This window comes from Peptacetobacter hominis, from assembly GCF_006861675.1.
Classification (GTDB): domain Bacteria; phylum Bacillota; class Clostridia; order Peptostreptococcales; family Peptostreptococcaceae; genus Peptacetobacter; species Peptacetobacter hominis.
Map to the genome: position 1 here is coordinate 1 of NZ_SGJB01000015.1, position 57,671 is coordinate 57,671.

A 57,671-nucleotide genomic window follows, 5' to 3' on the forward strand; every position below is an offset into this window, starting at 1 on the left:
TAGAAGGTGATTTTTTATTATATTTTTTCAAAAAAATAAGGGCTATCGCACTAATAAAATATTAATGCGACAGCCCCTTTTTTATTTGAATAATTATATAATATGTATCCCCAAAATTTCTGCAACTGAGATAAAAGTCCAGATAAATAGAAGAAGGACAAGAATTTTTTCTATTATATTGCTGAATTTACCTCCAACCTTTATATAACCAAGAGATATTTTCTTTGATGAAAACGGATAAAAAAGTGCTACACCCTGTCTTGTAAACATGTCACATAATATATGAAAACCATAAGAAAATGCAGATATAACAGATATTTTATCAAGAGAACTTATCATCTCAATGGGTTTCATCATGATATATACAAGAAATATCATAATTATACTGTGTGAAAAATTCCTGTGTTTGAGCCAGGGAAATACCGCAAATACTACAAATGGAAACATAAAAAATATGTTGTTTGTAATTATAATAAGCAGCAAGGCAATAAGCAAAAGAGAAAATGAAACCAGATATTTTCTGACATGATAGTGTGATACCTTTTTTTCAACAATTATTATAATAAAAAAAGATATGATACCACTTACCAGAAAATCGGCATTCATCTTTATTAACATAAAAAATATTGCGGCATTAAGTGTATATATAAGAAGTTTATATATATGTTCTGAAGTTTTTTTTCTGAATATAAATCCCGATATTATGGAATTTGATTTATCAAGATCGGGAAGTATCGAAAATGCAGCTGATGCAATTATATTTATAATGCTTACCGGCATTGAAAAAATTATTGAAAGCTGAATTCCAGCCAGAATACCGGCAGCACAGTGTGTCTTTCCTCGCATAAAAACCTCCACCATTAAAAATATAGAATATTATAGCATAAACATGAGTAAAACAAAAATAAGTAAATAAGCCATATTATAATAATATTACAGATTTGAAACCATATGTAAAATAAATAGTTCTTTATTATATATATAGAAGTATGATACAATAGTACTAGTTGGTAAAAGTGTGCGTGTAAAATATTATATAGAGTTATATATTAGGGGAGCTGTAGTGAGCCGGAAATATACAGCCAGAGGACGGATATGTAACGAAATATAAACTTATAGAGTAAAACGAACGGAACGTTTTATTTTTGTATAAAAAAACAGGAAAATTTAAAATTATAGATAGGAGATGATAATTTTGTTCAAAAAGAACGTGGGAAAAGTGAAAGTAATTCCACTTGGCGGAATGAATGAAATAGGAAAGAACATGACCGTAATTGAGTACGGGGATGAGATAGTAATAATAGATGCAGGACTTAGTTTCCCGGAAGATGAGATGCTGGGAATAGATATAGTTATTCCGGATATATCATATCTTGTAAAAAACAGAGATAAAATAAAGGGTGTATTTATAACACATGGGCACGAAGACCATATAGGAGGACTTCCGTACTTCCTGAAAAAAATAAATGTTCCTGTATACGGTTCGAGACTGAGTATAGGACTTATAGAGGTTAAACTTAAAGAGCACAAACTTGAAAATGTGGAACTACATGCAGTAAAACCTCTTGAAAAAATAAAATTCAAAAATCTTGAAGTTGAATTTCTAAAGGCAACACACAGTATACCAGATGCATATTCTGTAGCAGTTCATACAGATCAGGGAATAATATTCCACACAGGAGACTTCAAGATAGACCTTACTCCTATAGACGGAGATGTAATGGATTTTCATAGAATATGTGAATTAAGCTCTGAAGGCGTACTGCTTATGCTTTCAGATAGTACAAATGCGGAAAGACCAGGTAGTACAATGTCTGAAAAAAATGTAGGAAAAGGTCTTGATGAGTTATTTACAAAAGCGGGAGAAAGCAGAATAATAGTTGCAACATTTGCTTCAAATATACATAGATTACAGCAGATTGTGGATGTTGCAAAAAAATACGGAAGAAAAGTCAGTGTATCAGGAAGATCAATGCTTAATGTTGTAAGTGTTGCAAAAGATTTAGGATATCTTGATATAGATGACGATATGATAATAGATTTAAATGAAATAGACAGTTATGAAGACAAGGAGCTTGTAATAATAACTACAGGTTCTCAGGGAGAACCAATGTCTGCACTTGCCAGAATGGCAAATTCAGAACACAAGAAAATAGAAATAAAAAAAGGAGACCTTGTAATAATATCAGCGCATCCTATTCCTGGAAATGAAAAACTTATATCAAAAGTTATAAACTTCCTTCTTGAAAAAGGAGCGGATGTTGTATCATGTGATATAGCGGATATACATGTATCAGGTCATGCATGTCAGGAAGAACTGAAAATGATGCTTAGACTTGTAAAACCCAAATATTTTGTTCCGGCACATGGTGAATACAGAATGCTGAAAAGACATGCGGAACTTGCGGAAGAAATAGGTATGTCTGAAGAAAATATATTTGTCATATCTACAGGGGATGTAGTGGAAGCAGGTATTGATGGAGCAGCAGTCAAAGGAAGAGTTCCTACAGGAAATATACTTGTCGATGGACTTGGTGTAGGAGATGTAGGAAACATAGTATTAAGGGACAGAAAACATCTATCAGAAGACGGCCTTATGACAATAGTTGTTACAATATCAAAGGACGAAGGAAAAGTTCTTGCAGGTCCGGATATAATTTCAAGAGGATTTGTATATGTAAGGGAATCAGAGGATCTTATGGATGGAGCAAAACAGATAGTAAGAGATGTTCTTGGAGAATGCGAAGAAAAGAGCATAAAGGAATGGGCTTATCTGAAAAACAATATAAAAGATCAGTTAAAAGAGTACCTTTACCAGAAAACAAAGAGAAATCCTATGATACTTCCTATAATAATGGAAGTATAGGAATTAATAATATGTATGGCCGGGATTATATGTTCCGGCTATATCTATATAATGAAAAAATATGAAAGAGAGAATTGATATGAAAAAAAAGATAACTGAAAAAACAAGATTACTTGCCGCAGCTGGATTTGTATTTATGAGTGCATCATGTATATATGTGTATTTTTCAGGAATAGATAAATCTATACTTACACTTGCGACATCAGCTTTATGTCTGGCTGTAGCTTTATATGAAGTAAAAAGAGTAAGTGAATCAAAATCCAAAAAAACAGAAAACAAAAAAAGATAACGATTGCCTTTGCCGGGAAAAGGTATACATTTGTTGTCACTATTTACATATAAAAATACAGGTGTTAAAATAAAAACTAGCAGGAATGAATGAAAAATCTGTAAATAGATGATGGAGGAATGAAAATGATAAAATTTGATTGTACTCATGCATGCTCTATGGATGAAATAGTAGCATATCAGGACAGAGTAAATGAAGTTCACAAATGGATAACAGAAAAAACAGGAAAAGGAAACGACTTTTTAGGATGGGTAGACTGGTGTAAAAACTACGACAAGGAAGAATTCGAGCAGATCAAAAAAAGTGCTGAATTTGCAAGAAATAACTGTGATGTATTCCTAGTATGTGGTATAGGTGGTTCTTATCTTGGAGCAAGAGCTGCTATAGAAATGATAAATGGTCTTTACGCAGATAAAAAGCCTGAAATAATATTCATAGGAAACACATTCTCTTCAACTTATATATCTCAGGTTATGAAATACATAGAAAACAAGGAAGTATGTGTAAACGTAATATCTAAATCTGGAACAACTACAGAAACAGCTATAGCTTTCCGTTTATTAAAACAGTTCATGGAAAGAAAATACGGAAAAGACGGAGCAAGAGAAAGAATATTTGCTACAACTGACAAGGCAAAAGGAACTCTTCATGACCTTGCAAAAGCTGAAGGATATCAGATGTTCGTTATACCGGATGATATAGGAGGACGTTACTCAGTTATAACAGCTGTTGGTCTACTTCCTATAGCAGTTGCCGGAATAAATATAGATGACGTAATGAACGGTGTTAAAAAAGCATTCGATGATTTCAATACAGAAGCTGACCTTACTAAAAACCCTGCATACGCATATGCAGTAGCAAGAAGAGTAATGGAAGAAAAAGGTAAAGTGGCTGAAATGTTCGTAAGCTATGACCTTAATACTACAATGCTTGCTGAGTGGTGGAAACAGTTATTCGGTGAGTCAGAAGGAAAAGAGGAAAAAGGAATACTTCCATGCAGTGCAACTTTCTCTACTGACCTTCACTCATTAGGACAGTTTGTACAGGATGGTAGAAAATGCTTATACGAAACACTAGTACTTTTCGAAAAACCTATAGAAGATATGATATTCCCAGAAGATGCAGAAAATGCTGATTCAATGAACTATCTTGCAGGTAAAAACCTTGACTGGATAAACAAAATGGCAATGCAGGGAACTCTTGAAGCTCACGAAAAAACTGGTGGAGTTCCAAACCTTATAATAAAAGCTGAAGATATGAGTGCAGAAAGCTTCGGATATATGTGCTACTTCTTCTTTATAGCATGTGCTATGTCTTGTTATCTTCTTGATATAAACCCATTCAACCAGCCAGGTGTAGAGGTTTACAAGAAAAACATGTTCAAACTTTTAGGTAAAAACTAATTGTATAGAATAAAATAAATTAAAAGGGCTGTCTGTTCTGGTATTTTATCAGGACTAACAGCCCTGTTTTGGTTTGATTTATTTGCCTAAAATCAATAAATTGGTTATAATAAAGTAAATCACATTTTTGAAAGGAAAAATATATGGCAGGATTTGATATAGCGACAATTCTATCTACAGTTGTCGGAATAGCTGTTGCGATATCTGTCCATGAATTTGGACATGCATACTCAGCTCATCTTCTTGGAGATGATACAGCAAAAATGAGTGGAAGAATGACTCTTAATCCGGCAAAACATGTGGATCCTATTGGGCTCTTTGCCCTTATAGTATTTCATATAGGATGGGCAAAGCCTGTTCCGGTAAATCCAAACAACTACAGAAACTATAGAACAGGAAACTTCATAGTTTCAATAGCAGGAGTGGCATTCAACATAATAACGGCGATAATATGCGCACTTATATACAGATTTTCAAGTATGTATGCAATAGAAACGATAGCATACACATGCATAATATATAATATTGCATTTGCTTCGTTCAACCTTTTACCGGTTCCACCTCTTGATGGGTGGGGAATACTTCAAAGTTTTATCCCATATGAGTGGAATGAGTATGCGTATAGATTTGAGAGAATAAGTGGATTTGTATTTCTTGCACTTCTTATAACAGGAGCGTATAGAATATTTACAGGGCCGATATACTCTGTATTTGCATCTATAGTTTCTCTTTTTATGTAAGTGAGGGAGATTTATGAAATACAATGTACAAATAAAAGCATATGAAGGACCGATGGATCTTCTTTATGACCTTGTGACAAAGCATAAAATTGATATAAAAGATATATCTATATCAGAAATAACAGCTCAGTATATAGATTATCTTTCTCAGATGGAAAAAATGGATATGGAGATAACAAGTGATTTTATTGCGATGGCATCAAAGCTTCTTGAGATAAAATCAAGATATCTTTTATATATCCAGAGAGAAAATGAGGAAGACGAAGATCCAAGACTTGAACTTGTTGAAAAGCTTGAAGAATACAGAAAATACAAGCAGGCGTCTGTGGAACTTAAAGATAAATGTTCAAAAATATACGAAAGATTCTACAGAAAGAGAGAAGAAGTCATAACAGAAGAAAAACTTAATACTGATGATATTTCTGTGGAACTTATGATGGAATATCTACCAAAACTTCTAAAAAGAATTGAAGATAAAAAAGAAGAACAGGCTGTAACAGATGATGTCAAAAGACTTGTCAGCAAAAAAGTATTTTCTGTAGAGGAAAAAATTGTATACATAAGAAGTATTTTGAATGAAAAGAAAGAAGTAAGTTTTATGGATACAATAAAAGATGGAACAAAAGATGAGGTTATAGCTACTTTTTTATCTATTCTTGAGTTGATAAAAGAAAGAGAGATAAAAGTGGAACAGGATACATTCTTTGATGATATAATTATAATCAGAAATATGGAGTGCTGATAATGAAAAGAGAAGAAATAAAATATATAATAGAAGCTGTTCTATTTGCATATGGAGATCCAATGAGCATAAAAGATCTCAAAAATGTTGTAAATGAGGATTTGTCTATAAAAGAAATAGAGTTTATGGTATCTTCTCTGATGGAAGAGTATAAATCTCAGAACAGAGGAATACAGATAATAAAACTTGAAGACAAATATCAGATGTGTACAAACAGCGATTATGCTGATTTTATAAAAAAAGCGGTTGAACCTTCCAGAAAAAAATCTCTGAGTCAGGCTACAATAGAAACACTTACAATAATAGCCTATAGACAACCTGTAACCAAGGCAGAAATAGAGGATATAAGAGGAGTTAAATGCGACAAAGTAATAAAAACACTTCTTGATGGAAATCTAATAAGAGAAGCGGGAAGACTCAACAGAATAGGTAAACCGATTATATACAGAACAACAGATGAATTTCTAAAGGTGATGAATATAGAATCCCTGAAAGATCTGCCGGATATAGAATCGATTGAAAAAGCTGAAAACACAGAAAAAGGAGAATAAAAAGTATGGACGACAAAGAAAGGGAGCTGCTTCTACTTAGAAGTATGAATTCATTTCACAATATGATAAAAATAGTGGTAAGTGAAAGACATAATACAAGAATACTTACCGAAAGACAGTTTTTTGCAGTAAAGAAAATTGCGGAATTTGACAAAATAGAACTTAAAAATCTGAGCAGAGAACTTTATGTTTCTACATCTAGTCTTTGTATACTTCTTAATAAACTTGTTGAACAGGGATATGTGTATAGAGAAGAAGATCCAAAAGATAGAAGAAATACATTCTATGGACTTACTGAAGAAGGAAAAGTAGTTCTGAAAAAAGAGAGAGAGGATATTCTAAGAGTTCTTTCAGAAAAGCTTTCAAAAGTGGATGGCGAAAAGAAAGATGAATTCTTTGAGCATCTGGAGAAGGTATATGCTTTTATGCCTCTTATAATGAAATAGTGAATGGATAGGTATTGAATCGGATGATTTGATACCTTTTTTAAATATATATTAAAAAAGGATAGTATAAATATATTATTGTATTGAAAAAGGAAATCCTTGAGTTGGAAAAACGAGATGTCTTAAGTGTTATCTCAGGTAAACCGGAAAATATTATAAGAAGAGCATAAGAAAAACTTGTTTGAGTAACTTGAATATGTATATAAAGTACTTTTGAAATTATTAAAAGGATGATTAAAAGGCAGATACTATATCAGTATCTGCCTTTTAAATAATCAGATTATTTTTGTCCCAAGAATAATATTACTCTCTGGAGATTTGGTATTTACAATTTTTTCTGCAATTTCTCTGCATCCAGGAATATAATTTACTATAAACTCTGAACCTGAAGTATCTGAACAAGAATTGAACATTCCAGCAATTTCTTCAGAATCTAAATTTGGGTTGGATATTATAATAGAAGATTTCATGTTGTGACAATATTTAAACATATTATGTAAATCATTTGTATTACGAATATCCCATTTCAAATTACCAATATCTTCTAATATATTACAGTCATAAAACAAACTGCTCATATTAGTAACATTACTTGTATTCCAATTGGATAAATCGCCTATATTACTTAATGATTCACACCAGAAGAACATACCTTCCATATTCTTTATATTAGAAGTATTCCATTCTGAAATGTCAATTGCAGTGAGATTATCACAGGCTCCAAACATATAAGATACATCCTCAAGATTATCAGTCTTCCAATTCTCCAATCCATATATATCAGAAACTGAATAACAGAAATTGAACATATGACTGGCACTTCTTAAATTGCGGGTATTCCAACTGGATAAATTGAATGTTTCAATTTTTGAAATAGCAAACATATAGCTCATATCTATAACGTTGGAAGTATCGAAATTCTCGAAATTCTTTGGATTAGTTGCATAAAACATGAATTTCATATCTTTAATATTTGATGTATCAAAATTAGACATATCTAAACTAACTTTTTCATAGTGGAGAGAACCAAAAGCTGTAAACATAAAACTTGCATCTTCTATTTTAGATGAATCAAAGTTTTCGAAATTTATACTATTTATATTTATTAGAGGGAAGTACTCTCCGTTTTCGTCCCCACCTGCAAACATATATGAGCTATTTGGATTTGCAACAACCTTTCCGTTTGCGGCAATAATCATCTTGTTATTCTCAATAAAAGCTATTACACTTTTATCATTATCCAATGATACATCGACTTTTCTATCTATAGTATCAATATTTTCAGGGATGCTGTCTGAAAACTCAATGCTATCAATATTTTCATCTATATTTAAGGTCTTAATTAACTCCTGGAATTTATTTCCAGTTACCATCATATTTAATGTTTCTGATGGTTTTTCTGTAACAAAAAAGTTAATATCAAACCATTCGGAAGCTAAGCCCTTGTCATCAACAGCTCTTAACTGAACTGTATGCTCACCTACCGTATAATAATTATCAGGAGATTTCCCTTTCCATTCATATGTAATACTATCTCCATCTGGATCAGTAGATTCCTTTGTTATATTGATATTTACTAAAGCATTACCATCATCATTGTAGTTATCAGTTATATCGGCAATAGCTTCTGGAGTTGTAGGTGGATTATTTGGTGTAGATGGTATGTTGCCATAAGAAGTATAAACAAAATCAACATCAAAAGGCAAACCACCTAACTGAATAGTATTTATATAATCAAGTAGATTATGATTTTTATTTCTGTTTATTAAAGCAATACCAAAATCTTTTGAGTAATTAGCACCAGACAGAGCATCGATTAAAGTTTCTCCATTACAGAATGAAATATAATCTTTATTGCTGTAGAATTTATCTAAAATGAGTTTATTAGTTTCGTATCTATCAGCACCTGCAATTCTATCAGCATTCATTTTTTTCTGATTTTCATATGATATTCTTTTGTTTCCACCAATAATAATATAGTGAATGTCATTAAAAATTCTATCAGGATATTTATCTTTTCTTGTCAGAATAATAGGATTGATATCTCTTGCAGCAACAGGAGATATACTTACAGCATCGGCTATACCCTCAAATCCATTAACGAGGTAAGCAGTATCATATTTGCCAAGATAAGAGGCTACTTTTTCTGATGTTTCAAAACGATCTTTGCCACCTATTCTCACAATACGGTTAACCTTTAGACTTGATTCAAAATCTTTAGGAATAGCATTATACATACCGATAATATAAACTTCGTCAGCGTTATTTATGAAGTTTATGGTTTTGGAACTTATTTTATCAGGATTTATGGGGATTATACTGGCATCTAATTTTCCGGATAAAGGAGCAGCAGATAAAGCGTCGTATATATGATTACTTCCATTTACTATTATCAATCTATCTGTCTTTCCAGATTCCTGAGCTATTTTCAAAGCTGTTTCGTATCTGTCGACACCGATAAACTCAGTATGATTATAGTATTGTTTGGATGGGATTTCTATTGTATATTTTGAATTGTTGTTTTGTAAATTTGTTTCTAACTTATTGTTTGTATCTGCTAAAATAGGAAATGTCAAAGAACTGACCATTGTAAAAGATAGTATTAAGGATATGATTTTTTTATTCATCCAATTCAGCCTTCTTTCTGATTATATATTTTATAGTTAATAAGTTTAAATTAATCAATTAAAAAAGTATTTATATAAAAAACTGATTTAGATGATATTTATTTTTGAAATATTAACCTTGTATTATAATATACCCGATAAGCAAGGGATTTAACAAATATTTTACTAGACTACAGAAAAAGGTAAAAAAAGTATTTATAAGCTATACTGTAAGGGAAGGGATGGATTTATAAATCGTAAAAACTTAAGTATATTTAAAAATTTATATATAAAATATATTGCAGGATAAATAATTGAGAATATGTACTTTAGGAAAAATAGGAGCATAAAAGTTATCTTATAAATATTTTCTAAAATTAAACTCTAATTATATATATTTTTTATAAAATATAAAAAGGAGCAGAAAATCTGCCCCTTTTTTCTATTCCATCACTATATACCCTTTTGCTGCGAGAGCTTCTCTATCGGAATCATTCATAGGCATAAATCCCTTTTCAAGAAGATCCTTTATATATATCTTATTGTAGATAAATGCAAATACTATACTGCTTATTCCGAAAGTTACTGGAGCTGCGATAAGCATTATAAGCATCCATTTCCAATCTCCTCTGAATATCGGAACAAAAAATCCGAAAAAGAAAGTGGTCCAGCTAAACCCTATTTTACATTCCTTAAGTACACCGGCATCGTTTTTTAAGTATATCTGCATAAAAATCCCTCCTAAATATATTCTTGATAAAACAATTTTACCACAAATGAATTCTAAATAAAAGGTTTGTTATAAAATTTATACTGTCTTGATGTCGATATAAATATAGGTGCATATGTCGTCTTAAACTTGAAAAGGAGCAGAAATACTGCTCCTTTTTCTATTTATCAAGAACGGCTTTCCCAAGAACTTCTCCAATCGGAGCATTTATTTTAAGAGTAGCCATTCTATCAGCACTTGTTTCACTTTTATTTATAAGTACGAGATCTTTTCCTCTATAATAATTTATAAAACTTGCAGCAGGATAAACTACCAGAGAAGTGCCTCCGATTATAAGAAGGTCAGCTTCAGCAATCGCTCTTATACTGTTATTTACCGTCTCATCATCAAGTCCTTCTTCATAAAGAACAACATCAGGCTTTACTATGGCACCGCAGTTATCGCATTTTGGAACTGTTCCCTCTAATGACATCATTTCATCAAGGTCGAAGAATTTTCCACATTTAGTACAGAAGTTTCTCTGAACAGAACCATGAAGTTCATAGACAGTTTTGTTTCCGGCCATCTGATGAAGCCCATCTATATTCTGTGTTACAACTGCTTTTAGTTTTCCCTGTTTTTCAAGTTCGGCAAGAGCTATATGAGCTTTGTTTGGTTTTGCATCTCTATATACAAGTTTATCTTTGTAGAATTTAAAAAAGTCTTCTGGATATCTTACAAAGAAAGTGTGAGATACGAGCTGCTCCGGAGTGAAATGTCTATTAAGTTTTTCGTTGAAAAGTCCGTTTGAGCTTCTGAAATCCGGTATATTTGATTCTGTTGAAACACCGGCACCACCAAAGAACACTATATTATTGTGTGTATCGATAAGTTTTTTCAGCTCATCAACAGCAACATCTATATTTTTTTTATCATTATTCATAAAATCACCACCTGAAATAGATTATATATTAATTTTACTACAGTTACACTGTGTTAGGGGAGAATATTTGATACAAAGATAATTTATATGGGTAGATATTTATAGAGTTTTATATTCCTTTTGACTAACGAAAATTGATGGAATATAATTAAATTAAGTTAAAGGCGTACAAAAGAAAGGTGATATAGATATGGATAAAAAAACTATCGCTACGGCATTGGCAATGATACCTATACTGGGAGTAAATGCAGGAGCTGACAGTATAGAAACTGTTTCAAATCCTGCACCTATACAGAGAGCATCGGTAAAGAAAACTGTAACAGCAGATGTTTTGAATGTAAGAAGTGGACCGGGAACGACATATTCATCAATAGGTAAGCTGTATATGGGAAATGTAGTAGAAGTAATTTCAGAATCCGGTGGATGGGCAAAGATAAATTATTCTGGAAAAACAGGTTATGTTTCTACAGATTATCTTAAATCAAATGAAAGTTCCTCTGGGGGAGAAACTTCAAAGCCATCCGGAAATCAGAAATCTATACAGCAGGTTACTTCATCTATTCTCCGGGTAAGAAGTGGAGCAGGTATAACATATTCGAAGGTAGATACACTTCACAAAGGTGATAATGTAACTGTTGAGTCTACAGAAAATGGATGGGCAAAGATTTCATATAGTGGAAAAAGCGGATACGTTTCTGCCGTTTACCTTAAATTCGTTGAATATGTGGATGAAGATTCTTCCGGCGGTTCAGAATCATCTGTAATAAGGGGTGCAACTGTACAGAGAAGCAGCAAATCCTATTCTCTTGATGAAATGGTTGAAGTGCAGTATATAAAAGCTCAGAATGGCGGAAATCTTATATCAAGAAATAATGCAAGAACAGGAGAAGAGGTTTTTACAACCTATATTATAAGAAATGCTGAACCAAGAGCATATGGAAAACCTACAAAGGATGAACTTAGATATTATCTTGATCCTGCAAATTTTGAGGGGTATTCATCTGGTCTTATGCAGTTTGTAAGGCTTGACAGGTATACAAATACAATAACAGCAGATTCACTTAATAAATACTTTGCGTCTAAAGGAACTGATTGCGTATTTAATGGAAAAGGTCAGGCATTTATAGATGCAGCAAAAAAATATAATATAGATGTACTTTATTTTGTTTCTCATGCAATGTGGGAAACAGGAAACGGAAAATCAGCTCTTGCAAAAGGTCAGGTTGTAACATCAGTTGATGGTGTTACCCTTGATAAACCTGTAACTGTTTATAATTTCTTTGGAATAGGTGCAGTTGATGGGAATGCATTGGAAGCGGGAAAACTTACCGCCTACAAAAATGGATGGACAACAATAGAAAAAGGTATAGATGGAGCGGCAAAATGGATTTCTGATGGATATATTCATAATTCAAAATACAACCAGAACACAGTATATGCTATGAGATGGAATTATGAGTACAGCTGGCATCAGTATGCTACAGATGTAAACTGGGCGAACGGAATAGCGACAATGATGTCTTCTCTTATGGAAAAATACGGAACAGGAGAGGGGCTTCTTATAGATATACCGGATTATAAATAAAAATATATGGAATCGTATGTTATCTGGCATATGATTCCATTTTTTGCCGGAAAGGAGGAATCTGATGGAGACAGTAAAAGAATGTCTTGAAAAAATGGAAATAGATAATGCATATATAGAAAAGCATATGTCTTCTGCAATTATAAAAAAAGTCGTCTATTTCAAAGAAGATAGAGTAGCATACTTTTATATTCAGTCAAAGTCTGTAATTTCTTATGAGCGGATTGATAAATTCAGAGATGAAATAAGACTAAAAAACAAATATTTCAAAGATATAAAAGTAAGAATGGAATACACAGGCATGGACAGAAAGTCTGAAAAGGGAATAATGTCAAAATACTGGCCGAATATAGTCCATATAATGAAAAAAATGTGTCCATCAATAGCAGGATGGCAAAAGGATATAGAATATCTATGTATGGATAATATGCTTAAGATAAAAATACCAAAAGGTATATTCTATGAAAAACTTATAAAAAATGGAATAGAAAATATTATAAAAACTGTTCTGAATGAAGAACTTGGAATAGACCCGGAAATAATCATAGAAAAAGCAGTAGATGAAAAAATAGACAGAAAAAAACTTGTAGAAAAGATAGATAGAGAATTTAATGAAAAAATACTTAGTCTTGATCTTGAAAATGGAAACAGGCTTGAATGTGATGAGGAATCGTGTTATGTAATAAGAGACGAAAAAGATGAAAATATGATATATGGTGAAAATGTACATATCATGACCGAAAAAATAAAAAATCTTGATGCGAATACAGGTACAACAGGTATAGAAGGCATGATATTTAATATAGATACCAAAGAGCTTAGAAACGGCAAGATACTTCTTATGATAATGGTAACAGACTATACAAGTTCAATTACATGTAAACTTTTCCTTACAGATACAAATAAAGACTGGGTAATGGGAAAAATTGCAAAAGGAATGTATATAAAAATAAAAGGTGATGTACTTTATGACAGCTTCCAGAGAGAAATAAGTATGACTGTTACAGGAATGAGAAAAGAAGAGCATGAGGAAAGAGAAGACAAGGCGGAAGTTAAAAGAGTTGAACTTCATGCACATACACAGATGTCTTCTATGGACGCACTTTGTCCTGTTAAAAAGCTTGTGGAAAGAGCAGCAAAATGGGGACACAAGGCTATTGCTATAACAGATCACGGAGTTGTTCAGGGGTTCCCGGATGCAATGAATGCCGCAAAAAAAGCAGGTATAAAGGTTTTATACGGAGTAGAGGGTTATCTTGTTGAGGACAATCGGGATGCAATAGAGGACGCAAATGATCTTCCACTTTCACAGGAGTTTGTAGTATTCGATATAGAAACTACTGGATTTTCAAATGTAAATGACAAGATAACAGAAATCGGAGCAGTTAAAATAAAGGATTTCGAGGTTGTTGAGAGATTCAGTAGACTTGTAAATCCGGAAAAGGATATATCTTATAGAATTCAGGAACTTACAGGAATTACAAATGAAATGGTACAGAATGAGCCTACGATAGAGACTGTTCTTCCGGAGTTTATGGAATTTGTAAAGGACAGTGTACTTGTAGCCCATAATGCCGATTTCGATACAGGATTTATAAAACAGAAATGCAGTGAGCAGAATATTGTTTATGACAGAAAAAAAGTCGATACTCTTATGCTTGCAAGGATACTTCTTCCTCAGCTTAAAAGACACAGACTTGACAGAGTTGCGAAAGAAGTAGGGGTACAGCTTAAAAATCATCATAGAGCGGTAGATGACGCGGAGGCAACAGCACATATATTTATAAAATTTCTTGAAATGCTGAAAAAAAGAGGGGCAGAAACATTAAGTGATGTAAACTCTGTTCTTGGAAAGATAGATTATACAAAAGTTAAGACACACCATATAACTCTTCTGGCGAAAAATCAGACAGGTATAAAAAATCTGTACAAGATTGTTTCAGATGCACATGTAGAACATTTTTACAGGGCTCCGAGAATTTTAAAAAGTGTACTTGAAAAGTATAGAGAAGGTATAGTCATAGGTTCAGCCTGTGAAGCCGGGGTTGTATATGATGCAGTAAAAAGAAGAGTATCAGATGATGAAATGAAAAAGATTATAGATTTATATGATTATATAGAAGTAATGCCGATAGATAACAACAGGTTCATGATAGACAACGGAGAAGTTGAAGATGAAGACGAATTAAAGGAAATAAACAGAAGGCTTATAGAAACAGCTAAAAAATTCGGAAAAATACCGGTGGCTACAGGAGATGTTCATTTTCTTGACCGGCACGAGGCTATTCTTAGAAGAGTTCTGAAATATTCACAGGGATTCAAACTTGATGACAAAGAGACCATGCTGCATTTCAGAACAACTGATGAGATGCTTGAGGAATTCTCATATCTGGGAAAAGAACTGGCATACGAAGTTGTAGTTGAAAATACAAATAAGATAGCTGATATGATTGAAGAGGTAAAACCTATACCCGATGAAACATATCCTCCTGTAATAGAAGGTTCAGATAAAGAACTGAGAGAGATGTGTTACAGAAAGGCAATAAGTATATACGGAGATCCACTTCCGGAGATAGTAAAACGGAGACTTGACAGAGAACTTAATTCTATAATAGGAAACGGATACGCGGTGATGTATATAATAGCTCAGAAACTGGTTACAAAATCTCTGTCAGACGGATATCTTGTCGGTTCCAGAGGATCTGTCGGTTCTTCGTTTGCAGCTACAATGAGTGATATAACAGAGGTTAATCCACTTCCAGCTCATTATGTATGTCCAAATGAAGATTGCAAGTATTCATTTTTCTATGAGATAGGTGAATATGGTTCAGGAATTGACCTTGAGGACAAGAACTGTCCAAAATGCGGTACAAAACTGATAAAAAATGGACACGATATACCTTTTGAGGTTTTCCTTGGTTTTGAAGGTGATAAAGAGCCGGATATAGACCTTAACTTCTCAGGAGTGTATCAGCCTACAATACATAAATATACAGAGGAACTTTTTGGAAAGGGACATGTATATAGAGCAGGTACAATAGGTACAGTTGCAGAAAAAACAGCTTTTGGTTATGCCAGAAAGTACGTCGAGGAAAATGATATAAATGTTCCCGGTGCGGAGGTACTTAGACTTGCAGAAGGATGTACAGGTGTCAAAAGAACATCGGGTCAGCATCCGGGTGGAGTTATGGTTATTCCTGACTATAAGGATGTATACGATTTTACACCGATACAGTATCCCGCAAATGATGTAAACTGCGGAGTTATAACGACGCACTTCGATTACCATTCTATAAGTGGTAGGATATTGAAACTTGATATACTTGGACACGACGGTCCGACCATAATAAGAATGCTTGAAGATATAACAGGAATAAAAATAACCGATATTCCGCTTGATGATCCGGAGACGATGTCACTTTTCACTTCTACAAAGGCATTAGGAGTTGAGCCTGAGGATATAGACTGTGAAATAGGATGTCTTGCAATTCCTGAGTTTGGGACAAAGTTTGTCCGTCAGATGCTTCTCGATACTAAGCCGAGTACATTTGCAGAGCTTGTCAGAATATCAGGTCTATCTCACGGTACGGACGTATGGGTAAATAATGCCCAGGATCTGGTTAGAGAAAATATTGTTGGTCTAAAAGATGTTATATCTACAAGGGACGACATAATGAACTACCTTATATTCAAGGGACTTCCTCCGAAGATGAGTTTCACAATAATGGAGAGTGTCAGAAAAGGTAGAGGATTAAAACCAGAACATGAAGAGGCGATGAGAGAAAACGACGTTCCAGAGTGGTATATAGGTTCATGTAAAAAGATAAAATACATGTTCCCGAAAGCTCATGCAGTTGCATATGTCATGACATCATTCAGAATAGCATACTGTAAGGTTCATTATCCTGAAGCTTTTTATGCGACATATTTTACGACAAAGGTCGAGGATTTTGATGCGGATCTTATAATCAAAGGACTTGACGCTATAAAAGCAAGAAAACGAGAAATCGAGGAACTTGGAAATGATGCCACACAGAAAGAGAAAATGATGTATATAATTCTTGAGGTTGCTCAGGAGATGTATGCCAGAGGTATAAAAATAGCGCCGGTTGATATATATAAATCCGATGCATCAGAATTCCAGGTAATAGGAGAAAAACTTATAAGACCTCCTATGACTGCGCTTCAGGGAGTCGGAGAAAATGCGGCTATAAATATACAGGAAGAGAGAAAAAAAGGAGAATTTATTTCCAAGGAAGACCTTAGAAAGAGAACCAAGATTTCAAAGACGGTTGTAGAGACTTTGGATGCTCATGGTGCACTTGGAGAAATGAGTGAGAAAAATCAGCTTTCTCTTTTTTAGATAATAATCAACATATGCTTTTAATATACTTGCATTGGCTCGTATATTATGTTAAACTAGATATAACTAATAATACATTTTGACGGAAGGAAGAGTGAGGCAGCAGTTCTCACTCTTTTTTATGAAAAGAATGTAAATACAACTGAATAAGGAGGATTGAGATATGAGAAAAAGTGATATAGTATCAGCTGTTGAAGCTATGGTTACAGAAATAACTGATGCAAGAGGATTTGAAACTGTAGATGTTGAGTATGTAAAAGAAGCTGGACAGTATTATTTGAGAGTATATATAGATAAAGAAGGCGGAATTTCACTTAATGAGTGCGAGGAAGTCAGCAGAGAGCTTAGTCCAAAACTGGATGAGCTTGATTTCACGGAGGACAATTATTATCTTGAGGTATCTTCTCCTGGTATAGATAGAGCTCTTAAAAGAGATAAGGAGTTTGTAAAATACAGTGGAAGAGATGTAGAGATAAAACTTTACAAGGCTTTAAATGGAACAAAACAGTTCGAAGGAGAACTTGTAGGACTTGATGAAGAAAACAACATAGTTGTTATCATAAACGGTGAAGAAACTAAATTTAACAGAAAGGATGTAGCAATAATAAGACTTGCGATAAAATTCTAGTCTTAGAAAGCGGGAGGAAAATAAAATGAATCATGAATTTATGGATGCATTAAACGAGATAGTTGAAAGCAAAGGTATAGATAAGGATATACTTATAGATACAATAGAGCAGGCGCTTTTAACTGCATACAAAAAGAACTTCGGACAGGCTCAGAACGTGGAAGTTGAATTCAACAGAGAAAGTGGAGATATAAAAGTATACTCTACAAGACAGGTTGTTGATGAATCAGATTACTATGATAGTTTCCTTGAAATAGAGCTTACTGAAGCGAGAAAAATAGACCCTGCATATGAGATAGGGGATATAATAAGAAATGAAGTTACACCAAGAGACTTCGGAAGAATAGCTGCTCAGACAGCAAAACAGGTTGTTGTTCAGAGACTTAGAGAAGCTGAAAGAGAAATAGTATACAATGAGTTCATAGAAAAGGAAAGTGAGCTTGTTGATGGTGAAATATCAAGAGCAACTCCAAACGTTGTATATGTGGATCTTGGAAGAATAGAGGGTATAATGACTCGGAATGAAAAAATAGCCGGGGAAATATACAAAGAAGGTCAGAGAATAAAAGTATATGTTGTAGAAGTAAGAAAAACAAGTAAAGGACCTCAGATAATAGTTTCAAGAAGCCATCCAGGTCTTGTTAAGAGATTATTTGAACTTGAAGTTCCTGAAATAGAGCAGGGAATAGTTCAGATAAAATCAATAGCAAGAGAAGCAGGATCAAGAACTAAGATGGCTGTTAAATCAATAGATGAAAAAATAGATCCAATCGGAGCATGTGTAGGACAGAAAGGTATAAGAGTTAAACACATAGTTGACGAACTTGGAGATGAAAAAATAGATATAATCAAATACAGCGACGATCCAGCTGAATTTATATCAGAGGCATTAAGCCCATCAAAAGTTGTTAAAGTTGAAGTTAATGAAGAAGAAAAATCAGCTTTAGTTGTTGTTCCTGATTATCAATTATCACTTGCTATAGGTAAGGATGGACAGAATGCAAGACTTGCAGCAAAACTTACTAACTGGAAAATAGATATAAAGAGTGAGTCTCAGTATGAAGAGGAACTTGCAAACGGAACTCTATATGCAAAAGAAGAAAAAATAGAGGAAGAGATAGTTGAAGATTTTGAGGCTGATGAAGCAGTTGATTTAGAAGAAGTAGCTGAGTTTGAAGCTGAATTTGCAGAAAATGAAGAAATAGAAGAGTAGTATTCGGGAGGTGATTGTTTTGCAGAAAGTAAAAAAAGTACCTCAGAGAAAATGTATAGCCTGCCAGGAAAGAGATTCCAAAAAAGGGCTTATAAGAATAGTTAAAAACAAAGAAGGCGAAATATTCCTAGATCCAACAGGAAGAGCAAATGGAAGAGGAGCTTATATATGTAGAAGCTCTGAATGTCTTCAGAAGGCAATAAAAAGCAAGGCACTTAACAGAGCATTTAAGATGGAAGTGCCGGATGAAGTATATGAACATCTTCTAGTGGAGTTGAAAGAATATGAATAATATGGAAAAAAACAGAGTAATATCTTTTCTTGGAATAGCAGCAAGAGCGGGAAAAGTTGTTTCAGGTGATGATTCAACGCTTCTTGAACTTAAAAAGGGAAATGTACATCTTGTAATAGTTGCAGAAGATGCATCAGATAATACAAAGAAACTTTTCAGAGATAAAGCTGGCTATAGAAATATAGATATGGTTGAATTTGGAACAAAAGCTGAAATTGGTGTTGCGATAGGCAAATCAATGAGAGCTGTTATAGGAATAAAGGATGAAGGATTTGCATCCAGATTAAAGGAATTAATAGAAATTTAAATAGGGGGTGGTCCTGTGTCAACAAAAGTGTACCAGGTAGCAGAAGAATTAAAAATATCCAACGAGGAGCTTATAAAAAAGCTTGCCGAGTATGATATAAACGTATCAGACAAGGACGATGTACTTGAAGGTGAAGAATTTGAACTTGCCTATGAAATGATAAAAGAAGATGTAATAGCAGCAAGAGGAAATGTTATATCAGTAGATGGAAAACTTACTGTTCAGGCTCTTGCAGATGCAATGGGAAAAACTGTATCAGAAGTTATAATGGAACTTATGAAAATGGGAACTATGGCTACAATAAACCAGGAAGTAAGTTTTGAAATAGCAGCTCTTGTAGCTACAAAATTCGGATTTGAACTTGCAGCTGCTGATGACAGTGATACAGAAGAAGAAATAGAAAAACTTATGGAAATAGAAGAGGATAGAGAAGAAGATCTAAAACCTAGACCACCGGTTGTAACAGTAATGGGTCACGTTGACCACGGTAAAACATCTCTTCTTGATGCAATAAGAAAGACAAATGTAACTGAGGGAGAAGCTGGGGGAATAACTCAGCACATAGGGGCTTCTGAAGTTATGATAAACGGACAGAAAATAGTATTCCTTGATACACCAGGACATGAGGCCTTCACTTCAATGAGAGCAAGAGGTGCTCAGGTTACAGATATAGCTATACTTGTTGTTGCAGCAGACGACGGTATAATGCCACAGACAATAGAGGCTATAAACCATGCAAAAGCAGCTGAAGTTCCACTTATAGTTGCTATAAACAAAATAGATAAAGACGGAGCAAATCCTGACAAAGTTAAGCAGGAACTTGCAGACCAGGGTCTTTTAGTTGAAGACTGGGGTGGAGATGTAATATCAGTTCCAGTATCAGCAAAGAAAAAAATAGGTATAGATACACTTCTTGAAATGGTTCTTCTAGTAGCAGAAATGGAAGAACTTAAAGCAAATCCTGATAAGAGAGCTGTAGGTACAGTAATAGAGGCTCAGCTTGACAAAGGTAGAGGTCCTGTTGCAACTGTACTTGTACAGGGTGGTACTCTAAGAGTAGGAGACCCTATAGTTGCAGGTGTTGCATGTGGTAAGGTAAGAGCGATGATAAACTCTAAAGGTAAGAGAGTTAAGCAGGCAGGTCCTTCAACAGCAGTTGAGATACTTGGACTTTCGGAAGTTCCACAGGGTGGAGACCAGTTCGTTGAAGTTCCAAACGACAAAGTTGCAAGAAGCATAGCAGAAAAAAGACAGCAGCAGCAGAGAGAGGAAATGCTTAAATCAAGCCAGAGACTTTCTCTTGATGATCTGTTCAGCCAGATGAATGAAGGTCTTAAAGAGCTTAACATAGTAATAAAAGCAGACGTTCAGGGTTCTGTACAGGCAGTTAAGCAGTCTCTTGAAAGACTTTCAAATGATGAGGTACAGGTTAAGGCTATACACGGTGGTGTTGGTGCCATAACAGAAACAGACGTACTTCTTGCTGCAGCATCAAACGCTATAATAATAGGATTCAACGTAAGACCTGTTTCAGGTGCTGAGTCACTTGCAGAAAAAGAAAAAGTTGATATGAGAACATATACAATAATATACAAAGCTATAGAGGATATACAGGCAGCTATGTGCGGTATGCTTGATCCGGATATAGTTGATGAAGATACAGGTAAAGCTGAAATAAGAGAAACTTACAGAATATCTGGTGTCGGTACTGTTGCAGGATGTTATGTAACAAGCGGTAAGATATACAGAAACTGTAAGGTAAGAATAGTAAGAGACGGTATAATAGTTCATGAATGTGAACTTGCGGCATTAAGAAGATTCAAGGACGATGTTAAGGAAGTTGCAGAAGGTTACGAATGCGGTATGAGTTTCGTAAACTACAACGACATAAAAGAAGGCGATATAGTAGAAGCCTACATAACAAAAGAAGTTGAAAGAACTTTATAATATCATATTTGAAACAATGCTGTATAAAACTTTAGAATAGAGGTGGAATTATGGCATCATATAATAGAACAAGAAGAATATCAGAAGAAATAAAGAAAATAATAGGACAGATGCTTATAAATGGTATAAAAGATCCTAGAATAACATCTATGGTAAGTGTTACAGATGTAGAGGTTACAAACGACCTTAGATATGCATTTGTTTATGTAAGTCTTCTTGGAGGAAATGAAGAAGAATCTCTTGTAGGGCTTAAAAGTTCTGCAGGATTTATAAGAAGAGAAGTTGGTAAGAAAATAAAACTTAGATACATACCAGAGATAATGTTCAAAGTTGATGATTCAATAGAGAGAGGTATGTACATGGATAACCTTATAAGAAAGGTTAATGAAGAAAATTCCTCAAAAGTGGAAGAAAACGAGGATGAAGCAGATGAATAAATTTAAAGATGTTATGGACAATATACTGTCTGAAATAGATAAAGGCAGTAAATTTGTACTGACATCTCATGTAAGCCCAGATGGTGATAATCTGGGCTCTACACTTGCCATGTACAGATTTCTCAACAAAACAGGAAAGAATGTATACTATGTTCTTGACGATGATATACCTTCAGGTCTTTCATTCCTTGCGGAAAATATAGAGAAACTTTCATCATCTCAGTTTGATGATAACAATTACATATTTATATCTCTTGATTGTGGAGATATAGGCAGAGTTTGTGTTTCAGAGGAAATAATAAAAAATGCTGAAAAAAGAATATGTATAGATCATCATTACAGCAATAAAGGCGATTTCAGTGATATAAACTATATAGATGTAGATGCATCGTCTACATGTGAACTTGTATTCAATCTTTTGAGAAGATACGAGGAAAATATGAAAACTGAAATAATAGATAGTGAAACAGCTACACTTTTATATGCGGGACTTCTGACTGATACAGGAAACTTCCAGTATTCAAACACTCATCCAAGCAGTTTTGAAATGGCAAAAGTTCTTCTTGAAAGAAATGCCGACAGAGATAGAGTGGTACAGAAGATATATCAGAGTAATTCATTTGCTTACTACAGAATACTTGGTGATGCACTGGGAACTCTTGAAATAACAGACAGCAAAGTTGAAAATGCAAGAGTAGCATCTATAACAGTATCAATAGACATGATGAAAAAACATGGTATAGGATATAATGAGATAGACAGTATAACTCCTTATACAAGAGATATAGAAAATGTTGAGGTTGGTATATTCCTGAAAGAAAGAAAACCTGGAGAAATAAAAATAAGTCTAAGATCTAAAAATTTTGTGGATGTAAGTAAAATTGCAGCTGCATTTAACGGTGGTGGGCATGTAAGAGCTGCCGGATGTACAATAAATGACAGTATTGAAAATGCTAGAAAAATAATTACAGACTATGTGCTGAATTCTTTTTAGGGTGAAAAGATGAATAAAATAGTAAGTATTTTAAAACCGACGGGAATGACTTCTCACGATGCTGTAAGCATAGTAAGAAGAATAACCGGAATAAAAAAAGTAGGACATACAGGAACTCTCGACCCTGATGCTGCAGGAGTTCTTCCTATATGTATAGGAAGAGCCACAAAGGTAAGTGAACTTATACTGAACAAAGAAAAATCATATATATGTGAGCTTACTCTTGGATCTTCCACAGACACATATGATTCATCTGGAAAAATTATATACAAAGCTGATGATGATTTTGTATACAATGAGGAAGAAATAAAAAAAGCACTTATGAGTTTGGTTGGAGAAATAGAACAGTATCCTCCAAAATACTCAGCACTGAAGGTGAATGGAAAAAGAATGTGCGATCTTGTCAGAAAGGGAAGAGAAGACGAAATTGTTCTGAAACCTAGAAAAGTAAATATAAAGAAAATAGAGATACTGGGAATCGATAAAAATAAAGTGAGATTCTACACAGAGTGCAGTAAAGGAACATATATAAGAAGTATCTGCTATGATGTCGGAGAAATTCTTGGATGTGGAGGGCATATGTCTTTTCTTCTGAGAACATCTTCAGGTAAGTTTAATCTTGAAAATTCTATAACATTTGAAGAAATGGAAAAATACATGCAGGAAGGGACACTTGAAAATTATATGTTTGATATAGACTATACTCTTGATATGTATCCTAAAATCATACTTGCGGACAATGCCATTAAATACTATGTAAACGGAGGTATTATAGAATCAAGAAGATTTGAATACTCTGAATACAAAGAGGGAGATGAATACGCAAGGGTATACAGCAGAGATGAGTTCCTTGGAATAGGAAAACTTAAATCTGCAGATGGAAAAGTTAGTATAAAGAGCGACAAAATATTCGTATAGCTCACAGGAGAGATGAAGATGGAGGTCATAAGATCTATAAATGATATAAAAACTCTGCCTGAAAGCTGTGTCACTATAGGAAATTTCGACGGTGTTCACAACGGGCACAGAATTCTTATAAAAAAAACAACGGATTATGCGAAAGAAAAAGGTATAAAAAGTGTAGTATTTACATTTGCAAATCATCCAAGCAACTATTTTGTTCCAGGGATTATAAAAAATATCCTTGACGAAAATGAAAAGATAGAGCTGATAGAAAGCTGTGGAGCTGATTATCTTTTAAATATACCTTTTGAGACGTATATGACGAAAATGTCTTCTCAGTCGTTTGTTGAGGATATACTGATTGAAAAGATAAATGTAAAAAAAGTTATTGTAGGACACGATTTTACATTTGCCAGAAAAAAAGAGGGGACAGCGGAAGTCCTTGTTGAAATGGGGCAAAAGTACGGTTTTGAAGTAGAAATAGTACAACCTATAAAGGTAAATGATATAAGAATAAGCAGTACACATATAAGAAAGCTTATTTCTGAGGGAAAAATGGACGAAGTACCATTATTTCTTGGAAGAAATTACAGTATAAGAGGTGAAGTCATACATGGAATGGCAAACGGAAGAAAAATAGGATTTCCAACTGCCAATATAAAAGTAAACAAAGAACTTGTTATGCCGGGATGTGGAATATATGTATCTATTGTAAAAATAAATGATAAAAATTATTACGGTGCGACAAATGTAGGATTTAACCCTACTGTAAATGGAAAAGGATTATCCATAGAAACTCATATACTCGACTTTGAAGAAAGTATATATGGGAAAATTATAGAAATAGAATTTCTGGAAAGAATAAGAGATGAAAAGAAGTTCTGTTCAATGGATGAACTTAGAGAACAGCTTTCACATGATGTTGGATATATAAGAGAAAAATACTCAAAATATAAATTGCAAAAAGTATAAATATATGATAATATAATTAAGGTAGTTAACCCGCACCCAGCAAATGAACACTCCGATCTTTGCTTAGTGCAGGGCGATTAATAGAAAATATATGGAGGTAATGTAACATGACATTCAACAAATCAGAAATAATAAAAGAATTCGGAAGAAAAGAAGGAGATACTGGTTCTCCAGAAGTACAGATAGCTTTATTAACAGCTAGAATAAACGAACTAAACGAGCACTTAAAAGTTCACAAAAAAGACCATCATTCAAGAAGAGGTCTATTAAAAATGGTTGGTAAGAGAAGAAACCTACTTTCTTACTTAAAGAAAAACGACCTAGAAGGATACAGAGCTTTAATAGCTAAGTTAGGATTAAGAAAATAATAATTGTTATTTCAGAAAAGCAGGTATATTATTACCTGCTTTTTCAAATATAATTACAGATATACATATTTGTAATGAATCTATAATTATGAGAGGGAGGTATGTATATGGATATTAAATTATTATGTGATAGTTTATGCGATATACCTGATGAAATAGCATCAAAGGAATATATAGAAATAATACCGCTTACTGTAATATTTGAAGACGGAGAGTTTAAAGAGGGTATAGATATAAATAAACAGGAATTTTACGATAGAGTAAAAAAGACAAGAGAAATACCGAAAACATCTCAGGCTACATATGTTGAGTTTAAGGAAGCTTTTGATAGAGCTCTATCAGAAGGAAAGAAGATAATATGTATTACAGGTTCATCAAGATCTTCTGGGACATATCAGAGTGCAATGCTTGCAAAATCTGATACAGAAGGAGATATAGAAATAATTGATACACTTGAACTTTCTCTTGGAAGTGGGCAGTTTGTAATAAAGGCATGTGAGCTTATAGATGAAGGTCTTGAGTACGAAAAAATTCTTGAAGAGCTTGAAAATATAAGAGAAAGTGTACATCTTCTATTTGTTCCATCAACTCTTGAATATCTTAAAAAGAGTGGAAGAGTCCGGGGGGTTACAGCTATGCTTGGAAATCTCTTAAATATAAAGCCTATTTTTTATATGAAAGATGGAGATATAAAACTTCTTGAAAAAGTGAGAGGCGCAAAGAAAGTTCCTTCAAAAATGGTAGATATACTTACAAAACTTAATGATGGAATATTTGAAGACAAGATAGTCACTATAGGTTGTGGTGACAATTACGAAGACGTGAAAGGTCTTGAAGAAGAAGTGAGAAAAAGAATAAATGCCAGAAAAGTGATGTTCACAAGAGGAGGAGTATGCATATGTTCGCATACCGGTCCGGATATAATTGCTATAAGCAGTTCAAAATAATTATGCAGGATAGTCATAATAATATTTCTGTTGTGCAAAAATATTATTTTTGTTAATATAGTAATTGGAGAGAAAACGGCGAAATCAGGAGGAAAACATACATGGTTGAACATAAAATATACAGTATGGAATTTGCAGGAAGAGAACTTTCTGTAGAAGTTGGAAAAATATGTGAAATGACAAACGGAAACTGTATTGTAAGATACGGCGACAGTGTTGTTATGGTAAATACTACAAAATCAGCAGAGCCTAGAGATGGAATAGATTTCTTCCCTCTAAGTGTTGATTATGAAGAAAAATTATATTCAGTAGGTAAAATACCTGGAGGATTCCTGAAAAGAGAGGGAAAACCTTCAGAAAAGGCTATACTTACATCAAGACTTATAGATAGACCTATAAGACCATTATTCCCAAAAGGATTCAGAAATGATGTTCAGGTTGTTGCAACAGTTTTATCTGTTGATCAGGACTGTACACCTGATATAGTTGCTATGATAGGTTCATCAGTTGCACTTTCAATATCTGATATACCATTCAACGGTCCTACTGGATCTGTATGTATAGGTCTTGTAGATGGGGAATTTGTGGTAAATCCTAATGCAGAGCAGAGAGAAAAGAGTGAAATGCACCTTGTGGTATCAGGAACAAAAGATGCTATAATGATGGTTGAAGCCGGAGCTCAGGAAGTTTCTGAAGACACTATGCTTAAAGCTATACTTTTCGCTCATGAACATATAAAGAAAATAGTAGAGTTTATAGAAGAGATAGTTGCAGGTTCTGGAAAAGAAAAAGAAGAAGTAAAACTTTATCATGCTGATGAAGAAATAGAAAAAATGGTAAAAGAGTTTGCTTCAGATAAGATGAGAGAAGCTGTTAAGACAGTTGAAAAAATGGAAAGAATGAAAAATATGGATCAGGTTAAAGAAGAGACTTTTGCTCACTTTGAATCTGTTCTTGAAAATTTTGAAGAAGTTGCAGGAGATATAGAGGAAGTTCTTCAGTCTATAATAAAAGAAGAAGTAAGATCTCTTATATCTGATGATGAAATAAGACCTGACAACAGAAAATACAATGAAATAAGACCAATATGGTGTGAAACTGGTATGATACCTAGAACTCACGGTTCTGCAATATTTACAAGAGGTCAGACTCAGGTAATGAACGTTGCTACTCTTGGAGCACTTGGAGATGTTCAGAAACTTGACGGACTTGATGAAGAAGAGAACAAGAGATATATGCACCACTACAACTTCCCTGCATACTCAGTAGGTGAGGCAAGACCTTCAAGAGGACCAGGTAGAAGAGAAATAGGACATGGAGCACTTGCAGAAAGAGCGCTTCTTCCTGTAATACCATCTCAGGAGGATTTCCCATATGCGATAAGACTTGTTTCTGAGGTTCTAAGCTCAAACGGATCTACTTCTCAGGCGAGTGTATGTGCATCTACACTTTCACTTCTTGATGCAGGTGTACCTATAAAGGATATGGTTGCAGGTATAGCAATGGGTCTTATAAAACACCACGACAAGGTAGTAGTTCTTTCTGATATACAGGGAATGGAAGACCACCTTGGAGATATGGACTTCAAAGTAGCAGGTACTGAGCACGGTATAACAGCTATACAGATGGATATAAAAATAGATGGTATAGATGAGGATATACTTAGAAGAGCTCTTGCACAGGCAAGAGAGGGAAGAATGCATATACTTGGAGAAATGAGAAAAGTTATATCTGAACCAAGACCAGAGCTTTCTCCATATGCACCTAAGATAGAAAGAATGAATATAAACCCTGACAAGATAAAAGATGTTATAGGACCTGGTGGAAAGGTTATAACTAAGATAATAGATGAAACAGGAGTTAAGATAGATATAGAGCAGACTGGTGAAGTTTATATAGCTGGTGTTGACAAAGCTATGATAGATAAAGCTAGACAGCTTATAGAAAATATAGTAGCTGAAGCTGAAGTTGGTAAAGTATACAAAGGTAAAGTAACAAGAATTATGAACTTTGGTGCTTTCATGGAAATACTTCCAGGTAAGGAAGGTCTTCTTCACATATCTCAGATATCAAAAGAAAGAGTAAATAATGTAGAGGATGTTCTTAAAGTCGGAGATGAAATGGAAGTTAAAGTTACAGAAATAGACGATAAAGGAAGAATAAATCTTTCAAGAAAAGTTCTTTTATAAAAATGATATTTGCAGCGGAATCAGAGATGATTCCGCTTTTTTATTTTGAAATATATGTTATTTTATCTACTATGATTTTAAAATGAAGAAAACAATATCCTATGTTCTGAAAATACTCAATATAATAAAGTGAGTTGCCAATATACGAATACTAAATTATAATGATATAATGGGTATAAAATATCATATAAGTAAAATAGCAGAGACGGAGGTATTTATGTACAGATACAAAAAACTGAATAATGGAATAAGGGTTATAGGTGAAGAAATACCATACCTTGAATCCATATCTATGGGAGTATGGTTCAGAGCCGGTTCTGCTACAGAAAGCGGATATACGGATGGAATATCCCATTTTATAGAACATATGCTTTTTAAGGGAACAGAGACAAGAAATGCCAAAGAACTTGCATCACGGATAGATAATCTGGGTGGAGTCATAAATGCATTTACAGGAAGAGAATGCACATGTTATTATGTTAAGCTTCTTGATTCACATATAAATGCAGGAATAGATATACTTTCAGATATGATTTTAAACTCAAAATTTGATGAGTCAGATATTGAGAGGGAGAAAAGTGTAATACTGGAGGAACTGAAAATGTATGAGGATTCTCCTGAGGATTATGTGTTTGATACTCTTCTGGAAAAGATATACGAAAATAAAGGTGTAGGTAAAAATATCCTTGGAAATAGAAAATCCATAAAATCAATAAATAGGGAAAAGATAATGGAGTATTATAAAAGTCACTATGTTCCAGAAAATGCTGTAATATCAATATGTGGTAATTTTGATTTTGATAAAATTACTGATATGCTGGAAGAAAAGTTTGGAAACTGGAGTGGAGTACATGCACCAAAGGAAAATGAAACAGAGGAATTTCATTCATGTTGCATAAGAAAAAACAGAGATTATGAACAGAGTAATCTTGCAATATGTTTTGAGGGAGTATCTGCGGAAAACAGAAAAGATATGTATGCTGTATCGGTTCTCAATAATATTGTAGGGGGAGGCGCCAGTTCAAGACTTTTCCAGAAAATAAGGGAAGAAAGTGGACTTGCATATTCTATCTATTCGGCAGAGGAAGTATATGTACATAGAGGAGAATTCACTATATGTGCCAGTATGAGTGCCGAAAATCTTAAAAAGGTGTATAATCTTATAATAGAAGAAATAAGAGATATAAAAGAAAATGGAATTTCAGATGAGGAGATAAAAAACAGCAAAGAACAGTTGAAAGGAAGTTACATTCTTGGAAATGAGGGAACAGAAAGTAGAATGATTTCAATGGGTAAATCTATGATACTTAAAAACTGTGCTGAAACATCAGAAGAAGTTCTTGAGGGGATAGAATCAGTGGAACCTGATAATATAAAAAGACTAGTGGATAAAATTTTTGATTTTGACAGAATGGGTATATGCGCAGCAGGAAGAAATGCTGAAAGAGTAAAATTTGCGCTTTAGTATATACAGGGAGGTTTTTTATGAATATACTTGTACAGAAATTTGGTGGAACTTCAGTTGCAAACTTTGAAAGAATGGCTGAAGTATGCGATATAGTTGAAAAATATAAAAACGACGGATATAGTATAGTACTCGTTGTTTCTGCAATGGGTAGAAAAGGAGCCCCATATGCTACTGATACTCTTTTAGGACTTTTAAGTGAAGTAAATAAAAATGCAAATGAAAGAGAAAAAGATATGCTTATGTCATGTGGAGAGACAATATCAGCAACTCTTATGGCATCTATGCTATCAGCAAGAGGAATCAATGCAGTTGCTCTTACAGGGGGACAGGCAGGAATATGTACAGAAGGAGATTTTTCTGATTCAAGAATAAAAGAAATTGATTCAAAAAGAATAATCTCTGAACTTGAAGCCGGAAAAGTTGTAGTTGTTGCAGGTTTCCAGGGAGTTAATGAAAATGGTGATATAACAACTCTTGGAAGAGGAGGATCTGACACATCTGCAGTTGCGCTTGGAAAAGCTCTTGAATGTGGAAAGGTCGAAATATACACAGATGTAGATGGAGTGATGACAGCAGATCCAAGAGTAGAGCCAAATGCGAGAGTAATGGAAGAAATAGACTATGAAGAAGTGTTTCAGATGGCGGACAAGGGAGCAAAGGTAATTCATCCGAGAGCTGTACAGATTGCCAAAGATGGAAATATAACTCTTGTAATAAAAAACACACTTAATCCAATGTATAGAGGAACTGAAATATGCTGTGTAAACTCAGATAATGGGAAAATAGAATGTTCAGGAAAAAGCGAGAGATTTGCAGTAGCACATAAAAAAGGTATATCTCAGATAAAGATAATAGACAATGGGGATTTTGGAAAGATACTATCAGAAATGGAAGAAGAAAATGTAAGTATGGACATGATAAACTTCTTTATAGGCGAAAAAGCATTTGTTGTTGATGATACAGATGCAGAAAAAATAGAAAAAATACTTAAAAGAAATAATGTACAGTACAGTATAAGAAAAAATTGTGCAAAGATAACACTTATTGGAAATTCTATGAGTGGAATACCTGGAGTTATGTCTAAAATATCGAAAGGTCTTTCAGATGCGGAAGTTCCTATACTTCAGACATCTGATTCAAGTATGACTATATCATGTCTTGTAGATGAACAGGATATGGAAAATGCTGTACATGCAATACATGAACAGTTCTGTGTATAGTTAAGGAAAGGAGTATGATGATGGGTTTATTCAATAAAACATCAAAAAAGAAAAGAAAGAAGAAACAGAGTATAAGATTCAATTCGGAATATCACAATCTGATAACAATATTTCTTGGTGTATTCCTGCTTTACAGTCTGAACTCAAGCTCAATGGGATGGATTCCGGTATTGATTCAGAATGTATTCAAAGGGCTATTTGGAGGATTGTCTATATTTATACCAATCTTACTTATAGTAACAGGTATACTTGGTTTTATGGATGGAAATGAATATATCTACAGATTCAGAAAAACAAAGGTATATTTTATAGCAGTATTTTTCATCTTTGTATTTTACGGACTTCTTCATGCAGGAAATCTTGTTGTTGACAGTCCTTTCCAGAAAAGTATGATGATGGAAATTGTCCATCAGGGTGTAGCTGGTAACGGATGTGGTCTGATATCTACTATAATCGTATATTATATGTGTAAAATATTTGGTGTATTTGGAGCATGGCTTGTAAGTATATTTGCCCTTCTTATAGCATCTGTATATACATTTAATATATCTGTAAGTGATATGATAGCAAAATTCAAAGAAACAAAGAACAGCGGGCTTTCTACAAAGGAAAGACTAGCCAAGATGAAGGATGCAGCACTTAATCTTGTTACAGATGAGGTCGATGATATAGACGATAAGACGGTTGTAGCAGGAAAAGAGAAAAAAGGTCTGTTTGGGGGGCTTAAAGAGAAATTTTCCAAGGAGGAAGCTCCTGAAGAGGAAGATTATGATAATGTAGATGATAAAACAATCAAAATTGTAGGATTTAATAAAGCAGATGACGATTATCTGGAGATTCTGGAAGGAACTCAGAGTATGAGTGAATTAGACGTTTTAAAAGAGCTTCAGGAAGCTGATATACCTGCAGATAAGTCTGATTTAAATGCATTAAATAGAGATGGTGTATCTGAAAATACAGGCATATATTCTGCAAATGCAGGAACAGCCGAAAACAGATCTGCATATGCAGATAAAAATAATGATATAGATATAAATACAACAGGAAATGGAGACAGTTATAAGAATTATAGACTTCCATCTCCTACACTTCTTAATAAAGTAAATAAAAAGTCTGATGAAAATGTAAGAAAAAAAGTAATAAAAAATGCTGAACTTCTTGAAAGAACTCTTGAAGATTTTGGAGTAGATGCTTCAATAAGTCAGGTAACAGTAGGACCTGCGATAACAAGATATGAGATACAGCCGAAGCCGGGAGTAAAGGTAAGTAAAATAGTAAATCTTACTGATGATATAGCACTTAGCCTTGCAGCAAGAAGTATAAGGGTTGAAGCTCCGATACCAGGTAAAAATGCTATAGGTATAGAAGTTCCAAACGATGAAACACAGATGGTTGGAATAAGAGAGATAGTTGAAAGTGATGAGTTCAAAAACTTTAAATCGCCTCTTGCTATGGGTCTTGGAAAAGATGTATCAGGAAAGATTTTTATAAGTGACATAGCCAAGATGCCGCATCTTCTTATAGCAGGATCTACAGGTTCAGGTAAGAGTGTTTGTGTAAATACACTTATAAACAGTATATTGTTCAAGGCAAGACCGGATGAGGTTAAACTTCTTCTTATAGACCCTAAAGTAGTTGAACTTTCAAACTACAATGGAATACCTCATCTTCTGATACCAGTTGTGACTGATCCTTCAAAAGCAGCTAATGCTCTTAATTGGGCTGTTACAGAAATGAACAGAAGATATAAGCTTTTCAGTGAAAGCGGATCAAGAGATATAAAAAGCTATAATGAAAAAGCAGAAGAAAAACTTCCAAGTATAGTTATAATAATAGACGAGCTTGCAGATCTGATGATGACATCTGCAAAAGAGGTGGAAGACTATATATGCAGACTTGCCCAGAAGGCAAGAGCAGCAGGAATGCATCTTGTTATAGCAACTCAGAGACCGTCAGTAGATGTAATTACAGGTGTAATAAAAGCCAACATACCTTCAAGAATAGCATTTGCTGTTTCTTCGCGGACAGATTCAAGAACTATACTTGATATGGGCGGAGCAGAAAAACTTCTTGGAAAAGGAGACATGCTTTTCCATCCACTTGGTGCATCAAAACCGGAAAGACTTCAGGGAGCTTTTATATCAGAGGGTGAACTTGAAAAAGTAATAGACTTTGTAAAAGGTCAGTTCAGCTCTGAAGAAGTAAAATACGAAGAGGATATAATAGAATCCATATCTGCGGTTAAAACAACTCCAATTGACGATGAGGATGAACTTCTTCCACAGGCGATAGAGTTTGTGGTTGATACAGGACAGGCGTCTGCATCTATGCTTCAGAGAAGATTCAAGATAGGTTTCAACAGAGCAGCCAGAATAATAGATTCAATGGAAGAGCGAGGAATTGTTGGACAGAACGAAGGAAGCAGACCTAGAAAAGTTCTTATATCAAAAGAACAGTACGAAGAAATAAAAAAATAATAAAGATAGAATATAAAACGATAAATATAAAATATAAATAATATATAGATACAATTTTTTGATTTTAATTTTTGAGTGTAAATTTTAAATATAATTTAGGAAAAAGGAGAACTGAAAGGGACGATATTTTTGAAAACTATTAAAATACAGGATGCGTTAAAACTGGAAAATACAATATTTATAGATGTAAGAACAGAAGCTGAATACAGCGAAGATCATATACCAGGGGCATATAATATGCCTCTGTTTAGTGACGACGAACACAAGGATGTTGGAACAATATATAAAATGCAGGGAAAGCATGAAGCTATACAGCAGGGATTTGACTATGTAAAAGATAAACTTAAAAATATGTATAACGATCTTCATATAAAATCAAATGAATATGAAAATGTAGTTTTATACTGTGCAAGAGGTGGAATGAGAAGTGGAAGCCTTGCAAATATAATAGATACACTTGGTATGTCAAATGTATATAAACTTGAAGGCGGATACAAATCATATAGAAATTTTGTCATTGAATATTTTAAAACTATAATGGATACAAAAGAGTTTATAGTGCTTCATGGGCTTACAGGAGTAGGAAAAACAGATATGCTTCTTATGCTTGAAGAAAAAGGAATAGATATTATAGACCTTGAAGGAATTGCTAAAAACAGTGGTTCTACTTTTGGGTTTATAACATTCGATGAAAAGCCACCTTCTCAGAAACGGTTTGAATCAGAGATATTCAGAAAACTTTATTTTTCAAAGAGTGATTATATTTTTATAGAGAGTGAAAGCAGAAGAGTTGGAAGTCTCAATGTTCCTGGAGATATATACGAGGGTATAATCAGAGAAGGAAAGCATATACTTATGGAATGCAGTGTAAAAAATAGAGTTGATAGACTATGCAGAGATTATATATATAGAGAAAATCAGAAGAATGAATCTCTTATCGAGTGTATGAATAAGTTTAGAAAAAGACTTGGGCATGCAGTTGTAGACCACTACATAGAACTGTTCAATGAAGGAAAATACGAGGAACTGATAGAATTATATCTTGTAGATTATTATGACAAGCTGTACAATCATTCTGTTGAAAAATATGAATATAATATAATACTTGACTGCAATGATATGGAAAAAGCACTTAATGTTCTGATTGATTTCCATACAAAAGCAGTGGAAGGGAGAATATAATAATGTTAAAAATAGCGCTTGAGTCGCTTGGATGTTCAAAAAATCTGATGGATGCAGAAATAATGAACGGTATATTAATAGAAAAAGGATACGAATTCACCGACGATTTTGAAGATGCAGATCTAATAATAGTCAATACATGTGGATTTATAAAAGATGCAAAGCAGGAGTCTATAGACCTTATAGTAGAACTTTCTGAATTAAAAAAAGAAGGAAAGCTTAAATATCTTATAGTAACAGGATGTCTTGCGCAGAGATATTCAGATGAACTGCTTGAAGAAATACCAGAAATAGACGCTATCGTAGGTACTGGTAACTTTATGAACATATCTGACATAATAGAAAAAGTAGAAGAAAACAAGAAAGTAAACGAAACAGGAAATATAGAATTTGCTTTCGATGAGACTCTTCCTAGATATGTTTCTACACCTGATTATATGGCATATATAAAAATAGGTGAAGGATGTTCAAATCACTGTACATACTGTATAATACCGAAACTAAGAGGAAAATACAGAAGCAGAAAGTTTGAAGATATAATAAAAGAAGCAGAAAAACTTGCGGCAGATGGTGTCAAGGAACTTGTGGTAATAGCTCAGGACACAACAAAATATGGAGAGGACTTATATGGAGAGTCAAGACTTGCCGAACTTCTTGACAAAATGGCAGAGATAGAGGGACTTAAATGGATAAGAGTTATGTATTCATATCCTGAATCTATTACTGAGGAACTTGTAAATGTAATAGCAAAACACGACAATATATGCAGTTATTTTGATATGCCGATACAGCATGCAAGCAACAGAATTCTTAAACTTATGAATAGAAAAACTTCAAAAGAGGATATAAGAGCAAAAGTAGAGATGATAAGAGCAAAAATCCCGGATGCTGTTATAAGAACAACTGTTATAGTTGGATTCCCGGGTGAGGAAGAAAGTGATGTAGACGAACTTGTTGATTTTATAGAAGAAATAAAATTCGACAGACTTGGTGCATTCTCATATTCAAGAGAAGAAAATACTCCTGCAGATAAAATGGAAGGACATATGGAAGAGGAGATAAAAGAAGAAAGAAGAGCCAGAGTTATGATGGCTCAGCAGAGAATATCAGAATCTCTTAATGAAAGGAAAATCGGAAATATATATGAGGTTTTAGTTGAAGAACAGGTAGAGGATAATATATATACTGGAAGAACTCAGGGTGATGCTGAGGATATAGATAGTATAGTGTATATAAATTCAGATGAACCTCTTGAGATAGGAGATTTTGTAAAAGTAGAAATAAATGATTCTATGGAATATGACTTGATAGGAGATGTTATATATGAATCTGCCAAATAAATTGACTATGTTCAGGGTATTTCTTATACCTATATTCGTGATTATTATGATGCTTGATATGGAGTCAAAGTATCTTTATGCATGTCTTGTATTTATAATAGCATCTATAACAGATACTCTTGATGGGAAAATAGCCAGAAAATATAATCTGGTAACTGATTTTGGAAAGTTTATGGACCCGCTTGCAGATAAACTGCTTGTAATATCAGCGCTTATCTGTATGATAGAGGTAAATCTTGTTCCTGGATGGATGGTTATAATAATAGTTGCAAGAGAACTTTCTGTAAGTATACTAAGAGCAATAGCAGCTGCAGATGGAACAGTAATAGCAGCTGGTAAAAGTGGTAAACGGAAGACTGTAACACAGATGGTTGCAATAGTACTTCTACTTCTTGGTCAGTATAGAGGAAATCAGACAATACTTATGGCTGGAACAGTATTTATAACAGTTGCGACACTTCTTACACTTTATTCAGGATGGGAGTATCTTTACGGAAACAGACATGTGTTTATGAACAGTAAGTAGATTGAAGACTGCGGTATTATATCCGCAGTCTATTTTATTTTTACAATAAATTATTTGCCATTTGATATATTTTTAAATAAAATATATTTTTTCTTAATTCATATCAAGATATAAAAATATCAATCAACGATATTATTTTAAAAAGAATAAAATAGGTAGAAAAATCTAGTAAGATAGTTTATAATTGAATATAAACAGTGGTAAGTTATTTAACAGAATATAATTATTTATATTATACTTAGTAGCTTAACTGTGAATGTGAATTCGCGAATAACATAATTACAAAGGATACAAGTTGTTTAGAAAAGAGGTAAGAGCTATAAGTACACTTTGAGAGAAAAGGGAAAAAAGAATGAGGATCTTGTATTCCACATGAATATAAAAAAACTAATAAAGAAGCTATTTTGATACTGTAAACAAAGTTGCCTATACTTGTAAAATATGTAAGAGTTTTTGCAATAAAGAAATTCCTGTAAAAGAAAAACTGTTAATGTAATAGTAACGGACAAACAAAGTGTTCAAAGTAGAGTTTTTGATTAAGTTGAAGTTATGTTTGGACTAAAAATGAAATCAGACAAGACTGTGAGAGGAGTACGAGGAATTCTTCATATTTACGATACTTTTGATGAGAAGATTTTGGCAATGGTTTATGATTTTACAGGTCAAGATATTGTGGTAAATAAATCTATTATATTTAAAACTTAGGAATAGATATAAACCTATTTATTAACTATTATTTGAAATTATATAATGAAGAGTTTTCAAATTTAAAATTTAAATATAAAATAACTGATATTGTATATGAAAACCAATAAGTTTATTATTTGCTTTTAAAATTTAATGAAATTATATATTTATAAGCTTTAATATTAAAATAAAAGGGAGGTTTTATGATGAAAAAAAGTAAATTGCTATTAATATCTGGTATTATTGGAACAATCTATTTAATATATCTTATTTTTTATTTTAGTAATGGTGTTGTTAGTACAGATGGTGTTGATGCTATTGGAGCAGGTCTTGCGGCTGCATTAGTTATGCCACATATGGTTTGTGTTGCCATAGCGGTTATATTTAATTGGCTAGGATGGGCACTTGAGGTACGTTGGGGAGCACTAGTAGCTGGGATTATGTATGCAGTATCTATGGTATGTATGTTTTTATATGCAGTATTTGTATTGATTGAAATGATTTTATGTTTTATTGCATTTGCAAAAATGAAGCAGGAATCTGAAAAGAAGAGTATTGAATCTTAAAATATTCATTTTAAATAGTTTATTCTTATTATAGTCTATATATTTCATATATGTAATATATAGACTATTTTTGTGTTAGCATATGATTAAAATGTAATAAAATGGAAATAAATATATATAGTAAATTATAATTTAACTGTGTTGACTATAGAAGAGTAATAAGATATAATTAATACAGAACAAATGTTTGATTGGAGGAAAATTCAGATGGCGGTAGATCAGGAAAAATTAAAAGCCCTTAATGAGGCTCTTGGAAAGATAGAAAAAGACTTTGGTAAAGGTTCAGTAATGAAGCTTGGAGAAGCTACTTCACTTGAGATAGATACAATATCAACTGGTTCTATAGGACTGGATATAGCAATAGGAATAGGCGGACTTCCAAAAGGAAGAATTGTTGAAATATATGGACCGGAATCTTCAGGTAAAACAACTGTTGCACTTCACTGTGTTGCAGAAGCTCAGAAGGATGGGGGAATAGCTGCATTTATAGATGCCGAGCATGCACTTGATCCTGTTTATGCAAAGGCTCTTGGTGTAGATGTAGACAACCTTATAATATCTCAGCCGGATACAGGAGAGCAGGCTCTTGAAATAGCAGAGGCACTTATAAGAAGTGGTGCTATAGATATAATAGTTGTAGACTCTGTTGCAGCACTTGTTCCAAAAGCGGAAATAGAAGGAGATATGGGAGATTCTCATGTTGGTCTTCAGGCAAGACTTATGTCTCAGGCACTTAGAAAACTTACAGGTTCTATAAAGAAATCAAACTGTGTGGCAATATTTATAAACCAGCTTAGAGAAAAGGTTGGAATAATGTTTGGTAATCCTGAAACAACAACAGGTGGTCGTGCGCTTAAATTCTATTCTTCAGTAAGACTTGATGTAAGAAAAATAGATACAATTAAGCAGGGAGATAAGGTTCTTGGTAGTAGAACAAGAGTGAAAGTTGTAAAAAATAAAGTAGCTCCACCATTTAAACAGGCTGAATTTGATATAATGTATGGACAGGGAATATCAAAAATAGGAGATCTTCTTGATATAGCGGCAGATATAGATGTAGTTAAAAAATCAGGTTCATGGTATAACTATCAGGATGTGAAACTTGGACAGGGTAGAGAAAATGTCAAGAAATTCCTTGAGGATAATATGGACATAACTGATGAAATAGAAGCTAAAGTAAGAGCATACTATCATCTTGATGGAAGTGCAGTAGAAGAAGATAAAGAGTCAGAACAGGCTCCAGCGAAAGCAGATAAAGCCAGCTCAGATAATGAAAAGTAAATTTTACATATATTAAAAAGTGAATATGTATATATAGCCGATAAACATTGTTTTATCGGCTTTTGTCTTATCTTGACATAAATATGAAAAAATTATAAAATTAAATGAGGGTATTGTATCCAAACTTAGATTTTGTGATTTATATTATATATATTTTGGTATAATTAGATTAGGATTATTTTTGGGAAGTATACCTGAAATCTAGAATTTGAATTAGATAAGATTGAAAACTGACAAAAAACTAAAGGAGGTGGAGGTCATAAATCCGATAATAATGGCAATAGTCGGCGCAATCGCTGGTATAATAGTTGGCTATTTTGTTAGAAGAAACATATCTGAAGCAAAAATTGGACAGGCTGAAAGTCTTGCCAAAGAAATTATAGATAAAGCAAACCATGATTCAGAAACAGTTAAAAAAGAGAGACTATTAGAAGCAAAAGAAGAAATTCATAAGTTGCGTACAGAAGCAGAAAAAGAAAACAGAGAAAGAAGAAATGAAGTACAGAAATATGAAAGAAGGGTACTTCAGAAAGAAGAAAATCTTGATAGAAAAAGTTCTGATTTAGAATCAAGAGAATCAAGACTTAGAGAAAAGGCAAAGGTTTTAGACCAGAAAGAAGAAGAAGTTGAACAGATAAAGCATAAACAGCTTGAAAAGCTTGAAAGTATATCTGGAATAAGCTCAGAAAAGGCAAAGGAAATAATTCTTACAAATGCTGAAAGAGATGTAAGAAGAGAGATGTCTATCATGATAAAAGAGATAGAAACACATGCCAAAGAAGATGCTGAGAAAAAAGCTAGAGAAATAATAGGTTATGCTATACAGAAATGTGCAGCAGACCATGTTGCGGAGACAACTGTTACAGTTGTAAACCTTCCAAATGATGAAATGAAGGGAAGAATAATAGGTAGAGAGGGTAGAAATATAAGAACTCTTGAAACACTTACAGGAATAGATCTTATAATAGATGATACTCCAGAAGCGGTTATTCTTTCAGGATTTGATCCTATAAGAAGAGAAATAGCAAGAATAGCTCTTGAAAAACTTATAGCAGATGGAAGAATACATCCGGCAAGAATAGAGGAAATGGTAGAAAAGGCAAGAAAAGAAGTTGATAATATAATCAAGGAATACGGAGAGCAGGCAGCTTTTGAAACAGGTGTACACGGTCTTCATCCTGAACTTGTAAGACTTCTTGGAAGACTTAACTACAGAACAAGTTATGGACAGAATGTTCTTAAACATTCTATAGAAGTTGCTCATATAGCAGGCATAATGGCAGCTGAATTAGGTGCAGATGTAAAACTTGCAAAAAGAGCTGGTCTTCTTCACGATATAGGAAAATCAGTAGACCATGAAATGGAAGGTACACACGTAGAAATAGGTATGGATCTTCTAAGACGTTACAAGGAGTCAAAAGAGGTTATCCATGCAATGTCAACACATCATGGTGATTACGAGCCACAGACTATAGAAGCTGTTCTGGTTACAGCTGCAGATGCTATATCAGCTGCAAGACCTGGTGCCAGAAGAGAAACTCTTGAGGCTTATATAAAGAGACTTGAAAAACTTGAGGAAATTGCAAACTCATACGACGGAGTTGAAAAGTCATTTGCAATACAGGCCGGTAGAGAGATAAGAATAATGGTTAAGCCTGAGGATGTAAGTGATGAAGAAATACATCTTCTTGCTAGAGATATGACTAAGAAAATTGAAGAGGGTCTTGAGTATCCTGGTCAAATAAAAGTAAGCATAATAAGAGAAACAAGAGCAATAGAATATGCTAAATAGATTATTAAAAAGCTATCTCTGACTGGAGATAGCTTTTTGTGAATACAGGATAGTAGATATTATCATGAGGAGTGATAACATGAATTATTTTAAGGCTATAAATTCACAGCTTGATGCTCTGAAAGCTAAAGACATAGAAAAGGACTTCTATGAAATTTTAAAGGGAGAGGGAAAAATTCTTCCAAAGGTCATACCATTTAAGGGAATAAATACAGATATGCTGTATATAAAAAATAACAAAATATTGTTTATGAAATTTATGAATACTACAGATGATTTGTTCTCTATTCTTGGAGAAGAAATTGTGGAAGTTATGAATGAGGAGTATGAACTTCTTAAAATAAGAATGCAGCAATACTATCAGGATATAAACTATGAGTATATATATATTCTTCCATATGTAGATATTGATTATGACGAATGGGAAAATGAGTTTGTATCTTCAAAAATGTTAGACAGAGGCCTATATGAAAGACTTGTAAATGGAGATGATACAATAGATTTATATATGAATGAGGAAAATAATGAAATAAAACTCAATATATTCCTTTTTGATATATGCTCTGAATACTATATTCCAGGAAGCAGTATACATCTCAACAAGGACTTTAAGAAAATATCTTTTTTCAATAACGAGTACGAATATACGGCGAGTATGATGGAAAATGAACAGATAGTAGTATCTGATTCAATAAAATATGGAACAACTATTTTTAATGGTGGTTCTGGAACAGGAAAAACATCTATAATGCTCAGCAGAGTTCTAAAGCTTTCTAAAATATACCCTCACCATAGATTTCTGATTCTTGTAGACAGTAAGCAGTCTGCAAATGAGATGAGAGAAAAAATAGAGCTTTTAAGCAGAGATAGTTCAAATATAGATGTACATACATTCAGTTCATTTGTCTTCCGACTAGCAAAGATATACAATCTGGTGTTTGATTACGGTATGCTCAAGAAAGACTATGAGAAGACTTTTGGAAACCTTATAAAACAGGCAAGAAACGTAATAAAAAACAAAAGAATGTTCAAAGGTATATTTATAGATGAAGCAGAGAATTTTTCTGAAGAACAGATAAAATTTGTAGAGGAATTCCTATACAAAACAAAACATATATTCAATATATTCAACTGTAAAGGAATGAATCTCACAAATAATCTTAATATATTCCACAATAGATATGAAAATATACATATAGATCACATAAAAACACTTAAGAAAAATTACAGACAATCAAAAGAACTTGTGGAGTTATCAAATAGATTTGGTCGTAATGCAGATAATTATTATAAATCACTTAGACCTAACCTTAAAAATAATGTATTTGTAGAGACAAAACATATAAGGGCGATATCATCAAAAGGAAATGCCAATATAATAAATGTAAGTGATTTAGACGATCAGATAAGCTCTGTTATATGGGAAATAGAATACCTTATAAATAAAAAAGGACTTTCGTACAAGGATATAGCGGTTGTATATCCATTTAATAAAAAGAGACTTAAAAGTGGTAAAACAATATATTTCCAGTATATGTTAAAAAAGGCTCTTGAAGAAGCTGGAATAGATTTTATTATGTCGGATGAAAATCTTACAAGTATGAGTCCTAAAAACGGGGTTACAATATCAAATATATACTCTATAAGAGGGCTTGAGTTCAAGGCTGTTATACTATGTGAACTTGAAATGCTTTATAATCAGAAGATAGCAGATCCTGAACAGGATTATCAGATAAATGATTTTGCAGGAGATATAAATAAAGTATACTATGCAATAAATAAAGCGAGAGAATATGTAAGCTTTGTAACTACATTCAACAGTGAGTCAAGCGATATAATAAGAATCATAAATGAATCTGTAGAAAATTAAAAATAAACAATAAAAATAGCTATAAAGGTTATAAACCAATATAGCTATTTTTTATTGCTTGTTTTCATATATATTCTATAGGAAATAGAAATACATAAGAACTATTATACCAAGCACGATTCTATAATAACCGAATACTTTGAAGTCGTGTTTTTTAACATAATCCATAAGGAATTTTATTACTACAACAGACACTAAAAAAGCAACTATTGAACCTGTGGCAAGTACAGCCCATTCAAAACCTGAAAAAGAGAATCCTGTTTTTACAAGTTTAAGAAGACTGGCTCCAAGCATAGTAGGTATAGCAAGGAAGAAAGAGAATTCAGCTGCTATACTTCTTGATGTTCCAAGAAGAGTTGCACCTATTATTGTAGAACCTGATCTTGATGTTCCGGGTATAAGAGCAAGACACTGGAAAAGACCTATTTTAAGAGCAAGAGGGAATGAAACCTCAGAAAAATCAGTTGCAATAGGTTTTTTGTTTCTGCTCTCTATCCATATCATAATTATACCGTATACTATAAGAGCTATAGCTACAGTAGTAGGATTGAAGAAAAGTCTATCTATTTCCTCCTCAAAAAGAAGTCCTACAACCCCTGAAGGTATTACAGCAACAATAACTTTTGCCCAAAGATTAAGAGTCTGTTTTTTCTCTTTGTCTGATTTACTCGGAGCAAACGGATTAAGTTTGTTGAAAAATACAAGTAAAACAGCAAGAATTGAACCAAACTGTATAACAACAAGGAATGTACTTATAAAAGTATCTGAAAAATTAAGTTTTACAAACTCATCAACAAGTATCATATGTCCTGTACTACTGACAGGAAGCCACTCTGTTATCCCCTGAACAATACCGAGGATGACGGCTTTAAGAATTTCTATCAAAATGATTACCTCCCAGTTTCATTAATAATACTTAAAATATAATATCACAAAACACTGTATTTCCACAAGTGACAAAACAAGGGAGAATATAAAGTATTTATGAAGAAATATAAAATAAATATATTTATAAAAAATAAAGCCGGGTATATAAACCCGGCTATTGTACAAAACTATTATTTATTAACTTTTGCGTATGCTTCAAGACCTTTTCTAAGGATTTCTCCTGCTTTACGAAGATCTTCTTCCTTAAGTATATAAGCAAGTCTTATTTCGTCTTTTCCAAGGCCTGGAGTAGCGTAGAATCCTTCAGCTGGAGTAGCCATTACTGTTTCTCCATCAACTCTGAATTCAGTAAGCATCCATTTTACGAAATCTTCAGCGTTATCAACTGGAAGTTTTGCAACTATATAGAATGCACCTGTAGGTTTTTCACATATAACTCCTTCAGCTTTCATAAGTTCTCCGTAAAGAACATCTCTTCTTTTCTTATATTCATCGTTTACTTCTTTGAAGTAAGAAACTGGAGTTTTATAAAGCTCAACAGCACCAACCTGCTCTAAAGTAGGAACACAAAGTCTTCCCTGGCAAAGTTTCATTATCTGAGCTATAAGTTCTTTGTTTTTAGATGCTATAGAACCTATTCTGGCACCACAAGCACTGTATCTTTTTGAAACAGAGTCTATTATTATAACTCTGTCTTTTACATTTTCAAGGTTTCCGAAACTTGTATATTCAAGTCCGTCGTATACGAACTCTCTATAAACCTCGTCTGATATTATCCATAGATTTTTTTCTATAGCTATTTCAGCAAGCATTTCAAGTTCTTCTTTAGTGTATATAGCTCCAGTTGGGTTTCCTGGGTTTGATATAAGTATAGCTTTAACTTTATCATCTATTTTTGCAAGTATTTCATCTTTTGATGGAAGATGGAATCCGTTTTCAGCTTTTGTAGTTATAGGAGTAACTCCTACATTTACACACTGACCAAATCCGTTGTAGTTAGTATAGAAAGGCTCTGGTATAAGAAGTCTGTCTCCTGGATCACAAGTAGCCATCATAGCAAATAATAGGGCTTCAGAACCACCATTAGTTATAAGAAGTTCATCCTTGTCAAAATCCATGTTGTAAGTTTTATAATAGTTCTGAAGTGCTTCTATAAGTTCAGGTATACCCTGAGATACTGCATACTCAAGAACATCATTATCAAAATTTTTAACTGCATCAAAAAATCCTTTTGGAGTTTTTATATCCGGCTGACCTATATTTAAGTGGTATACCTTAACACCGTCAGCTTTTGCAGCCTGAGCAAAAGGCACAAGTTTTCTTATTGGTGATGCCTGCATAGAGCAGACTCTGTTTGAAAAGTTATTCATTACAAATACCCCCTAAAATAATAAAAAATATAAATCCGTGGTAAACGATTTCTGTCTACGCTAATATCTTATCACAAAATTTCAGAAAAATCATTACATTTATTGAAATATGAAAAATTAACTTTTTCACATGCAAATAGAAATATATTAAAAAGAAAAACTCTAAATAAAAACATAGACAGTGTAGTATAATATAAATATACCAAATCGATAATAGTATCAGCCTGAAATAATCGGTATCATAATTTATGGAGGCATTTTATATGAAGGAACTGAGAATAGATACAATAACAAATGATATAATTATATTTGCAAGTGATAGAGCAAAAAGACCTCTTGATGAAGTAAAAAAAGAGGAATTTTCAAGAGAAAAAAACGAATATGAGGAAAACTGTCCTTTCTGTAGAGGGAATGAGCATATAGCAGATGAGGCTACAGAGGAAATAAGAGATGAAACCGGCTGGATTGCAAGGTCTGTATACAATAAATATCCTATACTTGACTATTCATCAGATGAGATATTCGGAACTCATGAAGTTATAGTTGAAAATTACAGGCATGATGCGACTTTTTACGATATGAGTGAAGAAGAATTTATAATTGTGTTTAAAATGTATATAAATAGGTATAAACATTTAATGAACGAAGAGAATATAGAATATGTAAATCTGTTTAAAAACTTTCTGAGAAAGGCTGGAGCATCGCTTATGCATCCTCATTCACAGATTATGTCTATGTCAGTAATACCGCCGGAAATAATAAATGAGCTTCTTGTAGCAAAAGATTATTATAATATAAATGGAAGTAATATATATGAAGACATAGTAAATGATGAGCTTGAATATGGAAAAAGGATAGTATATGCAGGAAAGAAATTTACAGCTATGATTCCTTATGCAAGCAAGAATCCGGGTGAAATCAGGATAATATTTGATACAGGTGTAAAACTTGAAAATCTAAAGGAAGATGATATAGCGGAACTGGCATATGCTTTCAAAGGTATATTCAGAAACTTTGAGAAGCTATATGGATTTATGCCTTTTAATATATGTGTCCATACTCATCCAATACAGATAAATACAGAGAGATATTTTAATATGCATATGCATATATTCCCAAGAAAATTTAATTTTGGCGGGTTTGAACTTGGTACAGACATGTATGTATGTTCATCTATACCAGAGGAAACAGCCCAGTTTATGAAAGTGGAAAAAAGATAAAATTTATAAATAGGAGAAGGATTATGAAATTTATATCATGGAATGTAAATGGTTTAAGAGCCTGTGTAGGAAAGGGCTTTATGGACTTTTTTAAAGATGTTGATGCAGATATATTCTGTTTACAGGAAACAAAGCTTCAGGAGGGGCAGATAGACCTTCAGACGGACGGATATCACCAGTACTGGAACTATGCTGAGAAGAAAGGTTATTCAGGAACTGCAATATTTACGAAAAAGGAACCTTTAAATGTATATTATGGAATAGGTATAGAGGAGCATGATAAAGAGGGAAGAGTTATAACTCTTGAATTTGATGACTTTTTCTTTGTAACAGTATATACTCCAAATTCTCAGACAGAGCTTAAAAGACTTGATTATAGAATGAAATGGGAAGATGATTTCAGAGCATATCTTAAAAATCTAGACGACAAAAAACCGGTTGTTATGTGTGGAGATCTAAATGTTGCCCACAAGGAAATCGACCTTAAAAATCCAAAGACAAATAGAAAGAATGCAGGATTTACAGATGAAGAGAGAGGTAAATTCACAGAGTTTCTTGAAAGTGGATTTATAGATACATTCAGATATTTCAATCCTGATCAGGAAGGAATATATTCGTGGTGGTCTTATAGATTCAATGCAAGAAAGAACAACGCGGGGTGGCGTATAGATTATTTCTGTGCATCTGAAAAAATGAAGGATAGACTTGTATCAGCCGATATACATACTGAAGTTATGGGGTCTGATCACTGTCCGGTAGAACTTGTAATTGAATAGAATATAAATTCAGAGGCGTTTTACGCCTCTTTTTTTTATAAAAGATAATTATTTATGGAAATTAGGTTTCTGTTTTTTCTTTCTATTTTTTTTGCTCTTTATTCTCTGCTTTATTTCATGTTCATCTATATCATATTTTATGTACTGAGCCATACTTATTATATTTTTTTCGTCCTTTGTCAGTTCTCGATTCAATGTTTTAACAAATAACGAGCATGCTTCAGAAAAAGAATCCTCATCGTATGGATCAAGGCCATAGATATCATCAGAAGAAATTCCCGAGTAAACATACAACTGAGGTGACATCGATGAATTATATATATGAGAAAATACTTTTGCAGTATAGTAGGCATCGTTAAGTGCATTGTGGTATGAAACTGAATCAGAAAGACCGAAATGATTAACAGCTTTTTCCAAACCTACAGACTGGTTTGAAGAACCGTTTATTAATTTTGAAGCATACATCTGAACATCTATATATGATTTTGGAATCTTTTCACATGAAAGTTTATGAAGAGATGCATTTCGATAGATTTCTTTTATATCGCTTTTTCCCCATATACAAAGAATAGAATCAGAATCTGATATAAACTTGACAAACTCTTTAAATACTTTGTCAAATGAAGGTGCATCCGAGATATCGGAAATCTTTATACCGGTAATTTTAGAAACGTATGGATGAATTTCATGATACAGTGAAGGCTTAACAAAACTATCGAATGTATCGATTAATTTAAGGTCTGAATTCAATTTAACTGCTCCGATCTGAATTATTTCAAAAGGACACAGTTTTTCTTTATTTGTTCTGTTTTCTTTCTTTTTTACACTTTGATTGAACTCCAGGTCAAAAACTATATATTCCATTTTGTATCACCTCCTTATATAAAAGACTACAAATAGTATAATATAAAAGTAAAAAAATATCTACTTGAATTAAAGAGTAGACGGCGATAATATTTTGTATGATGAGCTTATAAAATCTATAAACAGAATAAAATTAAGCTGTTGAAAATAAAAATTAATAAATTGTAAAAAAAATATAAAAATATTGCGAACATTGCGATGTTGGTATATAATAGAAAAATAAAAAACACGAATATTAATGTTAAAGAAACGAAAAAAGTACATAATAAAAGGAAGGGATATGTATATGAAAACCAATTTACTGTACAAAATAGAGAAAGAACAGCACTCTAAAGAGGAAATTAGACGTATATTAGAAGAAAATCCGAACATAAAGTTCGTATCTTTAATGGGAGTTGACCTTGGAGGAAACGCAACTGACGAGAAAATTCCTATAAAATTTTTCCTTGATGATATAGATGATTTCCTTGCATCTGCAATACAGACTGACGGATCAAGTGTTGAGCTTTATAATATAGCTACACTTAACAATGCAAAAGTAGACCTTATGCCTGATAGAAACTGCAGATGGTATGTGGATTATAACCTTGAACATATAGATGAGGAAACTGGTCTTCCTGTTGGAACACTTAAAATACCTGCATTCCTTATACATGACAATAAAAAGGTATGCTCAAGAGGTATTCTTCAGAAAGCAGATAAATATTTCAAAGAATCATTAATGGATATATTCAGAACATATCCTCACATACTTGAAGATTTAGGTATAGAAAGTGTAGATGATATAGAAGATATCGGTCTTACATCTGCTACAGAACTAGAATTCTGGGTAAATACTCCAGAAGACAAAGCAGATCTTGAAAAACTTTATATATCTCAGAGCTTAAAGGAACAGTACTGGAAGAGAACTCATGGTGTTATAAGAACATGTCTTGAAGAAAGTCTTATAGTACTTGGAAATATGGGAATAGAGCCTGAAATGGCACACAAAGAGGTTGGAGGTATACCGAGCTCAATAAGTATAGAAGGAAAAACAAACCACGCTATGGAACAGCTTGAGATATCATGGAAATTCTCTACACCTCTTCAGGCTGCAGACAACGAACTTATAGTAAGAGATGTGGTTGAGGACATATTTACAGCACATGGACTAGAGGTTACTTTTAAGGCTAAACCTATAGAAGGTGTTGCAGGAAATGGAGGACATACTCACTTTGGTGTAAGTGTTACACTTAAAAACGGTCAGAGAAAAAATATATTTGCACCAAAAGACATGAAGGAAGATTATCTAAGCATACTTGGATATGGAGCGCTTATGGGACTTTTATATAACTATGAGGTTATAAACCCATTTGTAACATCTTCAATAGATGGATTTAACAGACTTGTACCGGGATTTGAAGCTCCTGTGTGTATAGTTACTTCTCTTGGTCATTCATATGAAGTTCCTTCAAGAAACAGATCAGTACTTGTAGGTCTTATAAGAGATATGAGAAATCCTAAGACTTTAAGATTCGAGCTTAGATCTCCAAACCCATTATCAAATAAATATCTTGTAATAGCAGCTTGTTATCAGGCTATGCTTGATGGTATAAAGGCAGCTGCAGAAAGTGGTCGTGGTACAAAAGAACTTGAAAAAGAACTTTCAAAAGCTCCAGGAGAAGAAGGATTCTATCTTGAAACAGAAAGAGCATACAGAGATGAGCATGACGTATTTGAGTTCTATGAGCTTAATGAAAGAAATAAGCGTTTTGGAAATCCACCGGCAACAGTATACGAAAATATGAAAAACATACAGAAATATTCATATAAACTTAAATCTCTTAAACAGGGAAATGTATTTACAGATGCTATAATAAACTCATTTAGAGTTGGTGCTATAGATAAATGGCAGAAGAAACTTAAGACTAGACTTATAGAACAGAACATAGCAGTTATAAGAAGTCTTAAAAAGATACATACTCCTGAAAATATGGATGCTATAGATGAGGTAATATGGAAATCAATAGATGATATGAAATACGACCTTATGAAAGATACTCTTACAAAAGAGTCATTATTCACAAGAATAAGAAATGCAGTAGATAATCGGGATTATGAAGAAGCATCAAATCTTCAGCTTGAAATGAAGAGAAAAATGAACGATATACAGCAGCTTTACTTAAAATATAAAAAGAACTTATATTAATAAATAGAATAAAAATAAAACCGCAGATTTCTGCGGTTTTATTTTTTATAAAGAATACTTTTCAAGAATATTTTCTATGTAATCTCCTATTTTTTCAGGGTATATAGTTTTTCTGAAGTCAGAAATATTTTTTTTCATAAATTCTATTATAGAGCTGTATTCTCCGGAAGCAATACCTTTTAATATTGCCATAAGATCTTCTTCTCCACTGTATATAATTCCGATTCCTTTGTCGATTATAAATTTCCCGTTTTCTATTTCCTGACCAACTTTAGGTATTTTTACTATAAGAGGTGTACCTGAATGTATCGCTTCAAAAAGAGTAGCTCCACCAGGTTTTGAAAGCATTACATCATTATGCTTAAGCAGTTCATCCATATTATCGACAAAACCAAGAACCTCTATATTTCTAAGAGGTTTTTTTTCAGTAAGCTGATTAAACAGTTTTTTATTTTTACCTGTAACTATGGTTACAGAAACCGAAGATTTATATAGGTCCAGAAAATCATCAATCTCATACATGAAATCTTCGCTTATATCAAAAAGACCTCTTCCTCCGCCCATTACTATTATTCTGCATTTATTTTTGTCGTAATCAATTTTTTCATTTGTAAATTTGCTGTTAATAGGCACTCCGACAACTTCAACTTTTTCCGGAGAAATACCTCTCTGAACAAATCTGTTTTTTATTTCAGCAGAAGGAACAAAATAAAGCTCTGTGTTTTCAAAAATCCATTCCATACTATCAACGACATCTGTAACAACTGTAGCTGCAGGAATAAAATATCCGTCATCGGAATTTCTGAAGCTGTTTACACAGGCAGCAGCTAAAGGAAATGTCGAAATAATCATATCAGGGTTAAGTTCTTCAATAAATTTAGATAATTTGGGCGTATACATTTTGTGAGAAATATCATATTTTGATGTAAATGATTTTTTTAAATAATAATAGCAATTGTATAATCCCGGAGTATATTTTGTATTTTTTTCATACATATGCACCATAGGTTTATTCAATTTTGGTACACTTGCATCGATAAAATTTCTTATAACTATATTTGTATCGGGTTCTTTTTCTAAAATAGCGTCTTTCACAGCATTTGCAGCACTTATATGTCCTGCGCCAAATCCTGCTGTAAGAATAAGTATTGTTTTATCCTTTAGAATTGACAATTTAATCACTCCTTATAATTTATCTGAAGATATATGATCTATAGATGTAAGTCTATCAAGGAAAAGTTCAAACATTACACCGTCATTTCTATCTATGTCGAATTTTGAAGTATATGATATAGATTCAGATACAAAATCGACTGCAGTTTTTACAGAAAAGATAAAATCATGCCCTATAGTCATAAGACCGCTTAGAACTGATGCAAATATATCTCCTGTACCGCTATATGAACATTTCATATAATCTTTTGTAATAAATGTACAGATATCGTTTTTTCTGTCGTATGCAAGATTGGTAATCTTTTTACCAGGTTCATGGATTCCTGTTATGACAACATATTCAGGCCCCATACAAGATATATCTTTAGCAATTTCCTTAAGCTCATCCCTTGAAAAATCATGTTTTCTATAATCTCTCTGTGTAAGAAGGCAAGCTTCCGTTATATTTGGTGTAGTTATATTTGAATGTTTTACAAGTTCTCTTATTTCTCTTATTATCTCATCTGATAATACAGGGTATATTTTTCCATCATCACCCATTACAGGATCAACTATAACCAGTGAAGGGCTGTTTTTTTCTATAAAATCTATTACTATATCAATCTGCTCATGAGAACCAAGAAAACCACTGTATATAGCATCAAATTTCTGATTAAGTTTTTTCCATGTATCTGAATACTTTGGCATTTCAGATGTAAAGTCTAAAAATGTAAATTCCGGATAGCCTGTCTGACTTGAAAGAATTGCCGTCGGAAAAGGGCAACACTGGATTTTAAGTGCAGACAGAATAGGTATGGCTACAGTTAAAGAACATTTGCCTATACCTGATAAGTCGTTTATTGCTGCAATTTTCTTCTGCATTGATGTACCTCCAACAAAAGATGTGTCATTTAATATAATACTACTAAAAACTGAAAAGTAACAGAGTAAAAACAAATATAAATTTAAAGTGCTGAGTGATATGGTACAATTATAAAAGTCTTTTATTTATTCAGAATTATAAATTTTCTAAGAATCCATTAAATTCAAATAATATTTGACATAAAAAAACAGATATGATATCATTAGATATGAGCTCGTTTCAAAAAAAGCGGGTTATAAATGTGTTTTAGTTCTAGGAGGATTTACTAATGAAAACTGGTGTAGTAAAATGGTTTAACAATGAAAAAGGATTTGGATTCATATCTGTTGAAGGTGAAGATGATGTATTCGTACATTTCTCAGCTATACAGACAGAAGGATACAAATCATTAGAAGAAGGACAGGAAGTTGAATTTGAAGTAGTTGACGGAGCAAAAGGTCCACAGGCTGCTAATGTAGTTAAATTATAATAAATAATTTCGATTATAATAAATTCATATAGATTAGTTCATTATTCTGAAAAAAGACCGCATTAGCGGTCTTTTTTGTGCGGATATTTGAAATATATAATAGGATTATGTTTTATATATGATGATAGATAAAACTGTTAATATATGATAAAATTAACTTGTATAAATATATATACAGAAGGGAAATAATTGAAATGAATGTGTTGTTCTTATTAACTCCAAAAACAGATGTGGCATATGTACATGATGATGACTCTATTAGACAGGTAATGGAAAAAATGGATTACTATAAATATTCTGCAGTACCTATTCTAAGCGAAGATGGTAAATATAAAGGTACTATAACTGAAGGTGATATACTTTGGAAGATAAAAAAGGATGGAAAATTTGATATTAGAGATATGGAAAACGTATCTGTTATGAGTATAGACAGAAGAGTAGACAATCTTACTGTAAATATAAATACAGATGTAGAAGATCTTATAATAAAATCCCTTAACCAGAATTTTATACCTGTAGTTGATGATGACGATATATTTATAGGTATAGTAAAGAGAAGAGATATTATAGAATATTTTTATAAGGAAATAATAGAACATAACAAAGGAAAAACGTTGTAAAAATATAAAGACAGTGTAAGACTGTCTTTTTTTAATACAATAAATAGTAAAAAAAGCTTTATATAATAAAAATACAAAATAGAAACAATTACTTTTTTTATAGAAATAAACTTTATTATATGTTAAAATCATCTTTATATTAATTCAGGATAAAGTGCCATTGAATAAGAGGGGGAAAATAAATATGAAAAAGATATGGCGGATTTTTCGTAGAGACATAAAAAGATTATCAACCAATATAGTTGCTCTTATAGTTGTTGGTGGTGTATGTATAATACCATCGCTTTATGCATGGTTCAACATTGCTGCAAATATGGATCCCTACAGTAATACCGGTGGTGTACCTATAGCTGTAACAAACAATGATAAAGGTACATACAGTGATATAGCAGGGGATATGAATATAGGAAATGAAATTATAAGTAATCTTAAAAAAAATGATGCTTTGGGGTGGAAATTTGTCGATGAGAGTGAGGCAGTACATGGAGTAAAATCCGGCAAATACTATGCGGCAATAGTGATTCCAGAGGATTTCAGCGAATCTATGGCAAGTGTTCTTTCAGGAAATATAAAAAGACCGGAGCTTATATATTATCTGAACGAAAAGAAAAATGCAATAGCTCCCAAAGTGACAGATACAGGAGCAACTACAATTCAGACACAGGTAAATACAGAGTTTGTAGAAACTGTATCAAAAACAGTTTCGGATATTCTCGGTGAAACTATAGTCTCAACTGAAAATGATATAGAAAAAATGCAGGAAGATCTTATAGCAGATATGAATAAGACTTCTGAAAATATTGCGTCATATCAAAAGAATCTCAAATCATTTGAAGAAAGATTCAAAAGCAGTGAATCTATGATTGAAAGTGCCAAAAAAACATCTCAAAATGCTGGTACTATGATAAACAGCAGTATTTCAGCTATAAATCAGATGAATAAAATTATATCAGAATCAAGAAAAACAACTTCATCGATAGCATCTGATTTTTCAACTAATATTACAAAAGGCGAAAATATATTATCGGATATAAATTCTGATGTAAAAAGTGATCTCGGAAAGATAAATGGTGATTTACAGAGTATAAATTCAAAAGTACAAACAAATATAGAGGCAGTTGAAAATGCTATTGAATCTAATGAAAAGATTATAGCAAAGTTAAAAAATATTGAACGGAAACTGCCTTTATTTGATGCATCTTCACTTATAAATAAACTTGAGGAGCAGAATAATAAAGATAGAGAAATAATAGAAGCACTGAAAAAAGGAAATGAAAATATATCAGATGCTCTTGAAAATGCTGAAACTGCATCAAATGAAATATCATCTGTCATAGAAAATAGTCAAAATGATCTTAGAAAAATAAAAGGTGATATAAACTCAAGTGTAGTTCCGAATATAAATAGTTCTCTTGATTCTTTTTCTACTATATCAGGGCAGCTTAACGGATTACTTTCTGGAGCTGAATCAAAAGCAGCACAGTTGACTCCGGTATTTACGAGCCTGGAAAAAAGTATGGAAGATACTCAAAATGCGCTTAAAAGTACAGGGAATGCAATTTCAAATGTTCAGCAAAATACGGAGGGAGTAATAGCTGATCTGAATGCACTTAAAAATTCACAGGCATTTGGAGAATTTATGGATATTACAGGAATGAGTGCGGATGAAGTAGCAGATTTTATAGCTACTCCTGTAAAACTTGATACAGAAGTATTCTATCCTGTAAAAAACTATGGTTCTGCCATAGGAACTTTCTACACTAATCTGGCAATATGGGTAGGAGGTATTGTACTTATAGCTATATTTAAACTTGAAATAGATAAGGACGAGGAAATAAAATCATTTACACATGCCCAGGGTTATTTTGGAAGATGGATTCTGTTTGTTGTAATAGGACTTATACAGTCCCTTATAATATGTCTGGGAGATATTCTTATTTTAAAAACTCAATGTGTAAACCCTGTAGCATTTATTTTTGCAGGGCTCGTCGCGTCGTTTGTTTATGTAAATATTATATATGCACTTTCTATAACATTTAAGCATATAGGTAAGGCACTTTGTGTCCTTCTTGTAATAATACAGATACCAGGTTCATCAGGAACTTATCCTATAGAAATGATGCCGGGATTTTTCCAGAAGCTTAATCCTCTTTTACCGTTTACCTACGGAATAAATGCAATGAGAGAAGCTATGGCCGGAATGTATGGATTAAATTATATAAAAGATATAGGCTGTCTTCTTATATATGTACCTATATTTATAGCTATAGGAGTACTTATAAGACCAATATTTTTAAATATAAACCGGTTGTTTGACAAAAAGTTAAGAGAGACTGGTCTTATGATTTGCGAGGAAGAAGGACTTACAAAAGAAAGAGTGAGATTGTCTTCAGCTGTTACAGCACTTGTAAATCAGGACGAATATAGAGCTGATATATACAGTAAGGTTGAAAAGTTTGAAGAAAAGTATAAAAAAAGAATAAAAAGAGGGTTCGAGGCTATTGTTGTGATACCTTTGATACTCCTTGTTCTAATGTTTAGTATAGATGCAAAAATGGAGCTGTTGATACTTTGGATAATATCAATAATAGCAATTTCTCTTTATATAATAGTTGTAGAGTTCATACATGAAAACCTGCACAGAAAACTGAAAATGGCGGATATGTCCATGGATGATATAGCAGAAGAAATAAGAAAAATAAGGTCAAAGGAGGATGAAAGATAGAATGAAAAATATAATAAATATATTTATCGACGATATAAAACAGATAAGAAAAAACTCCATTGCCCTTATTGTAATAGTAGGACTTAGTATAGTACCGTCACTTTATGCATGGTTTAATATATCTGCAAGCTGGAATCCATATGAAAATACCGGGAGCCTTAAAGTTGCGGTTGCAAATTCCGATAAAGGTTATAGAGGTTCTGTTATACCTATAGACCTCAATATAGGAGATAAGGTAGTTTCATCGCTGAGAGAAAATGAACAGCTTGGATGGACTTTTGTAGATGAAAAAGAAGCTATCGAAGGTGTCAAATCCGGAAAATACTATGCTTCTATAGTAATACCGGATACATTCAGTCAGGATATGATGAGCCTTTTTTCAAAGGATATAAAGAAAGCTGAAATAAAATACTATCTGAATGAAAAGGAAAACGCAATAGCTCCAAAGGTAACAGATAAAGGAGCAGGAGCGATAGAAAAACAGATTGATGAAATATTTGCAAAGACTGTATCTGAAATAGGACTTGATGTAATGGATACAATATCTGATATATCAGATAAAAAAGATGTAAAGAATATAGCTACAAATGTATCTGAAAATACACAGAAAATAGCAGATGATTTAAAAGATGCCGAATATACGGTACAGGCTTTTTCAGATATGGCACTTTCTCTTCAGAATACGATGAATACAACATCAGAGTTTCTTGGAAAAACTTCTGAAAACATAGAAAGTGATAGAAAAACTTTAAAAAGCATAGAAAGTGATAGAAAAACTTTAAAAAGCATAGAAAACAATGCATCAAATATGGAATCTTCTGCAATAAAAACTGCTGATGCAATAGTGAATGCTGTAGATAAAAGTAATGATTGTTTCAAAAAAGTGTCAGATGAAATAGATAGTATATTTTCATCGTTGGATAATGGATCATCAGGATCTATATCACAGAATATAGAATCTGCTAAAAAGGAATTATCAGTTCTTTCTGATAAAGTCGGAAAAATAATAACTGACTATACAAATCTGAAAGAAAATCTTTTAAATCTTGAAAGTAAAATTCCAGGTTCAGAAGCATACATAGAACCTATAATATCTCAGATCGATGATGCCATCGAAAAACAAAAGAATATACAGGAAAAAATAGATTCAATAAACGCTGATATGTCACAATCTGTTTCGGATATTGAAAAATACAAAAAAGAACTAAAAGAGCTTTCTAAAAGCAGCAGTCAGTCCATAGATAAAATAGGTCAGCAATATAGAAATAATCTGAAATCAGAATTTTCAAGTCTGGGTAAAAACATAGATAGTATAAATAATTCTGCGGATCTTATTTTTGCAGACCTTGGTAAATCTGCAACATCTATGAAAAATCTTTCCTCAGACGCGGCTGGGGACATTGGAAATCTGAAAAAATCTCTGGATGATTCTGTTCTTCTAATAAAAGATGCTGAATCAAAATTGAACAGTATTTCAGCAAAAATGAAAGAAGCTGCAAACAGTGGAGATATAGAAACTCTTAGAAAAATCCTTGGAAGTGACCCGGACGAAATAAGTGCATTTCTTTCTGCACCTGTAAAAATGGATACAAGAAAAATATATCCTGTTGAAAATTATGGATCTGCTATGACACCTTTTTACACAACACTTTCAATGTGGGTAGGTG

At 33.0% G+C, this 57,671-nt stretch carries 47 protein-coding genes (1 of these 47 running past the window's edge); 38 read left to right on the top strand and 9 right to left on the bottom strand.

Translation table 11 applies throughout. The features are described 5' to 3' along the window. Window positions 1–93: 93 nt before the first annotated feature. Window positions 94–846, bottom strand: a complete 753-nt coding sequence (locus EXD82_RS07940; protein WP_174919200.1) for a metal-dependent hydrolase — start codon at window positions 844–846, stop codon at window positions 94–96. Window positions 847–1,186: 340 nt separating this feature from the next. On the opposite strand from EXD82_RS07940, the gene EXD82_RS07945 reads away from it, so the two are divergent. The 7 genes from EXD82_RS07945 (at window position 1,187) to EXD82_RS07975 (ending at window position 7,037) form a co-directional block, all read left to right on the top strand. After that, window positions 1,187–2,866 carry a ribonuclease J gene (locus tag EXD82_RS07945; protein WP_174919201.1) on the top strand — a complete coding sequence of 560 codons (1,680 nt, stop codon included), beginning with the start codon at window positions 1,187–1,189 and terminating at the stop codon, window positions 2,864–2,866. A gap of 79 nt (window positions 2,867–2,945) precedes the next feature. Next, a complete protein-coding gene (locus tag EXD82_RS07950; protein ID WP_142536385.1) occupies window positions 2,946–3,155 on the top strand; it encodes a hypothetical protein in 210 nt (69 codons plus the stop codon). 119 nt (window positions 3,156–3,274) lie between these two features. After that, complete coding sequence (locus EXD82_RS07955; RefSeq protein WP_456299528.1) at window positions 3,275–4,558, top strand: glucose-6-phosphate isomerase; 1,284 nt, start codon at window positions 3,275–3,277, stop codon at window positions 4,556–4,558. Between the two features lie 143 nt (window positions 4,559–4,701). After that, window positions 4,702–5,298 (top strand): site-2 protease family protein, encoded by a 597-nt coding sequence (locus tag EXD82_RS07960; RefSeq protein ID WP_142536387.1) that lies wholly within the window; start codon window positions 4,702–4,704, stop codon window positions 5,296–5,298. 13 nt (window positions 5,299–5,311) lie between these two features. Then, on the top strand, window positions 5,312–6,040 hold the full coding sequence (locus EXD82_RS07965) for a segregation and condensation protein A (protein ID WP_142536388.1): 729 nt from the start codon (window positions 5,312–5,314) through the stop codon (window positions 6,038–6,040). A gap of 2 nt (window positions 6,041–6,042) precedes the next feature. After that, complete coding sequence (gene scpB, locus EXD82_RS07970; RefSeq protein WP_142536389.1) at window positions 6,043–6,591, top strand: SMC-Scp complex subunit ScpB; 549 nt, start codon at window positions 6,043–6,045, stop codon at window positions 6,589–6,591. Window positions 6,592–6,596: 5 nt separating this feature from the next. Then, a complete protein-coding gene (locus EXD82_RS07975; protein WP_142536390.1) occupies window positions 6,597–7,037 on the top strand; it encodes a MarR family winged helix-turn-helix transcriptional regulator in 441 nt (146 codons plus the stop codon). 275 nt (window positions 7,038–7,312) lie between these two features. Here EXD82_RS07975 and EXD82_RS07980 read toward each other — a convergent pair whose 3' ends face one another. The 3 genes from EXD82_RS07980 to EXD82_RS07990 all read right to left on the bottom strand — a co-directional run bounded on the left by EXD82_RS07980 (window position 7,313) and on the right by EXD82_RS07990 (window position 11,295). Further along, a complete protein-coding gene (locus EXD82_RS07980; protein ID WP_142536391.1) occupies window positions 7,313–9,664 on the bottom strand; it encodes a cell wall-binding repeat-containing protein in 2,352 nt (783 codons plus the stop codon). Window positions 9,665–10,085: 421 nt separating this feature from the next. After that, window positions 10,086–10,373 (bottom strand): hypothetical protein, encoded by a 288-nt coding sequence (locus tag EXD82_RS07985; RefSeq protein WP_142536392.1) that lies wholly within the window; start codon window positions 10,371–10,373, stop codon window positions 10,086–10,088. 160 nt (window positions 10,374–10,533) lie between these two features. Then, complete coding sequence (locus EXD82_RS07990; protein ID WP_142536393.1) at window positions 10,534–11,295, bottom strand: NAD-dependent protein deacylase; 762 nt, start codon at window positions 11,293–11,295, stop codon at window positions 10,534–10,536. Between the two features lie 190 nt (window positions 11,296–11,485). Between EXD82_RS07990 and EXD82_RS07995 the strand changes: the two genes are divergently transcribed. The 24 genes from EXD82_RS07995 (at window position 11,486) to EXD82_RS08110 (ending at window position 42,849) form a co-directional block, all read left to right on the top strand. After that, window positions 11,486–12,880, top strand: a complete 1,395-nt coding sequence (locus EXD82_RS07995) for an SH3 domain-containing protein (RefSeq protein WP_142536394.1) — start codon at window positions 11,486–11,488, stop codon at window positions 12,878–12,880. 64 nt (window positions 12,881–12,944) lie between these two features. Beyond that, entirely contained in the window at window positions 12,945–17,243 is a 4,299-nt protein-coding gene (locus EXD82_RS08000) for a PolC-type DNA polymerase III (RefSeq protein WP_142536395.1), read from the top strand. Window positions 17,244–17,406: 163 nt separating this feature from the next. Further along, window positions 17,407–17,871, top strand: a complete 465-nt coding sequence (locus EXD82_RS08005) for a ribosome maturation factor RimP (RefSeq protein WP_142536396.1) — start codon at window positions 17,407–17,409, stop codon at window positions 17,869–17,871. Window positions 17,872–17,896: 25 nt separating this feature from the next. Further along, the gene (nusA, locus tag EXD82_RS08010) at window positions 17,897–19,084 is read left to right on the top strand and encodes a transcription termination factor NusA (protein ID WP_142536397.1); all 1,188 of its coding nucleotides are present in this window, start codon (window positions 17,897–17,899) and stop codon (window positions 19,082–19,084) included. A gap of 19 nt (window positions 19,085–19,103) precedes the next feature. Continuing rightward, a complete protein-coding gene (gene rnpM, locus EXD82_RS08015) occupies window positions 19,104–19,376 on the top strand; it encodes an RNase P modulator RnpM (RefSeq protein ID WP_174919202.1) in 273 nt (90 codons plus the stop codon). After that, window positions 19,369–19,683: a L7Ae/L30e/S12e/Gadd45 family ribosomal protein gene (locus EXD82_RS08020; protein ID WP_142536398.1), complete on the top strand. Its 315-nt coding sequence runs from the start codon at window positions 19,369–19,371 to the stop codon at window positions 19,681–19,683. The genes rnpM and EXD82_RS08020 overlap by 8 nt, the downstream gene beginning before the upstream one ends. Before the next feature lie 15 nt (window positions 19,684–19,698). After that, window positions 19,699–21,630, top strand: a complete 1,932-nt coding sequence (gene infB / locus EXD82_RS08025; RefSeq protein WP_142536399.1) for a translation initiation factor IF-2 — start codon at window positions 19,699–19,701, stop codon at window positions 21,628–21,630. A 50-nt stretch (window positions 21,631–21,680) separates the two neighbouring features. After that, window positions 21,681–22,067: a 30S ribosome-binding factor RbfA gene (gene rbfA / locus EXD82_RS08030; protein WP_142536400.1), complete on the top strand. Its 387-nt coding sequence runs from the start codon at window positions 21,681–21,683 to the stop codon at window positions 22,065–22,067. Beyond that, entirely contained in the window at window positions 22,060–23,061 is a 1,002-nt protein-coding gene (locus EXD82_RS08035; protein ID WP_246082034.1) for a DHH family phosphoesterase, read from the top strand. Before rbfA ends, EXD82_RS08035 begins: the two co-directional genes overlap by 8 nt. A 9-nt stretch (window positions 23,062–23,070) precedes the next feature. Continuing rightward, window positions 23,071–23,979 carry a tRNA pseudouridine(55) synthase TruB gene (gene truB, locus EXD82_RS08040; RefSeq protein WP_142536402.1) on the top strand — a complete coding sequence of 303 codons (909 nt, stop codon included), beginning with the start codon at window positions 23,071–23,073 and terminating at the stop codon, window positions 23,977–23,979. Between the two features lie 18 nt (window positions 23,980–23,997). Beyond that, complete coding sequence (locus tag EXD82_RS08045; protein ID WP_142536403.1) at window positions 23,998–24,936, top strand: bifunctional riboflavin kinase/FAD synthetase; 939 nt, start codon at window positions 23,998–24,000, stop codon at window positions 24,934–24,936. Between the two features lie 107 nt (window positions 24,937–25,043). Beyond that, complete coding sequence (gene rpsO, locus EXD82_RS08050; protein WP_142536404.1) at window positions 25,044–25,304, top strand: 30S ribosomal protein S15; 261 nt, start codon at window positions 25,044–25,046, stop codon at window positions 25,302–25,304. Window positions 25,305–25,411: 107 nt separating this feature from the next. Continuing rightward, window positions 25,412–26,251, top strand: coding sequence for a DegV family protein (locus tag EXD82_RS08055; protein ID WP_142536405.1), 840 nt, complete (start codon window positions 25,412–25,414; stop codon window positions 26,249–26,251). Window positions 26,252–26,352: 101 nt separating this feature from the next. Continuing rightward, the gene (gene pnp / locus EXD82_RS08060; protein ID WP_142536406.1) at window positions 26,353–28,440 is read left to right on the top strand and encodes a polyribonucleotide nucleotidyltransferase; all 2,088 of its coding nucleotides are present in this window, start codon (window positions 26,353–26,355) and stop codon (window positions 28,438–28,440) included. A 217-nt stretch (window positions 28,441–28,657) separates the two neighbouring features. After that, the gene (locus EXD82_RS08065; RefSeq protein ID WP_142536407.1) at window positions 28,658–29,905 is read left to right on the top strand and encodes a M16 family metallopeptidase; all 1,248 of its coding nucleotides are present in this window, start codon (window positions 28,658–28,660) and stop codon (window positions 29,903–29,905) included. A gap of 20 nt (window positions 29,906–29,925) precedes the next feature. Further along, complete coding sequence (gene dapG, locus EXD82_RS08070) at window positions 29,926–31,128, top strand: aspartate kinase (RefSeq protein WP_142536408.1); 1,203 nt, start codon at window positions 29,926–29,928, stop codon at window positions 31,126–31,128. A gap of 20 nt (window positions 31,129–31,148) precedes the next feature. Continuing rightward, complete coding sequence (locus tag EXD82_RS08075; protein WP_142536409.1) at window positions 31,149–33,605, top strand: DNA translocase FtsK; 2,457 nt, start codon at window positions 31,149–31,151, stop codon at window positions 33,603–33,605. A 129-nt stretch (window positions 33,606–33,734) separates the two neighbouring features. Then, a complete protein-coding gene (gene mnmH, locus EXD82_RS08080; RefSeq protein WP_142536410.1) occupies window positions 33,735–34,787 on the top strand; it encodes a tRNA 2-selenouridine(34) synthase MnmH in 1,053 nt (350 codons plus the stop codon). A gap of 2 nt (window positions 34,788–34,789) precedes the next feature. Next, a complete protein-coding gene (gene rimO / locus EXD82_RS08085; RefSeq protein WP_142536411.1) occupies window positions 34,790–36,127 on the top strand; it encodes a 30S ribosomal protein S12 methylthiotransferase RimO in 1,338 nt (445 codons plus the stop codon). Further along, window positions 36,111–36,653 carry a CDP-diacylglycerol--glycerol-3-phosphate 3-phosphatidyltransferase gene (gene pgsA / locus EXD82_RS08090; protein WP_142536412.1) on the top strand — a complete coding sequence of 181 codons (543 nt, stop codon included), beginning with the start codon at window positions 36,111–36,113 and terminating at the stop codon, window positions 36,651–36,653. Before rimO ends, pgsA begins: the two co-directional genes overlap by 17 nt. Window positions 36,654–37,546: 893 nt before the next feature. Continuing rightward, window positions 37,547–37,906 carry a hypothetical protein gene (locus EXD82_RS08095; protein ID WP_142536413.1) on the top strand — a complete coding sequence of 120 codons (360 nt, stop codon included), beginning with the start codon at window positions 37,547–37,549 and terminating at the stop codon, window positions 37,904–37,906. Between the two features lie 207 nt (window positions 37,907–38,113). After that, window positions 38,114–39,187 (top strand): recombinase RecA, encoded by a 1,074-nt coding sequence (gene recA, locus EXD82_RS08100; protein WP_142536414.1) that lies wholly within the window; start codon window positions 38,114–38,116, stop codon window positions 39,185–39,187. Window positions 39,188–39,461: 274 nt separating this feature from the next. Continuing rightward, window positions 39,462–40,979 (top strand): ribonuclease Y, encoded by a 1,518-nt coding sequence (rny, locus tag EXD82_RS08105; RefSeq protein WP_408634440.1) that lies wholly within the window; start codon window positions 39,462–39,464, stop codon window positions 40,977–40,979. Window positions 40,980–41,058: 79 nt separating this feature from the next. Beyond that, entirely contained in the window at window positions 41,059–42,849 is a 1,791-nt protein-coding gene (locus EXD82_RS08110; RefSeq protein ID WP_142536415.1) for a UvrD-helicase domain-containing protein, read from the top strand. Between the two features lie 75 nt (window positions 42,850–42,924). Here EXD82_RS08110 and EXD82_RS08115 read toward each other — a convergent pair whose 3' ends face one another. Beyond that, complete coding sequence (locus EXD82_RS08115; RefSeq protein ID WP_142536416.1) at window positions 42,925–43,734, bottom strand: undecaprenyl-diphosphate phosphatase; 810 nt, start codon at window positions 43,732–43,734, stop codon at window positions 42,925–42,927. Window positions 43,735–43,907: 173 nt separating this feature from the next. Then, window positions 43,908–45,107, bottom strand: coding sequence for a pyridoxal phosphate-dependent aminotransferase (locus EXD82_RS08120; protein WP_142536417.1), 1,200 nt, complete (start codon window positions 45,105–45,107; stop codon window positions 43,908–43,910). 263 nt (window positions 45,108–45,370) lie between these two features. On the opposite strand from EXD82_RS08120, the gene EXD82_RS08125 reads away from it, so the two are divergent. Both EXD82_RS08125 and EXD82_RS08130 read left to right on the top strand, forming a co-directional pair. Further along, entirely contained in the window at window positions 45,371–46,327 is a 957-nt protein-coding gene (locus EXD82_RS08125) for a galactose-1-phosphate uridylyltransferase (protein WP_142536418.1), read from the top strand. A gap of 23 nt (window positions 46,328–46,350) precedes the next feature. After that, complete coding sequence (locus EXD82_RS08130) at window positions 46,351–47,103, top strand: exodeoxyribonuclease III (protein ID WP_142536419.1); 753 nt, start codon at window positions 46,351–46,353, stop codon at window positions 47,101–47,103. Window positions 47,104–47,151: 48 nt separating this feature from the next. On the opposite strand, the gene EXD82_RS08135 is transcribed toward EXD82_RS08130, so the two are convergent. Next, on the bottom strand, window positions 47,152–47,967 hold the full coding sequence (locus EXD82_RS08135) for a 3'-5' exonuclease (protein ID WP_142536420.1): 816 nt from the start codon (window positions 47,965–47,967) through the stop codon (window positions 47,152–47,154). Between the two features lie 286 nt (window positions 47,968–48,253). Between EXD82_RS08135 and EXD82_RS08140 the strand changes: the two genes are divergently transcribed. After that, on the top strand, window positions 48,254–50,155 hold the full coding sequence (locus EXD82_RS08140) for a type I glutamate--ammonia ligase (protein ID WP_142536421.1): 1,902 nt from the start codon (window positions 48,254–48,256) through the stop codon (window positions 50,153–50,155). A gap of 45 nt (window positions 50,156–50,200) precedes the next feature. On the opposite strand, the gene EXD82_RS08145 is transcribed toward EXD82_RS08140, so the two are convergent. Then, on the bottom strand, window positions 50,201–51,328 hold the full coding sequence (locus EXD82_RS08145) for an MGDG synthase family glycosyltransferase (protein WP_330573795.1): 1,128 nt from the start codon (window positions 51,326–51,328) through the stop codon (window positions 50,201–50,203). A gap of 12 nt (window positions 51,329–51,340) precedes the next feature. Beyond that, window positions 51,341–52,189, bottom strand: a complete 849-nt coding sequence (locus EXD82_RS08150; RefSeq protein WP_142536422.1) for a pyridoxamine kinase — start codon at window positions 52,187–52,189, stop codon at window positions 51,341–51,343. A gap of 269 nt (window positions 52,190–52,458) precedes the next feature. On the opposite strand from EXD82_RS08150, the gene EXD82_RS08155 reads away from it, so the two are divergent. The 4 genes from EXD82_RS08155 to EXD82_RS08170 form a co-directional block, all read left to right on the top strand. Further along, a complete protein-coding gene (locus tag EXD82_RS08155) occupies window positions 52,459–52,659 on the top strand; it encodes a cold-shock protein (RefSeq protein ID WP_142536423.1) in 201 nt (66 codons plus the stop codon). Between the two features lie 194 nt (window positions 52,660–52,853). Beyond that, the gene (locus EXD82_RS08160; RefSeq protein WP_142536424.1) at window positions 52,854–53,279 is read left to right on the top strand and encodes a CBS domain-containing protein; all 426 of its coding nucleotides are present in this window, start codon (window positions 52,854–52,856) and stop codon (window positions 53,277–53,279) included. A 184-nt stretch (window positions 53,280–53,463) separates the two neighbouring features. After that, window positions 53,464–56,004, top strand: coding sequence for a YhgE/Pip domain-containing protein (locus tag EXD82_RS08165; protein ID WP_142536425.1), 2,541 nt, complete (start codon window positions 53,464–53,466; stop codon window positions 56,002–56,004). A 1-nt stretch (window position 56,005) separates the two neighbouring features. After that, window positions 56,006–57,671 carry the 5' portion of a YhgE/Pip domain-containing protein gene (locus tag EXD82_RS08170; protein WP_142536426.1) on the top strand. 569 nt of this gene lie beyond the right edge of the window, so the window shows 1,666 of its 2,235 coding nt (coding positions 1–1,666); the start codon lies at window positions 56,006–56,008; its stop codon lies off the right edge, out of view.

Coding starts and splice junctions, on each gene's coding strand:
- EXD82_RS08140 (WP_142536421.1), top strand. CDS start 48,254: ATGAAAACCAATTTACTGTACAAAATAGAGAAAGAACAGCACTCTAAA.
- EXD82_RS08125 (WP_142536418.1), top strand. CDS start 45,371: ATGAAGGAACTGAGAATAGATACAATAACAAATGATATAATTATATTT.
- rimO (WP_142536411.1), top strand. CDS start 34,790: ATGTTAAAAATAGCGCTTGAGTCGCTTGGATGTTCAAAAAATCTGATG.
- EXD82_RS08075 (WP_142536409.1), top strand. CDS start 31,149: ATGGGTTTATTCAATAAAACATCAAAAAAGAAAAGAAAGAAGAAACAG.
- rny (WP_408634440.1), top strand. CDS start 39,462: ATGGCAATAGTCGGCGCAATCGCTGGTATAATAGTTGGCTATTTTGTT.
- EXD82_RS07960 (WP_142536387.1), top strand. CDS start 4,702: ATGGCAGGATTTGATATAGCGACAATTCTATCTACAGTTGTCGGAATA.
- EXD82_RS08110 (WP_142536415.1), top strand. CDS start 41,059: ATGAATTATTTTAAGGCTATAAATTCACAGCTTGATGCTCTGAAAGCT.
- EXD82_RS08165 (WP_142536425.1), top strand. CDS start 53,464: ATGAAAAAGATATGGCGGATTTTTCGTAGAGACATAAAAAGATTATCA.
- EXD82_RS07965 (WP_142536388.1), top strand. CDS start 5,312: ATGAAATACAATGTACAAATAAAAGCATATGAAGGACCGATGGATCTT.
- pnp (WP_142536406.1), top strand. CDS start 26,353: ATGGTTGAACATAAAATATACAGTATGGAATTTGCAGGAAGAGAACTT.
- EXD82_RS08035 (WP_246082034.1), top strand. CDS start 22,060: ATGAATAAATTTAAAGATGTTATGGACAATATACTGTCTGAAATAGAT.
- truB (WP_142536402.1), top strand. CDS start 23,071: ATGAATAAAATAGTAAGTATTTTAAAACCGACGGGAATGACTTCTCAC.
- EXD82_RS08150 (WP_142536422.1), bottom strand. CDS start 52,189: ATGCAGAAGAAAATTGCAGCAATAAACGACTTATCAGGTATAGGCAAA.
- EXD82_RS07940 (WP_174919200.1), bottom strand. CDS start 846: ATGCGAGGAAAGACACACTGTGCTGCCGGTATTCTGGCTGGAATTCAG.
- EXD82_RS08000 (WP_142536395.1), top strand. CDS start 12,945: ATGGAGACAGTAAAAGAATGTCTTGAAAAAATGGAAATAGATAATGCA.
- EXD82_RS07995 (WP_142536394.1), top strand. CDS start 11,486: ATGGATAAAAAAACTATCGCTACGGCATTGGCAATGATACCTATACTG.
- EXD82_RS07980 (WP_142536391.1), bottom strand. CDS start 9,664: ATGAATAAAAAAATCATATCCTTAATACTATCTTTTACAATGGTCAGT.
- EXD82_RS08065 (WP_142536407.1), top strand. CDS start 28,658: ATGTACAGATACAAAAAACTGAATAATGGAATAAGGGTTATAGGTGAA.
- nusA (WP_142536397.1), top strand. CDS start 17,897: ATGAATCATGAATTTATGGATGCATTAAACGAGATAGTTGAAAGCAAA.
- EXD82_RS08045 (WP_142536403.1), top strand. CDS start 23,998: ATGGAGGTCATAAGATCTATAAATGATATAAAAACTCTGCCTGAAAGC.
- EXD82_RS08020 (WP_142536398.1), top strand. CDS start 19,369: ATGAATAATATGGAAAAAAACAGAGTAATATCTTTTCTTGGAATAGCA.
- rbfA (WP_142536400.1), top strand. CDS start 21,681: ATGGCATCATATAATAGAACAAGAAGAATATCAGAAGAAATAAAGAAA.
- EXD82_RS08135 (WP_142536420.1), bottom strand. CDS start 47,967: ATGGAATATATAGTTTTTGACCTGGAGTTCAATCAAAGTGTAAAAAAG.
- EXD82_RS08005 (WP_142536396.1), top strand. CDS start 17,407: ATGAGAAAAAGTGATATAGTATCAGCTGTTGAAGCTATGGTTACAGAA.
- EXD82_RS08130 (WP_142536419.1), top strand. CDS start 46,351: ATGAAATTTATATCATGGAATGTAAATGGTTTAAGAGCCTGTGTAGGA.
- rpsO (WP_142536404.1), top strand. CDS start 25,044: ATGACATTCAACAAATCAGAAATAATAAAAGAATTCGGAAGAAAAGAA.
- EXD82_RS07990 (WP_142536393.1), bottom strand. CDS start 11,295: ATGAATAATGATAAAAAAAATATAGATGTTGCTGTTGATGAGCTGAAA.
- EXD82_RS08120 (WP_142536417.1), bottom strand. CDS start 45,107: ATGAATAACTTTTCAAACAGAGTCTGCTCTATGCAGGCATCACCAATA.
- recA (WP_142536414.1), top strand. CDS start 38,114: ATGGCGGTAGATCAGGAAAAATTAAAAGCCCTTAATGAGGCTCTTGGA.
- EXD82_RS07950 (WP_142536385.1), top strand. CDS start 2,946: ATGAAAAAAAAGATAACTGAAAAAACAAGATTACTTGCCGCAGCTGGA.
- EXD82_RS07955 (WP_456299528.1), top strand. CDS start 3,275: ATGAAAATGATAAAATTTGATTGTACTCATGCATGCTCTATGGATGAA.
- dapG (WP_142536408.1), top strand. CDS start 29,926: ATGAATATACTTGTACAGAAATTTGGTGGAACTTCAGTTGCAAACTTT.
- EXD82_RS08095 (WP_142536413.1), top strand. CDS start 37,547: ATGAAAAAAAGTAAATTGCTATTAATATCTGGTATTATTGGAACAATC.
- pgsA (WP_142536412.1), top strand. CDS start 36,111: ATGAATCTGCCAAATAAATTGACTATGTTCAGGGTATTTCTTATACCT.
- EXD82_RS08155 (WP_142536423.1), top strand. CDS start 52,459: ATGAAAACTGGTGTAGTAAAATGGTTTAACAATGAAAAAGGATTTGGA.
- scpB (WP_142536389.1), top strand. CDS start 6,043: ATGAAAAGAGAAGAAATAAAATATATAATAGAAGCTGTTCTATTTGCA.
- EXD82_RS08055 (WP_142536405.1), top strand. CDS start 25,412: ATGGATATTAAATTATTATGTGATAGTTTATGCGATATACCTGATGAA.
- EXD82_RS08160 (WP_142536424.1), top strand. CDS start 52,854: ATGAATGTGTTGTTCTTATTAACTCCAAAAACAGATGTGGCATATGTA.
- EXD82_RS07975 (WP_142536390.1), top strand. CDS start 6,597: ATGGACGACAAAGAAAGGGAGCTGCTTCTACTTAGAAGTATGAATTCA.
- EXD82_RS07945 (WP_174919201.1), top strand. CDS start 1,187: ATGATAATTTTGTTCAAAAAGAACGTGGGAAAAGTGAAAGTAATTCCA.
- EXD82_RS07985 (WP_142536392.1), bottom strand. CDS start 10,373: ATGCAGATATACTTAAAAAACGATGCCGGTGTACTTAAGGAATGTAAA.